This window comes from Streptomyces sp. R44 (genome assembly GCF_041053105.1).
GTDB lineage: Bacteria > Actinomycetota > Actinomycetes > Streptomycetales > Streptomycetaceae > Streptomyces.
The window spans coordinates 4,561,777-4,619,447 of record NZ_CP163444.1; the positions used below are offsets into that span (position 1 = coordinate 4,561,777).

Sequence of the window (57,671 nt, forward strand, 5' to 3'; positions counted from 1 at the left end):
CAGGTCCTTCTCGACACCCGGGTGCGCCAGCTGGTTGTTGGCCGCGCCGCAGACGATCTTCGCGGTGAGGGCCGGTACGGTCTCGTCGTTCAGGGCGCCGCCCAGCGCGCAGGGCGCGTAGACGTCGAGGCCCTCGACGCGGATCAGCGCGTCGGTGTCGGCGACCACGGTGACCTGCGGGTGCTTGTCGGTGATGCGGCGCACCGACTCCTCGCGCACATCGGTGATGACGACCTCGGCGCCGTCCTCCAGGAGGTGCTCGACGAGGTAGTGGCCGACCTTGCCGACGCCCGCGACGCCGACCTTGCGGCCGCGGAGCGTCGGGTCGCCCCAGAGGGTCTGCGCGGCGGCGCGCATGCCCTGGAAGACGCCGAAGGCGGTGAGGACGGAGGAGTCGCCGGCGCCGCCGTTCTCGGGGGAGCGGCCGGTGGTCCACTGGTTCGTACGGGCGACGACGTCCATGTCGGCGACGTAGGTGCCGACGTCGCAGGCCGTGACGTACCGGCCGCCGAGGGAGGCCACGAAGCGGCCGTAGGCGAGGAGGAGCTCCTCGGTCTTGATCTGCTCCGGGTCGCCGATGATGACGGCCTTGCCGCCGCCCAGGTCGAGTCCGGCCATGGCGTTCTTGTACGACATGCCGCGCGACAGGTTGAGCGCGTCGGCGATCGCCTCGGCCTCGGTGGCGTACGGGTAGAAGCGGGTGCCGCCGAGGGCGGGGCCCAGGGCGGTGGAGTGGAGGGCGATGACGGCCTTGAGGCCGGTGGCGCGGTCCTGGCAGAGCACGACTTGCTCGTGGCCACCCTGCTCCGAGTGGAACAGAGTGTGCAGTACGTCAGCAGGAACGCCGGTCACATCGGTCACGGTGGTGACTCCCAAGTACGAAGCGGCGGTTGCGGCCCTCCCTACGGGTGGGGGAGGACCAGTTCGGCAAGAGGGTAAGTCCTACCTGGGCGTAGATCGGCCGCAGTGCTCAGGATCACCCCCTCCAGGAGTACCTCCGTGGAAGGATTTGCGACATGTCGGTCGCCCCCACGGTCCCCGTTCCCTACGCGTCCTATCTGCGGGTGTACGAGCCGCTGGCCGCGTTCCCCGAGCCGGAGCGGTCCCACTGGGCCCGGTACGCACGCCGGCCGAGCACGCCGGGGGCGCAGGAGGAGCTGCGCCGCTCGCTGGCGGATCTGCTGCCGACGCCTCCGGTGCCGGTGCCGGTCCACGAGAGCGGGGAGGCGTTCGTCGCGCATCTGGACGGGGTGGTGGTGATCTGCCCGTGGCGGACCCGGCTGCGCGGCTGGCTGGCCCTGGAGGAGCTGGCGGCCGGTCCGTATCCGGCGCCGGTGCTGGACGCGATGCTGCCGCCCGTGGTGCGCGTCCAGGTGGCCGGCGACTATGAACGGTGGTTGCTCAGGAACCCGGATGCCCGGCCGTGGATCCGTACGGGGGTGTGGCAGGTGCCCTTGCGCTGGTTCGCGCTCTTCGGGGACGAGGACCGGGAGTACGCGCCGGGGGACCCGGGAAGCACGGAGGAGGGCCGGGCGCCGGTGCTGCGCTACCGGACGACGATGGCGCAGGCGCGGCGGCGGCTCGCGCGGGCGCTGAAGGCGCTGCGGGAGTCGATCGACGACGGTCCGATGACGGCGGGTCTGATCGAGGTGGGCCGCTGGCTGGAGGAGTTCCATCCGCGGGCGCTGGTGGAGCTGGACTTCGGCGGTCTGGTGCACGCGCTGCCGGCCCGGTGGCTGGCGGAGGACCGGTCGGCGGCCCAGCTGGCGGAGGGGATCGCGGCGCTGCGGGCCGGGGACGGCGAGGCGGCGAGCGAGGTGTACGGGCGGCTCGCGGAGCGCTGGCGGGCGGTCAGGGACCTTCGTTTCGCGAACTGACATAGGTCGGACAGATATGTCAGGTCGGTATCGACAAGACATGTCCGGCGGGTGTAAATGATCTTCGAGGTCGGGTGGCCGGATCGGTACGGCTCCGGTGGCCGGGTCTTTCGCACCCCTGGGGCGAGGACGTTGGTCCCGATCCGGGCCTTTGGCTCAAGCGTGACGGACAGCACGTAACGCACCCTTGCGCCCATCGCCCACCCTCGTGCCAAAATAGGACAAGGAGTCCGGGGAGGGTTCCTTCCGTCCAAGTCTGGGCGGAACGCTCAGCATTGCACTCTATGGGGGGTCTGAGGACTCCTGATCGCCCTGTGACTGATCGTCACAGTGGCGTGACTGTCCGTTATGGCATGGTCAGTCGACTTCCGCCGCTGATGAACACCTGCGAGGGCAATTCCATCGGTTTGGCCGACGCGGCTGGACGGATGGTGTAGTTGTAGTGCCGAGGACAAGCCGTTCGTCCTATAACCGACTCGACCCGCTTCTGCCATTTCGGGCATGGCGGGTCAAGGTGCAGAATTTAGAGGAAAGAACCGAGATTGGTTCGGTTCTCCCGAGGAGGCCGCTCATGACCGCTCGCACCCCTGATGCCGAGCCGCTGCTGACCCCTGCCGAGGTTGCCACGATGTTCCGCGTGGACCCGAAGACGGTGACCCGTTGGGCCAAGGCCGGCAAGCTCACGTCCATCCGCACCCTGGGTGGACACCGCCGGTACCGCGAGGCCGAGGTTCGCGCTCTGCTGGCGGGCATTCCGCAGCAGCGCAGCGAGGCCTGAGGTCGCGCAGCACCCTGCAGAACCCTGCAACACCCCGTAACACCGGGCCCGTCCGGATCCCCCAATCCGGTCGCCCACCCCTAGTACTGCCGACGGACTCCTGCCCCAACAGGTCTTCGTCAACGATCGCGCTGGACTCCGCCGGGTCCAGCGCGATCTTTTTTGTGCCCAGCGCCACACCCTCTCCAGGGTGGTGCAATTGCACATATTAAATCGGGGTGGTGTAGGGAGGGTGTAAGTGTGGTCGTTTCTGAAACGGTTTCAGTGACACCCGTCACACTGGGGAAGTCTTGCCAAGGAACAGCCTGCCACCTCCGGGATCGCCCCCAACCCGCCGTTGGTCATGGGTCGGTGGGACTTTCGTCCCCGCTGCGTTCCCCGGTGCACTCCGTCGCCTCCGCCGGCTCCTCCGGCTCGGGGAGCTCCATGGCGAGCCGCAGGAGGCGATGGCAGACCACGCAGTGGCGGGTGAGGTGTCCGTACCGCGACGCGGCCGCCAGATGGGCGCGCAGCAGCGCTCGCGTGTCGTGCCGTGCTGCGGATGCCGCGGCCATGCGCGACCACCTCCGGTGTGGGCCCCCGATTCCCTGATGTCCGGGGTACCGGCGGCCGTGCGGCCCCGTCAAGACACGGGAACACAAAGAAGGCCCGCATCTCACGATGCGGGCCTTCTGAGAGGCGACTCTGACGGGACTTGAACCCGCGACCTCCACCTTGACAGGGTGGCGAGCTAACCAACTGCTCCACAGAGCCTTGCTCGCAGCCCCTCGTGAGCGGCTGCGAGACAGACTGTACAGCAGGTCAGGGGGTGCGGTCGAACCCGCCCGCTACGGGGCCGCGGCGTCGATCGCCTTCACGATCCGCTTGTCCGAGATCGGATACGCCGTGCCCAGCGCGTGCGCGAAGTAGCTCACCCGCAGCTCCTCGATCATCCAGCGGATGTCGGTGACCTCGGACGGCACCGGGCGGCCCTTCGGAAGCTGCTCCAGGAGCCAGGCGTACTCGTCCTGCATCTCCTGGACCTTCTCCATCCGGGTGGTGTCCCGCTGGACCCCGGTGGGCATCTGCTGGAGCCGCCGGTCCACCGCCACCAGGTAGCGCATCAGGTCCGGGAGCCGCTTCAGGCCCGTACGGGTGACGAAGCCGGCCGGCATGAGCCAGGCGAGCTGCGTGCGCACGTCGGTGAGGTTGTTGATCAGGGCCAGGCTGTTCGTCGACTTCAGCCGGCGCTCGCACGCCTGCCAGGCCGCCAGGATCTGCTGGACCTGGCCCACCGTCCGCACCGTCGTGTCGACGAGGTCCGCGCGGACCTTGTCGTACAGCTTCCGGAAGGACTCCTCGTCCCAGGCCGGGCCGCCGTGGTCCGCGATCAGCCGGTCGGCGGCGGCGGTGGCGCAGTCGTCGAAGAGGGCCTGGATCGAGCCGTGGGGGTTCGACGACAGGGCCAGCTTCTGCTGGTTGGTCAGCTTGTCCGAGGCGAACTTCGCCGGGTTCACCGGGATGTTCAGCATGATCAGCTTCCGGGTGCCCCGCCACATCGCCTGCGCCTGCTCGGCCTCCGAGTCGAAGAGCCGCACGGCGACTGTGCCTGCCGCCGGCCCCTCCTCGTCGACCAGCGCCGGGTACGCCTTCACCGGCTGGCCGCCCCGCTTGGTCTCGAAGACCTTCGTGAGCGTCCCGATCGTCCAGTCCTTCAGGCCCGTGCGCTCCAGGGAGGGGCCGGAGCCGTCCGGGCCGCCCGTCGCCGCCGCGGCGGCCTTGGAGAGCGCCTGACGGGCCTTGGGGCGCAGCTTCAGGCGCAGCGTCTCCAGGTCCTTGTCCTCGGCGAGCTTCCGGCGCCGCTCGTCGACGATCCGGAAGGTCACCTTGAGGTGCTCGGGGACCTTCGCCCAGTCGAAGTCCTCGGCCGTGACCGGGACGCCGACCATCCGCTGGAGCTCCCGGGCGAGCGCGCCCGTCAGCGGCTCCTGGACGGGCACGACGGTGTCCAGGAAGCGGGTCGCGAAGTTCGGCGCGGGCACGTAGTGGCGGCGGATCGGCTTCGGCAGGGAGCGGATCAGCTCGGTGACGACCTCCGCGCGCAGGCCAGGGATCTGCCACTCGAAGCCGTCGTCCGTCACCTGGTTCAGCACCTGGAGCGGTACGTGGACGGTCACGCCGTCCGCGTCCGCGCCCGGCTCGAACTGGTACGTCACCCGGAACTTCAGCGCGCCCTGGCGCCACGAGTCCGGGTAGTCGTCCTTGGTGACGGCCCCGGCCTTCTCGTTGATGAGCATCTCGCGCTCGAAGTCGAGGAACTCCGGCTCCTCGTGGCGCTTGTGCTTCCACCAGGAGTCGAAGTGCGCTCCGGAGACGACGTGCTCGGGGACGCGCTTGTCGTAGAAGTCGAAGAGGGTCTCGTCGTCGACGAGGATGTCCCGGCGCCTGGCGCGGTGTTCGAGCTCCTCGACCTCGGTGAGGAGCTTGCGGTTGTCCGCGAAGAACTTGTGGTGGGTGCGCCAGTCGCCCTCGACGAGCGCGTTCCGGATGAACAGGTCCCGGGAGACCTCGGGGTCGATCCGCCCGTAGTTCACCTTGCGGTCGGCGACGATCGGGACGCCGTACAGCGTCACCTTCTCGAAGGCCATCACGGCCGCCTGGTCCTTCTCCCAGTGCGGCTCGCTGTACGTCTTCTTCACCAGGTGCTGCGCGAGCGGCTCGATCCACTCGGGCTCGATCCGGGCGTTGACCCGGGCCCAGAGCCGCGAGGTCTCCACCAGCTCGGCGGACATGACGAACCGCGGGGGCTTCTTGAAGAGCGCGGAGCCGGGGAAGATCGCGAACTTGGCGTTCCGCGCGCCCAGGTACTCGTTCCGGGTGCCCTCGCGCTTCTGGCCCTGGCTCTCCTTGGACTCCTTCACGTCCTTCAGACCGACGTGGGAGAGCAGGCCGGAGAGCAGGGAGACGTGCACGGACTGCTCCGGCGCGTCCTCCTCGTTGAGGTGGATCCCCATCTGCTTCGCGACCGTCCGCAGCTGGGCGTAGATGTCCTGCCACTCGCGGATGCGCAGGAAGTTCAGGTACTCCTGCTTGCACATCCGGCGGAAGGAGCTGGATCCGCGCTCCTTCTGCTGCTCGCGGACGTACCGCCACAGGTTGAGGAAGGCGAGGAAGTCGCTCGTCTCGTCCTTGAACCGGGCGTGCTGCTGGTCGGCCTGCGCCTGCTTCTCCGAGGGCCGCTCGCGCGGGTCCTGGATGGACAGCGCCGCCGCGATCACCATGACCTCGCGGACGCAGCCGTTCTTGTCGGCCTCCAGGACCATCCGGGCGAGCCGGGGGTCCACGGGCAGCTGGGAGAGCTTCCGGCCCTGCTGCGTCAGCCGCTTCTTCGGGTCCTTCTCCGTCGGGTCGATCGCGCCGAGCTCCTGGAGGAGCTGGACGCCGTCCCGGATGTTCCGGTGGTCCGGCGGGTCGATGAAGGGGAACTTCTCGATGTCGCCGAGGCCGGCCGCGGTCATCTGGAGGATGACGGAGGCCAGGTTCGTACGGAGGATCTCCGCGTCCGTGAACTCGGGGCGGGTGAGGAAGTCGTCCTCGGAGTACAGGCGGATGCAGATGCCGTCGCTGGTACGGCCGCAGCGGCCCTTGCGCTGGTTGGCGCTGGCCTGGCTGACCGGCTCGATCGGGAGGCGCTGCACCTTGGTCCGGTGCGAGTAGCGCGAGATGCGGGCGGTGCCCGGATCGATCACGTACTTGATGCCGGGGACGGTCAGGGAGGTCTCGGCGACGTTCGTCGCGAGGACGATCCGGCGGCCGGAGTGCGCCTGGAAGACCCGGTGCTGCTCGGCGTGCGACAGCCGGGCGTAGAGCGGCAGGATCTCGGTGTTGAAGAGCTTCTTCTTGATCAGCGCGTCCGCCGTGTCGCGGATCTCGCGCTCGCCGGAGAGGAAGACCAGGACGTCGCCCGGCCCCTCCTTCTGGAGCTCGTCGACGGCGTCGCAGATCGCGGTGATCTGGTCCCGGTCCGACTCCTCGCTGTCCTCTTCGAGGAGCGGGCGGTAGCGGACCTCGACCGGATACGTACGCCCGCTGACCTCGACGATCGGGGCGTCGCCGAAGTGGCGGGAGAAGCGCTCCGGGTCGATCGTCGCGGAGGTGATCACGACCTTCAGGTCGGGGCGCTTCGGCAGCAGCTGGGCCAGATAGCCGAGCAGGAAGTCGATGTTGAGGGACCGCTCGTGGGCCTCGTCGATGATGATCGTGTCGTACGCGCGCAGCTCGCGGTCCGTCTGGATCTCGGCGAGCAGGATGCCGTCCGTCATCAGCTTCACGAAGGTCGCGTCGGGGTTCACCTGGTCGGTGAAGCGGACCTTCCAGCCGACGGCCTCGCCCAGCGGGGTCCTCAGCTCCTCGGCGACGCGCTCGGCGACCGTGCGGGCGGCGATCCGGCGGGGCTGGGTGTGCCCGATCATGCCCCGGACGCCCCGGCCCAGCTCCAGACAGATCTTCGGGATCTGGGTGGTCTTTCCGGAACCCGTCTCACCGGCGACGATGACGACCTGGTGGTCGCGTATCGCCTCCAGGATCTCGTCCTTCTTCTGCGAGACGGGCAGCTGCTCGGGGTACGTGACCGCGGGCACACGGGAGGCGCGCCCGTCGACGCGCTCCTTGGCCTTGGCCGCCTCGGCGGCGATCTCGTCCAGGACGGCCGCGCGGGCCTCGGGCTTGCGGATGCGGCGGGCGCCTTCGAGACGGCGGCCGAGCCGGTGGGAGTCCCGCAGCGAGACCTCGGCCAGGACGGACTGGAGGGCGGCGAAGGAAGTAGACATACGGGATCCAGGATCGCACCTGCGGACGAGAAGCGGCGAACCGATTTACGAGCGGCTTCCCGGGGGCCACGCGCGCGGGGTGCGTACTATTTCGGGCACGCCGACCGGACCGGAGAGGTTTCGCATGTTCTGCACCACCCGCGCGACGGCGGCGTTCGCCGCCTTGCTGGGTCTGGTGCTCGGGCTCCTGGTCTGCGGCGCCTCCTCGGGTACGGCTCCGGGGCCGGCCCCCGTCGTCATGGGCGCCGCCGTGCCCGGCTGCGACCCCGGCCACCCCGCCGACGAAGGGGCCTCGGGTCCCGTCGTACCCCCGCGCGCACACGGCTTCGCCGAGCTGCTGCCGGCCCTGGCCGCCGACCGGGTGGCGCCCGGCCTCCGGCAGCCGGACCCGGGCTGCCCCGCCGCGTCGCCGGGCCGGGAGCCACCCGCGCGCGTACCCCTTTCTCCCGTGGAGCTGAAGGTCCTGAGGGTGTAGACGGACGGCTCGCCTCCGCCGTCCTTCCCGTCCCACTCCTCCAGGAGCGCTTCCGCATGTCCAAGAGCACGTCCACGAGCACGTCCAAGCCCAGGTCCATCGCCGTCGTCTCCGGGGTGGCGGCCGCCGCCGTGCTGCTCGGCGTCGTCTCGTACACCGCCACCAAGCCCACGTCGCCGGGCGCCGCCGGCTCCTCGTCCGTCGCCGAGGTCTCCGCCGACCCCTCCGCCGGCGTCTACGCCGAACTGGAGGCGTACGCCCGCCGCGACCCCTCCGACAAGCTCGCCCTCGGCCGCGCCGACGCGCCCGTCGTGCTCATCGAGTACGCCGACTTCAAGTGCGGCTACTGCGGGAAGTTCGCCCGCGACACCGAGCCCGCGCTCATGAAGAAGTACGTCGAGAACGGCACCCTGCGCATCGAGTGGCGGAACTTCCCGATCTTCGGCGAGGAGTCGGAGAGCATCGCCCGCGCCTCCTGGGCGGCCGGGCAGCAGGGCCGGTTCTGGGAGTTCCACAAGGCGGCCTACGCCGAGGGGGCCAAGGAGAAGGGCTTCGGCAAGGACCGCATCGCCGCCCTCGCCAAGGAGGCCGGCGTCCCCGACGCGGCCCGGTTCGCGCGGGACAGCGACGGGACGGCCGCCCGCGAGGCCGTGAGCAGGGACCAGGAGCAGGGGTACGCGCTCGGCGCCACCTCCACCCCGTCCTTCCTGATCAACGGCCGCCCGATCGCCGGCGCCCAGCCCCTGGAGACCTTCACCGAGGCCATCGAGGCGGCGGCGAAGGCCGCTCCGAAGAAGGCCGCCCGGTGACCTCCGGCATCGGATACTTCGCCGCGTTCCTCGGCGGCCTCCTCGCCCTGCTCAGCCCGTGCAGCGCCCTGCTCCTGCCCGCCTTCTTCGCGTATTCGATCGACACGCGCGCGAAGCTCGTGGCCAGGACCGGCATCCTCTACGCGGGTCTGGCGACCACCCTCGTCCCGCTCGGCGCCGCCGGCTCCCTCGCGGGCCGGTTCTTCTACGGCCACCGGGACCTGCTCGTCACCGCCGGGGGCTGGCTGATCATCGGGCTCGGCGTCCTCCAGATCCTCGGCCTGGGATTCACCTCCCGCCGGATCGCCGAGGCGAGCGGCCGCATCCGCCCCACCTCGGCGCTCTCCGTCTACGCCCTCGGCCTGGTCTACGGTCTCGCGGGCTTCTGCGCCGGCCCGATCCTCGGCAGCGTCCTGACGGTGGCGGCGCTGAGCGGCAGCCCGGCGTACGGCGGACTGCTCCTCGCCGTGTACGCGCTCGGCATGGCCGTCCCGCTGTTCGTCCTGGCGCTGCTCTGGGACCGGTACGACCTGGGCCGGCGGCGCTGGCTGCGGGGCCGCCCGCTCCGTATCGGCCGCTTCGAGGTCCACTCCACCTCGCTGCTCTCGGGCCTCTTCTTCATCGCCCTCGGCACCCTGTTCCTCGTCTTCGACGGGACGACCGCGCTGCCGGGCCTGCTGTCGGTCGACGACTCCTTCGCGGTCGAGCGGCGCGTGGCCGTCTGGGGCCGCGCGGTCCCGGACTGGGCGCTGCTCGTGGCCGTGGTCGCGGTCGTGGTGGCCGTCCTCGCGGTCCGCGGCGGGCGGCGCGGGAACCGGGGGCGCGCGGGGGCGCCGGGGGAGCACTGAGACGCGCCGGTGGTACGGGAGCCGAGGCGCTCCGCTTCCCGTGCCACCGGCGGGTCGCAGGAGGAGGTTTCGCCCGGTCGCGACCGGGAGGGGTGAGGCCTAGCCTGGGAGTAACCGGTCGTCGTGAGTCTCCGACCCGGTCTCCCTCCTCTTTCACGCCGTGGTGCGCGTCGGCCTTCGTGCCCCCACGGGTGGGGGTCCCGCGCGCCCCGCTCGAAGGTGAAGCCATGTCTCCCACCGTGCGAAGGGCGTCGAGAGCCGCCGTGTGCCTTGCGTTCGCGGCCGCCGGTGCCCTGTCCCTCGTCCAAGCCCCCGCGATGTCCGCGCCCCAGGCCCCGGTCGGCACCGGCTGGTACCAGATCAGGGCCAAGCACTCCGGCATGTGCCTGGACGTCGCCAACTTCAGCTTCAGCCATGCCGCCGCCGTCGTGCAGGCCACGTGCGGGTCCGGCCACAACCAGCAGTGGCGTCTCCTGCCCCAGGGCGACAGCAAGTACAAGATCCAGGTCCGGCACTCCGGGATGTGCCTGGACGTCGCCTGGGGCAGTCGGCAGCACGGCGCCCCGGTGGTGCAGTCGACCTGCAACGGCGGAAGCAACCAGGTGTGGTGGTTCGTGCAGCCGCCGGGGCGGGCCCCGCTCGTGGACAGCTCCATCGGCCAGGTGCCCCGGACCGGGAACAGCGTCGGGATCGTCGTCGACCACACCGGGATGGTGCTCGACGTCGCCTGGGACAGCCTTCAGCACGGCGCCAAGATCGTGCAGGCCACTCCGCCGGGCGGTGAGCCCGCCATCAACCAGCAGTGGCAGTTCCTGCGCGCGCCGCAATAGGAACGAAGAAGGCCCCGTTCTTTCGAACGGGGCCTTCTCTCTGTGGCTGGGGCCGGGGTCGAACCGGCGACCTATCGCTTTTCAGGCGATCGCTCGTACCAACTGAGCTACCCAGCCACGAAGCTGTTTCCAGCTTCAGCGACTCTGACGGGACTTGAACCCGCGACCTCCACCTTGACAGGGTGGCGAGCTAACCAACTGCTCCACAGAGCCAAGCTTGTGCGCGATCACTAGTGTCGCACACGGTCATGCGTGCCCCCAACGGGATTCGAACCCGTGCTACCGCCTTGAAAGGGCGGCGTCCTGGGCCACTAGACGATGAGGGCTAGAGGCTCACCTGCGCACTTCTCAGTGCGTCGGGGACGTGAGAAGCATATGGGATGCCGGCCGCTATCGCCAAAACGGTTTCCGGCGGGGGGAGAATGGGCCCGTGCTGGAGATGACGCGCGAGGAGTTCGAGGAGCTTGTCGCCGAGGCCCTGGACCGGATCCCGCCGGAGCTGACACGGCTGATGGACAACGTCGCCGTGTTCGTGGAGGACGAGCCCTCCGCGGACGATCCCGAGCTGCTCGGGCTCTACGAGGGGACTCCGCTGACCGAGCGCGGTGAGTGGTACGCCGGGGTGCTGCCCGACCGGATCACGATCTACCGGGGGCCGACGCTGCGGATGTGCGAGTCGCGCGAGGACGTGGTCGCGGAGACCGAGATCACCGTCGTGCACGAGATCGCCCACCACTTCGGCATCGACGACGAGCGGCTGCACGCGCTCGGCTACGGCTGAGGCTCGGGCCTCTTCGCGCGTGTCCCTTGTGGGGCCCGGGGAGTTGGGCAGGGAGACGCGTTCCGTTCCTGCCTGTTGTGTCCTGGAGGTGCCCCCGTGCGCCATTTGCCCACCCCGGTGAGATGGGCCGCCACCGCGATGGCCGTCGCGGCCTGTGCCGGTCTGAGCGGCTGTATGAGTGTGAGCGACGAGGGGGCGAAGCCGGCGCCCGGCGCGTCCGGGGGGAAGCAGGGCGTGGCGGCCGAGGCCGACGGCGGCGGCGGAGACCGGGGCCGGGACGGCGGCTCGTGGAACGGCCGGCCGGAGAAGGGCGGCCCCGCCCCGGCCGGCGCGGGCAAGGAGTCCCCGGTCCCGAGCGGCTCGCCGTCGGGCACGGCGAAGCCCTCGCCCGGCGCCGTCCTGCCGGTGGAGGGCCCGGGCGGGCCGTCGAAGACGCACCCCGCGGGCGGCGGCCACGAGGACCCGGGCGCCGGCCCGGGCGGCGGCGATGCGAACGGCGGCGGCAGTGGCGGCGGAGGGAACGGCGGCGCCGGGGGCCCGGACGGCGGGTCCACCCCCACACCGCAGCCGACCCAGCCGAGCCCGGAGCCGACGCCCGAGCCGACCGTGAACCCGACGCCCGAGCCGACGCCGGAACCGACCTCGAACCCCACCGATCCGCCGCCGTCCGGCACCGACACCCAGATGGGCGCGATGCGGGCGGCGGACGGGCCGGGAGCGCCCCCGGAGCCGGCGGCATCACCGCAGGCCGAGCCGGTGTGACGTAGTCCGATTTGCTATAGGCGGGGGAGAGTCCGTATGGTGGTAGATCGCTTGATCCTATTGCCCGGCGCCGACACAGAAGAGCGCCGCGTGGCGCGTACTCTCCCTAGCCGTGGCTGACCGCATTGAGGCGGTCGTTTGCGAAATCACGGAGTTGACGGGCGCGTGCCGAGACTCCGGAAGGTTTCGCATTTCGCATGTCCATTTTCAGTTCTGACCACGCCGTCATGCCCGAGAACAACGAGATCGTCGAGGCCGTAGAGGCCACCGAGATCGTCGAGATCGTCGAGATCGAGGCCGACGACACCGCAGAGGCGGTCGTCGAGGAGACCGTCTCCGACGAGCCCACCATCACCTTCGGCGACCTCGGTCTGCCCGAGGGCGTCGTGCGCAAGCTCGCGCAGAACGGCGTCACCACCCCCTTCCCGATCCAGGCGGCGACCATCCCGGACGCCCTGGCCGGCAAGGACATCCTCGGCCGCGGCCGCACCGGCTCCGGCAAGACCCTCTCCTTCGGTCTGCCGCTGCTCGCCACCCTGGCGGACGGCCACACCGAGAAGAAGAAGCCCCGCGGCGTCATCCTCACCCCGACCCGTGAGCTCGCGATGCAGGTCGCGGACGCCCTCCAGCCCTACGGCGACGTGCTCGGCCTCAAGATGAAGGTCGTCTGCGGCGGTACGTCCATGGGCAACCAGATCTACGCCCTGGAGCGCGGCGTCGACATCCTCGTCGCCACCCCGGGCCGCCTCCGCGACATCATCAACCGCGGCGCCTGCTCCCTGGAGCAGGTCCAGGTCGCCGTCCTCGACGAGGCCGACCAGATGGCCGACCTGGGCTTCCTGCCCGAGGTCACCGAGCTGCTCGACCAGGTCCCGACCGGTGGTCAGCGTCTCCTCTTCTCCGCCACGCTGGAGAACGAGATCGACACGCTCGTGAAGCGCTACCTCGTCGACCCGATCACGCACGAGGTCGACCCGTCCGCCGGTGCCGTCACCACCATGACCCACCACGTCCTCGTCGTGAAGCCGAAGGACAAGGCCCCGGTCACCGCCGCCATCGCCGCCCGCAAGGGCCGCACGATCATCTTCGTCCGCACCCAGCTGGGCGCCGACCGCATCGCCGAGCAGCTCCGCGACGCCGGTGTGAAGGCCGACGCCCTGCACGGCGGCATGACCCAGGGCGCCCGTACGCGCACCCTGGCCGACTTCAAGGACGGCTACGTCAACGCGCTCGTCGCGACCGACGTCGCCGCCCGAGGCATCCACGTCGACGGCATCGACCTGGTCCTGAACGTGGACCCGGCCGGCGACCACAAGGACTACCTGCACCGCTCGGGCCGCACCGCCCGCGCCGGCCGCTCCGGTGTCGTGGTCTCCCTGGCCCTGCCGCACCAGCGCCGTCAGATCTTCCGCCTGATGGAGGACGCGGGCGTCGACGCCTCGCGCCACATCGTCGGCGGCGCCGGCGCCTTCGACCCGGAGGTCGCCGAGATCACCGGCGCCCGTTCGCTGACCGAGGTCCAGGCCGACTCCGCGAACAACTCGGCCAAGCAGGCCGAGCGCGAGGTCGTCGACCTCACCAAGCAGCTGGAGCGCCTGCAGCGCCGCGCCGTCGAGCTCCGCGAGGAGGCCGACCGCCTGGTGGCCCGCGCCGCCCGCGAGCGCGGCGAGGACCCGGAGGCGGCCGTCGCCGAGGTGACCGAGGCCGCCGAGGCCGAGGTCGCCGCCGCGGCCGTCGAGGCCGAGCGCGCCGCGAAGGCCGAGGAGCGCCGCGAGGAGCGTTCGACCTACCGCGACGAGCGGGGCAACTTCGAGCGCCGCGACCGCGGTGACCGGGGTGGCTTCAACCGTGACGACCGCGGTGGCGACCGCGGCGGCTTCCGCCGGGACAACGACCGTGGCGGCTTCCGTCGCGACAACGACCGTCCGTCGGGTGGCTTCCGCCGTGACGACCGTCCGTCGGGTGGCTTCAACCGTGACGACCGTGGTGGCCGTTCCTTCGAGCGTCGCGACAACGACCGTCCGTCCGGTGGTTTCCGCCGTGACGACCGTCCGTCGGGTGGCTTCCGTCGCGATGACCGTCCGTCGGGTGGCTTCAACCGTGACGACCGTGGTGGCCGTTCCTTCGAGCGTCGCGACAACGACCGTCCGTCCGGTGGTTTCCGCCGTGACGACCGTCCGTCGGGTGGCTTCCGTCGCGATGACCGTCCGTCGGGTGGCTTCAACCGTGACGACCGCGGCGGCCGTTCCTTCGAGCGCCGTGACGACCGCCCCTCCGGCGGCCACCGCGGCAGCGACCGTCCGTTCAACCGCGACCGTCGCGACGACCGCCCCGCCGGCGGCTTCCGCTCGGGCGGCGACCGCCCGTACGGCCGTCGTGACGACCACCGAGGCAGCACCGGTTCGACCGGTGGCTCCTTCGGCCGCCGCGACGACAAGCCGCGCTGGAAGCGCAACGGCTGATCTCGCGTAGAACCCTGAGCGGGGCCCGTACGACACCTCGGTGTCGTACGGGCCCCGCTCGTTTTGAACGGGTTCGGAATTCGCTTCCGCCGTCCGTGGGGCCGCTGTTACGCTCGCGCTACTTGCACGGGGGGTTCGCAAGTCCGGGGCACGCCATCGCGCGTCGCCGACCGCGGCACTGGGGGGTGCCGCGTCTCCTCCGTGCACCCACTCGTATGCATGGAGACGACGTGAACCAGCACGCTCGGCCCCGCAGGGCCACTCTTCGCCGCGTCCTCGGCGCCACGCTCATACCCGTCGTCGGCCTCGGGGTCGCGGCGACCGCCGCGCCGAGCGCCTTCGCCGCGCCGGCCGGGATCAACGCCGCCGCGCCGGTGGCCCTCGACCCGTGGGCGGCGTCCGTTCCGCTGTCGGACGGCACGGCCCTCAACAGCATCAGGGACGTCAAGACGGCCAAGAACGGGGCGGTCGTCGCCCTCTGGCACCGGACGGCCGCGGATCACAGCAAGCCCGAGCTCGTCGTCTCGGTACGTCCGGCGGCGAGCTCCGCCTGGGGCGAGGCGCACGTCCTGCGCACGCTGCCCACCCAGCGCTCCGACGCCGGCCTCACCGTCTCCGACGACGGATCGGTCACGGCGTCCTGGATGGAGTACCCCAACGACGGCGGACCGGGGAACGAGAAGCCCGGCGGGGTGTTCCGGATGGCCACCCTCGCGGCCGGCGCCACCACGTGGTCGGAGACGTCGGACATCATGACCGACCCGGGCTGGGTGCACAGCGGGCAGCTGGCCGGCTCGCCCTCGGGCGAACTCGTCGCCGTCTGGCAGGGCTTCTCGGCGGGAGGGGCCGGGGTGTACTCCTCGGTCCGCGCCACGCCGGACGCGGCCTGGTCCGAGCCGGTCCGCCTCGACGAGCCCCTCGCGGACGGGGGGCTCAACGGCCCGCCGCAGCTCGTCTACTCGGCGCAGGGCACGGCCACCGTCGCCTTCGTCCAGGGCAACGCCAGGACCGGCGAGGTCAAGGTCACCGACCGGGCGGCGAACGGCACGTGGTCGAAGCCGGTCACCGTCTCCAAGCCCGGCACCTACCCCACCGGCCCTACCCTGGCCATCGGGCGCGGCGGCCACGCGGCGGTGGCCTGGCGCACGACGGAGGACCCGTCGTCCGAGTCGAGCACGCAGGTGCTCGCCGTTCGTCCGGCCGGCAGCCTCACCTGGGGTGCGGAGGAGCCCGCCAACGGCTTCCGGACCGGTGGCTGGCGCAAGGTCGCCATCAACCCGCAGGGTGACGTCACCCTGCTCGGCGTCGCCTACGACGAGGGCACCGGGTTCACCGCACGGACGACCACGCGGTCCGCCTCCGGAACCTGGTCCGCGCTGAAGACGATCTCCACCGGCTACGTCCCCGACGACCAGTTCGACCTGACGGCAGGCCCCGACGGCAGCTTCCACGCCGTCTGGACGCAGGGGGACACCGCCCGCAAGCTGATGACCTCCTCGCGGATCGACGGCGTCTGGTCCGCGACCCCGACGCCGCTCTCCACCAACACCACGGGGTACGCCCTGGGCCTGGTCACCGTCGACGCGGCCGACCGGCCCGTCGCCGTGTGGGAGCAGTCCACCGGCGACTTCACCAACCAGCTGCGCACCGCGACCACCGCCCCCCGGCCGCTGCCCGCCTGGCGGGACGTCAGCGGTGACGGCAAGGGCGACCTGGTCGGGCTCACGTCCGCCGGGACGCTGACCGTGCGGACCGGCACGGGCACCGGCGGTCTCGGCACCGGGACCTCGGCGGCGGGCTGGCCGGCCACGTCGACGGTCGTCCCCTTCGGGGACCTCTCCGGCGACCACTGCAACGACCTCCTCGTGAAGGACGCCGCGGGCATGCTGACCCGGTACGACGGCGGCTGCGGCAAGGCGTTCGCGCCGGGCGGGCCGAAGCGGACGCTCGGCGGCGGCTGGCAGATCTACGACAGCCTGACCGCGCCCGGCGACCTCACGGGCGACGGCCGGACGGACCTCCTCGCCCGCACCCCGGCGGGTGAGCTGTGGCTGTACGCCGACAACGGCGCGGGCGCGTTCAAGCCGCGCGTGAGGATCGGCGCCGGCTGGCAGGCGTACAACACGCTCGTCGGCGTCGGCGACCTGAACGGCGACAAGAACGGCGACCTGCTGGCCCGGGACACGGCCGGCGTGCTGTGGCGCTACTACGGCACCGGTACGGGCGCGCTGGGCGCCCGGGTGAAGATCGGCGCCGGCTGGCAGGCCTACAACTCGCTCGCGGCCGTCGGCGACTTCACCGGCGACGGCAAGGCCGACCTGGTGGCCCGGGACACGGCGGGCGTGCTGTGGCGCTACGCGGGCACCGGTACGGGCGCCTTCGCCGGCCGCGTGCAGATCGGCGGCGGCTGGCAGATGTACAAGACGCTGTCCTGACGTCCGGCCCTTCCGATCCCTCCGGCCCCTCCGCGGGCCCGGCCACGACGGCCGGGCCCGCGGCGCGGCCGGTGTCGGATACCCGATCGGTTCCGGGGCCCTCTCGGGCTATGCTGCACAGGTGTGTTTGTCCACGGGCCGTTAGCTCAATTGGCAGAGCAGTGGACTTTTAATCCATTGGTTGTGGGTTCGAGTCCCACACGGCCTACGCGAGGCGGGCGAGGGGAAACCCTCTGACCTGCTACGGAGCGCCCCGACCGGTTTCTTACGGTCGGGGCGCTCCTGTGTGGTGGGGTCAGTGGGTTTCCGGGCGGCGGTACGTGCAGACGTTGACGCCCTGGGGGCTGGTGACCGTGGAGGCCAGTTCGAGGGTGCGGAGGGCGCCGTCGGACGGGAAGATCGACTTTCCGCCGCCGAGGAGCACCGGCATGACCATCAGGCGGAGTTCGTCGGCGAGGTCCTCGGCCAGGAGGGTGCGGGCGAGGCTGGGGCTGCCCATGACGAGGAGGTCTCCGCCGGGGGTGTCGTGGAGTTCGCGGAGGCGGGACAGGGCCTTGTCGGCGGGGATGAGCGTGGTGTTCCAGCCGAGGCCGGCCTCGGCGAGGGTGCCGGAGACGACGTACTTCGGGAGCGCGTTCATCCGGTCGGCGAAGGGGTCGCCGGCCCGCTCCGGCCAGGCCGCGGCCATGGTCTGCCAGGTGCGGCGGCCGAAGAGCAGGGCCTCGGCCCGCTCGGTCGCCTCGGCGAACGCGCCGCCCACGACCTCCGGGTCGAAGAAGGGGTGCGTCCAGCCGCCGTGGGCGAAACCGCCGTCGGTGTCCTCCTCGGGACCGCCCGGGGCCTGGACGACGCCGTCGAGGCTGATGAACTCGCTGATCACGATGCGCATGGGGTCGGTCCTGTTCGTCCGTGGCTTCTTGTGGTGCCGTACGGGAATCTAGACGGGCCCGGTGCCGGGAAGTCATCGGTACACGGAGGACTTTCCTGAGAACTTTCCGGCGGGTTTTCCGGTCCTCCTCCTCGGAACTCCGTTCGTCCGAACGGCTCCGTACGGGGGCGGCGCCGGGCAACGTGGGGAAACGTGGACGCGGAGTGTGGAGGTGGGGTCGGTGGCGGCGAGACGTTCCGGTGATCCGGCGGGGGAGGCCCAGGAGCTGGCCCGTTGGGCGCTGTTCGCGACGGGCGGCGCGGTGGTGGCCCTGCTCACCGCGCTCGGCAGCGGGATGCTGATCCTGCTGAGCGGGATCGTGGGGTTCGCCGCGACGGCCGCGGGCGTCTGGTGGTTCCTCGCGCACCGCGGGCCGGTCCGGGTGTTCGGGGCGCTGCTCGCGGTGGCCGCGCCCCTCGTCACGCTCGGCCTGTACGTCGCCGGGGGCGTCTGGGTGAACGCCCTCGTGGCCCTGGGCCTGTGGGGCGTGGCGCTGTCCTGCGCGCGGGCGGCGCTGCGCCGTCCGGAGGACGAGCGGGAGGCGCTGATGCGGGGCGAGTCCGTTCCCCCGCCCCGCCGGCCCGTGCTGATCATGAACCCGAAGTCCGGCGGCGGGAAGGTCGAGCGGTTCGGGCTCGTCGCGCGGGCGGAGGCGCTCGGGGCCCAGGTGATCCTGCTCGACCCGGCCGCGCCCGCCGATGTCGCCGGGCTCGCCCGGAAGGCCGTCGCGGAGGGCGCCGATCTTCTCGGCGTGGCGGGCGGCGACGGCACGCAGGCCCTCGTGGCCGAGGTCGCCGCCGAGCACGACCTGCCGTTCCTGGTCGTCTCGGCCGGCACCCGCAACCACTTCGCCATGGACCTTGGCCTCGACCGCACCGATCCGTCCCGCTGCCTCGACGCGCTGCGCGACGGCGAGGAGCTCCGGATCGACCTCGGTGACGTCGCCGGCCGGCCCTTCGTCAACACCGTCTCCTTCGGGGTGTACGCGGACGTGGTCCAGCGCCCCGAGTACCGCGACGACAAGGCGGGCACCGCGCTCGACGTGCTGCCCGATCTGCTCCAGGGCGGTGAGGGCGACCGTCTCGACGCGACCGCCGACTCCACTCCGCTGGCCGGTCAGCAGGCGCTCCTCGTCAGCAACAACCCGTATGCGACTCCCGATCCGTTCGCCGCGGTCGCCGCCCGCAGGCCCCGTCTCGACGGCGGCGCGCTCGGGGTGATCGGCATCCGCGTGGACGGCGCCGCGCAGGCCGCCGAGCTGGCCGTCCTGGGCACCCAGGCGACCGGCCTGAACGTCCTGACGGCCCGTAGGGTGGAGGTCCAGGGCATCCAGGGTCCAGGGGCCCGCGCGGTCATCTCCGTCGCCGTGGACGGCGAGGCCCTGACGCTGCCGACGCCCGTCGTCTGCACCCTGCGCCCGCGCGCCCTGCGGGTCCTCGTGCCCCGCGACCGGCCGGGGTCGCCGGTGCCTCCGCCGCCGCTGGACTGGCGGCGGCTCACCCGGCTGGCCTTTCCCGAGCAGCCCGCCCCGGGAAGGAACCCGTGGGACACCCGTACCTCTTGAACCCCAGTACCCCTGACTAGGAGCGGCGCATGACCGACGACACGAGGACCGGGACCGTCCGGGCGGTCCTGCACGACATGCGGGCCGTGGACGGTGCCGTGTACGCGGCCGTGGCCGCGACCCCGACGCCGACGCTCGACACGGCGTTCCGCCGGCTCTCCGCGGCGGCCGACCACTCCAAGATCTCGTTCACGATCGCGGCGGCGCTCGCGCTCGTGCCGGGCCGGCCGCGGCGGGCCGCGCTCGCCGGGGCCGGGGCGATCGCGGTGGCCTCGGCCTCGGCGAACCTGCTCGGCAAGCGGCTCGTGCACCGGGCGAGGCCGGACCGGGAGGCGGCCCGGGTGGTGGTGGGCCGTCATGTGCCCATGCCGGCCTCGGCGTCGTTCCCCTCCGGGCACACCGCGTCGGCGGTCGCGTTCGCCACCGCCGTGGGCTCGGTGCTGCCGCCCGCCGCGCTGCCCCTCGCCGTCCTGGCCTGGACCGTGGGCTACTCCCGGGTCCACACCGGGGTCCACTACCCGGGTGACGTCGCCGCGGGTGCCCTCCTCGGCGTCGCGAGCGCGGGCGTCTCCCTGGCGGTGACCGGGAGCTGGTGGGCCGCCAGGGGGAAGTGACCCGGGGTCAGTCGGCGACGGCGAGGGGCGGGAGCCGCCAACTGCCGTCGAGGACCGAGGGATCGGGGCCGTACAGCCGCACGACGAGGCTGAACGGGCCGTCGGGGGCGGGCAGCCAGTTCGCCGCCTCCTTCGGATCGGCCGGGCGGTCCTTCCGTACGTGGAGGGTGAGTCCGCCGTCGTCGTCGTACACGAGCCCCGGGGTGCGGTCGCCGATCGCGTACCGGTCGATCGCGTTGGCGACGAGCAGCCGGTCCGGCAGGCCGTAGAGCGTGACCGACCAGAAGAAGCGGGCCGGGGGCAGCTGCCCGGGCGGGAAGTGGGCGACGTGGTCGTGGTCGTGCCCGTTCGGCGGGTGTTCGCCGCGGTCGTCCGCCGACCAGCCGCCGTACCAGGCTTCGGCGGTGGGGAGGCCGTAGAGCCCGATGTCGGCGGCGACCGCGCGGCCGATGTAGTCGTCGCCGAGCTCCGCGCGGGTGCCGAAGAGGTCCGTGGAGACGGTGGCGGCCGCCACGGCCTTCTCCAGGCGGGCCCGGCCGTCCGCGATGCCCTGTTCGACGGCGGCCCGGAGCTCGGGGGAGAGCGCGGCCGGTTCGAACGCGCCCGTGCCGGACACGCCGAGGGCCGCGAGCCGGTCGCGCACCCCGCGCTCCTCGTCCAGGACGGGGAAGAACTGGAGCAGGAAGTCGAGGAGCGTGAAGAACTCGACCGTCCCGAGGTCCTCCTCGCGCCAGACCGGCCACACCGGCTCGTCGACGGGGTGCGGGGCGGCCGTGTCCGTGTACGTGGAGAGGGGGCGGAGCGCGTACCGCTCCTGGATCGCGCGCAGGGCGGGTACGTCCTCGGGGCCGGCGAGGTAGGTGCGGCCGAGGATTCCGACGAGGAAGGTGTCGGCGCGCAGGACGCTCGCGATGCCCTCGGGAGCGGTGCCGTTCCAGCCGGGGCCGACGACCAGGTGGTCACCGGCGGCCGGTCCCGTGGCACGGGCGCCGATGTATCCGACGTACGCGGTGTCCAGGTCGTGCAGCGGCAGTACGTAGTAGCGGTCGAGCGCCGGGACGGAGATCACGTACGGTTCGGCCCGCAGGTCGAGCCAGGCCACGGAGTACGGGGTGTCGTTGTTCGGGGTCGCGACGTCCGTGTCGGCCGGGGTGAACGGCTCCGAGTAGTGCCGGAAACGGCCGAAGCCGCCCACGTACCGGGGGTCGTGGGCGTCGATCGCCTGCGCGTACATCGTGCGGTAGTTGTCCAGGACCGGACAGCCCCAGATCCAGGCGTCGGCCGCCGTCCGGCGGGCCTCCTCGGGCGTCAGCTGCACGGTGGACACCTTTACGGGCAAGAGGGAACCAACCCGTACAAACTCGCACGGACGGTTCCCTCCCGCATGTGGGCCGGGTCATTACTCCGCCCGGGCCAGGTCCTCCTCCGTGAGGCCGAGGGTGGCCATCCGCTCCGGGTCCGCCAGGATGTGCAGCTCGACGATCCGGTCCTCGACGATCGTGAACGTCATGATCGATCCCGGGCGTCCCTTGACGACCGACACCACCGCGGGCTGGCCGTTGGCCACGACCCGGAGCGTGTCCGTACGGAACTTGGCGTACGTGAGCGCCTGCGCGATGACCGCCTCGGCGCCCCGCACCATCTTGGAGACCGCCGCGAGGGTCCGGCCGCCGTCCGCGCGCAGCACCACGTCCGGGTCGAGGACGGCGAGCAGCCCCTCGAAGTCGCCGCCGTTCGCCGCGGCGAGGAAGGCGTCGGCGATCTCCCGCTGCCGGCGCGCGTCCGGACCGGGGGCCGGGGTGGCGTCCTGCACGCGGCGGCGGGCGCGGCTGGCGAGCTGGCGGGTGGCGGCCGGGGTGCGGTCCACGATCTTCGCGATGTCGTCGAAGGAGACGGCGAACATGTCGTGCAGCACGAACGCGAGCCGCTCCGCGGGACCCAGGGTGTCCAGGACGACGAGGAGCGCGAGCCCGACGGACTCGGTGAGCTCGGCCGCGTGCTCCGGGTCGGTGGTGTCGGCGACCCGGACCACCGGATCGGGGACGTAGTACTCCAGCGGGTCCTCGCGGCGCGAGGAGCGCGAGCGCAGCATGTCCAGGCAGACACGGCCGACGACCGTGGTCAGCCAGCCGCTGAGGTTCTCCACGCCGCTGACGTCGCTGCGGCTGAGCTTGAACCAGGCCTCCTGGACGGCGTCCTCGGCCTCGCTGAGCGAGCCCAGCATCCGGTAGGCCACCGCCCGCAGATGGCCGCGGTCGGCGTCGAAGCGCCGGGCCAGGAATTCCTTGTCGAGTCTCTGGTCCTGGGTCTCGTGGTCCACTCGTCGATCTCCCCGTTCGCGTCCCGTCATGCCGTCATGACGGATCAAACTCCGTGGATGTGACAGCGGAGACGAGCCGTGGGGTCCCGGTACGTGAGATCCCCGCCGTCTCGTGGCGAACGCCCGGGATTCCCCGGCCGAAGCCCCCGACCACCGTGAATCCCCACTTCAACACGGTGATCTTCGTCCGTAGATTGATCACCATGACGACGACAACGACGCAGGTCAACCCCGTACTCCGTACCCCGCCGGCCTCCCCCGCCGCGGCGGCCGCCTACTTCTCGGCCAGCCTCGCCTTCCACGCCGACGTCTCCGACGTGGCCTCCGCGCTCGCGACCGCCGCCGCCGAGGGCACCGACCCGGGCTTCGTCGTGATCGACTCGCGCTCCACCGCCTCCTGGGACCAGGGCCACGTCCCCGGCGCGATCCACCTGCCGACCGCCCTCATCCCCGAGCAGGCCGAGCAGCTGCTGGACAGGTCCGTCCCCGTCGTCACGTACTGCTGGGGCCCCGGCTGCAACGGCGCCACCCGCGCCGCGCTCGCCCTCGCCGAGCTGGGCTTCCAGGTGAAGGAGATGCTCGGCGGCTTCGAGTACTGGGTGCGCGAGGGCTTCGCGTACGAGACGTGGGAGGGGCCCGCGGAGAAGGCCGCCGACCCGCTGACGGCGCCGGTCGAATCCGACGACTGCGGTTGCTGACCTCAACCGATTTCGTGATCGCCCCGGTCATGCCGTAGAGTCAGGTTCACCGACGCGGGGTGGAGCAGCTCGGTAGCTCGCTGGGCTCATAACCCAGAGGTCGCAGGTTCAAATCCTGTCCCCGCTACTCAGTAGCGACGAAGGCCCGGATCCAGTCACTGGATCCGGGCCTTCGTCGTTTCCCGGTTCTCTCCGCTTGACCTTGACGCAACGTCAAGATTTAGCGTTCTCGGCATGGAGTGGTCGATCCAGGAGATCGCCAAGAAGGCCGGCACCACCAGCCGCACCCTCCGCCACTACGGCGAGCGCGGACTGCTGGAACCGAGCCGGATCGGCGCCAACGGTTACCGGTACTACGACCAGGCGGCGCTCGTGCGGCTGCAGCGGATCCTGCTGCTGCGCGAGCTGGGGCTCTCGCTGCCCGCCATCGCCGAGGTCCTCGCCGGGCAGCGGGACACGTCCGCCGCCCTGCGCACCCATCTCGCCCTCCTGGAGCAGGAGCGAGAGCGCATCGGACGCCGGATCGCGTCGGTGCGGACCACCCTCCACAAGACCGAGAGAGGAGAAGAGCTCATGGCCGAGGAAGTGTTCGACGGTTTCGACCACACGCGGTACGAGGAGGAGGTCACCGAACGCTGGGGCCGCGACGCGTACGAGAAGGGCGACCGCTGGTGGCGCTCGCTCAGCGACGCGCAGAAGAAGGCGTTCAAGGACGAGCAGGCCGGCATCGCCCGCGACTTCGGGCGGGCCGCCCGGGACGGCCTGGCCGCCGACAGCGAGGAGGTGCAGGCGATCACGCGGCGCCAGGTCGCCTGGCTGTCGACGACCGCGACGCCGAGCAAGGAGTACCTGATCGGTCTCGGGCAGATGTACGTCGACGACCCGCGCTTCACCGTGAACTACGACCGGCACGGAGAGGGCACCGCGATCCTCGTCCGCGACGCGATGAAGGTCTACGCCGAGCGGAACCTCTGAGGGACCTGTCTGATGTAAACGGTGGCCAAAACCGGGCCCGCCTCTTTGCAGGGGCGCCGCACCCCACCGTAGCCTCACGCGCACCATGAGTGACCAGCGTGTGAGCGATGTGAGCCGGCGGGCGCCCGCCGTGCTCGTCCTGCTCGCGCTCCTCGCCCTCCTGGTGAGCGTCTGCCACGGCTCCCACGGGCACGTCCTGCCGAACTCCGGCACCGCGACCCTCTCCGCCCCCGCGCTCCCGCACGGCTGCGAGCGGCCCGGGGACGCCTGGACCTTCGACGCCCACCTCCCCGCCCAGGCCGCCGCCTCCCAGCCCGCCGCGCCCGACGCCGGCGGAGCCGTGGTCCTTCCGTACGCGGCGGACCTCCGCACCGATCCCCGCGCGCGCTGCGTCCGGGACCGGGCGGGCCCGGGCCCCGAGCCGGGCCGGCTGCTCATCGCCCTCGGGGTGGACCGGAACTGAGCCGGGTCCCGCATCCGCGTGACCAGGCTCCCTTTCGCGTACCCACCCCAAGGACGTACTCCCATGACCGCACCACTGACGCTTCCCGTCGAAGGGCAGACCGTCGGCAACACCCCCGTCCTGTGGACGGACGACGGCTACTGGGCCAAGCTCGAAGGCTTCAACTTCGGCGGCATCAAGGACCGCGCCGCCCTCTACATGGTCGAGCAGGCCCGCCGTCGCGGGGAGCTGCGGCCCGGCGCCCCGATCGTCGAGTCCACCTCCGGCACCCTCGGTCTCGGCCTCGCCCTCGCGGGCGTGCTCCACGGCCACCCCGTGCACGTCGTCACCGACCCCGGTCTCGAACCGATCGTCGAGCGGATGCTCGCCGCCCACGGCGCCCGGGTCCACGTCGTGCCCGAGCCCAGCCCGCGGGGCGGCTGGCAGCAGGCCCGGATGGACAGGGTCGCCGAGCTGCTCCTGAGCCTCGACGGGGCCTGGTGGCCGAACCAGTACGGGAACCCCGACAACCCCGCCGCGTACGCCGGTCTCGCCGCCGAACTGTCCGCGCAGCTCGACCGGATCGACGTCCTCGTCTGCGCGGTCGGCACCGGCGGCCACTCCGCCGGGATCTCCCGGGCCCTGCGCGCCACCAGCAGCCCGGCCCTGGAGCTGGTCGGCGTGGACTCCGTGAACTCCACCGTCTTCGGCCTGCCCGCCGGGGAGCGCCTCATGCGCGGCCTCGGCTCCTCCATCCACCCGGGGAACGTGGACCACGGGGCCTTCGACGAGGTGCACTGGGTGGGCCCCGCGGAGGCGGTCCGGGCGGCCCGCCGACTGGCCTCGCGGCACTTCGCGACCGGCGGCTGGAGCGTCGGCGCGGTCGCGCTCGTCGCCGGCTGGCTGGCCCGGACGCGGCCGCGCGGGACCCGGATCGCGGCCGTCTTCCCGGACGGGCCGCAGCGGTACTTCGACACCGTCTTCAACGACGAGTTCTGCGCGGCGCACGGGCTGCTCGACGGACCCGTACGGGAGGACCCGGTGGCCTACGTCTCCGACGAGACGGTCAGCGGGTGGACCCGACGGGTCCTGGAGCGCGCCAAGTGACGACGGCCACGGCCCCCGCCAAGGGGGGCATCTGGAAGCAGAGCCGCACCTTCGATCCGGCCGTCCGGCTGCTCTTCCTCAACCAGCTCACCATCAACCTCGGCTTCTACATGCTCATGCCCTACCTGGCCGCGCACCTCGCGGACGGGCTCGGCATGGCCGCCTGGGCCGTCGGGCTCGTCCTCGGCGCCCGGAACCTCTCCCAGCAGGGCATGTTCCTGGTCGGCGGGGCGCTCGCCGACCGGCTCGGCTTCAAGCCGCTCATCGTGGCCGGCTGCGCGCTGCGGACGGTCGGCTTCGGGGCGCTCGCCTTCGCGCAGTCGTTGCCGATGCTGATCGCCGCCTCGCTCGCGACCGGCCTCGCGGGAGCGCTCTTCAACCCCGCCGTGCGGGCCTGTCTCGCGGCGGAGGCGGGGGAGGAGCGCCGCGTGGAGGCCTTCGCGCTGTTCAACACGTACTACCAGGCGGGCATTCTGCTCGGGCCGCTCGTCGGGGTGGCCCTGACGGGGGTGTCGTTCCGGCTGACGTGCGTGGTCGCGGCCGTGCTGTTCGCCGGCCTGACCCTGGTACAGCTCCGGCATCTGCCCGTACGGGTCTCCTCGGGTGCCGGTGGGAAGGGGGAGCGGGGGCAGTTCCGTACCGTGCTCGCGCACCGGACCTTCTGGCTCTTCTCGCTCGCCATGACCGGCTCGTACGTGCTGTCCTTCCAGGTCTATCTGGCGCTGCCGCTCGCGGCGGGCGGTACGGCCGCGACGACCGCGCTGTTCGCGGTGTCGGCGCTCGTCGCGCTCGCCGGGCAGCTGCGGATCACGGCCTGGTGCCGGCGCCGCCTCAGCCGGGAGCGGTGCCTCGTCCTCGGGCTCGCCCTGATGGGCGGGGCGTTCCTGGTCCCGGCCGTCCTGGGGCGCGGCCTGGTGGGGCTGCTGTTGTGCGCGGCGGTCCTGGCCGTCGCGAACGCGGTGCTCTACCCGTACGAGATGGACACCGTCGTCGCCCTGTCCCGGGGGCGCTGGGTGGCCACCCACTACGGGCTCTACAACACCGTGTGCGGGGTCGGGATCACCCTCGGGAACCTGGGGACGGGCGCGCTCCTCGACGTCACCGGCTGGTCGGCGGTGCCGTGGCTGGTGCTGTGCGCGGTCGGCCTGGTGTGCGCGGCGGCGATGGCGCTGCTCGCACGCGGCGGGCGGCTGGCGGAGGCGGCGGGCCCGGTCCCGGTCCAGGGGGCTCCCGGCTGAGCCCGTACGGGGGCGGGTCTGCCGGCCGGCCCCCGTACGCCACTCGGCCCCACGGGAGTCGCCGCCCCGTCCGGCGGCGGCCACCCTGGGAGGGCGCGGTGCGGACCGCGGCCGGTCGGACCGGGCAGGAGAGCACAGGTGGGGCACCCCCTAGGAACGGCGGGCGGAGGGCGGCGGAGCGGCGACGGCCGCCCCGCGTACGGAGGCGCCCGGCGGTTCATCCGGGCGCTGCCCCCGCTGGTCATCGTGGGCGGTGTCGTCTTCGACGTGGCGACACCGCCCGCGTACACGGCGGCGCCGCTCTTCTCCGCCGCCCCGCTGATCGCCGCGCCCTTCTTCTCCATGCTGACCACGCTGCTCACGGGGATCGCCGCCGTCCTCGCCTCCGTCGGGCTGCACCTCTACAACGGCACCGCCGACGAGATCCCCGCCCTCACCGAGACCCTGACCGTCGTCACCGTCTCCGCGCTCGCGCTCCTCATCAACCGGGTCGTGCGCCGCAGCGGCGAGCGGCTCGCCTCGGCGCGGGTCATCGCGGAGACCGCGCAGAAGGCGGTGCTGCCGATGCCCGCCGAGCGGATCGGCGGGCTGCAGTGCGCGGCGCGGTACGAGGCGGCGCAGGCGGACGCGTTCATCGGCGGCGACCTGTTCGCCGTCCAGGACACCCCGCACGGGGTGCGGCTCGTGGTCGGGGACGTCCGGGGCAAGGGGCTGGACGCCGTCGAGGCCGTCGCCGTCGTCATCGGCGCCTTCCGGGAGGCGGCCGAGCAGGAGCGGAACCTGGAGGGCGTGGCGCAGCGCCTCGAACGGGCCCTCGCCCGGGAGGGCACCCGCCGGGACGACCTCGACTCCTTCGAGGGGTTCACCACGGCCGTCCTGGCCGAGATCCCGCGCGGCGACGGGGGCGGGACCTTCGACGGCTTCGTACGGGTCGTCAACCGCGGGCACCCGCCGCCGCTGATGCTGTACGGGGACGGGCGCGTGGACCCGCTGGAACCGGGCGAGGCGGCGCTGCCGCTCGGGATGGGGGAGCTGGCCGCGTGGCCGGACCGGGCCGAGGCGCGGCCGTTCCCGGCGGGCGCGACGCTGCTCTTCTACACGGACGGCCTCTCGGAGGCGCGGAACGCGCGGGGCGTCTTCTACGATCCGGCGGCCCGGCTCGCCGGACGGATCTTCCCCGGGCCCGAGGAGCTGCTCGACGCGCTCGTGGACGACGTACGGCTCCACACGGGCGGCGGGTCGACCGACGACATGGCGCTGCTCGCGGTGAGCCGGCCGGCGACGGGGCAGCCGGAGCGGCGCCGGACGATGCCGGTGGTGCCGCCGGGCGGGGGCGGTCACCAGGCGTAGTCGAAGGGTGCCACTGCGATAACAATTGACATAACGTCAGATCGCGGGGGTTTGGCGACCCCGTCCTGAACGGGGGTCAAGTCGGACCATTACCTCCCAATTCAATGAATGATCAAGAAGGACGGCTTGGAATCGGGACCCCCTGTCTATTAACGTTCGATAACGCAGCGCGGTCGTCCCAGCCGTCGCAAGAGGCGGCACCGTGCGCACGCGCCGAATCCTGAAAAGGAACCGGGGAACCACCACTTGGGGTGAATCGGGCCCCTTCGCACCCGTGCGAGCGAGCCCGTAGGAGACCTTCCTGCTCCGAACCCGTCAGCTAACCCGGTAGGCGAGACGGAAGGAAAGGAGCGCGCCCCCGTGGCGTCCAACACCCCCGCACCCGAAGCCCCCTTCGATGCCTTCGGTGGCGGTGCGGGTCCCGCCGCCCCGGACACCGAGTGGAACCCCACCGAGGGCTCCCTCCGCGCCGAGAGCCGCTCCGGCGGCCGGCACCGGGTCGTCAAGCAGCGCTCCAACTTCGCCCGCTCCTCCACCGTCCTCGGCGTCGGCGTGATCGCCGCCGTCGGCGCGGGCGGCCTCGCCACCGCGCAGGAGAAGCCCCCGGTGGCCATATCGCTGCCGGACCTCCCCGACCTGAACCTGCCCGACGCCCACGACCTCCCCGGCGTCGGCGACCTCCTCCCCGAGGAGCACAGCGAGCCCGTCAGTGAGGCCCGCGCCAACCCGAACCCGCTCACCTCCGCCACGTACACCACCGCGGCCGACGAGCGCACCGAGCAGGCCGCCTCCGCCCCCGCCGCGGGCGAGGCCCTGCGCGCCCGCATCCTCCAGCAGGCCGAGCAGCAGCAGGCCTCCGCCGACGCCGCCGAGCTCGCCGCGGCGGAGAAGGCGGCGGCCGAGAAGGCCGCCGCGGAGGCCGCGGCCAAGGAGGCGGCCGCGGAGAAGGCCGCCGCCGACGCGAAGGCGAAGGCCGAGGCGGAAGCCAAGGCCAAGGCGGAGGCGGAGGCCAGGGCGAAGGCCGAGGCGGCCGCCGAGGCCGAGCGCCTCGCCCAGCTCGCCGCCAGCTACTCGCTGCCGGTCTCCTCGTACACCCTCACCGCCACCTACATGCAGTCCGGCTCGATGTGGTCCTCCGGCTACCACACCGGCCTCGACTTCGCCGCCCCCACGGGCACCCCGCTCAAGGCGGTCCACGGCGCGACCGTCAAGTCCGCGGGCTGGTCCGGCTCCTACGGCTACCGGATCGTCCTGGAGCTGGAGGACGGCACCGAGGTCTGGTACTGCCACCTCTCGTCCATGCTGGTCAGCGCCGGCCAGACCGTGTCCACCGGCGAGACCATCGGCCGCGTCGGCGCCACCGGCAACGTCACCGGCGCCCACCTCCACATGGAGGTCCACACCGCCGGCGGCGACGGCATCGACCCGGCGGCCTGGCTCCGCTCCAAGGGCCTCAGCCTCTGAACGGACCCGGAATAGGCCCGGCGGCCGGAGCGGTTGATCGACGCATGACCTCCCTCCGCCCGCTGGGCAGCTCCGACCTGCACGTCTTCCCCGTCGCCCTGGGCGGCAACGTCTTCGGCTGGACCGCCGACGAGGCCGAGTCCTTCGCCGTCCTCGACGCCTACGCCGCCGCCGGCGGCAACCTCGTCGACTCCGCCGACGTCTACTCCGCGTGGGCCGAGGGCAACGAGGGCGGCGAGTCCGAGACCGTCATCGGCCGCTGGCTCGCCTCCCGGGGCAACCGCTCCGACATCGTCGTCGCCACCAAGGTCGGCGCCCACCCCCACTTCAAGGGCCTCTCCGCCACCACCATCAAGGCGGGTGCGGAGGAGTCCCTGCGCCGCCTCGGCACCGACCACATCGACCTCTACTACACGCACTTCGACGACGAGTCCGTCCCGGTCGAGGAGATCGTCACCGCCCTCGACCAGCTGGTGAAGGACGGCAAGGTGCGGGCCGTCGCCGCCTCCAACATCTCCCCGGAGCGGCTGCGCGCCTCCCTCGACTTCGCCGAGGCCGAAGGCCTCACCCGGTACGTCGCCCTCCAGCCGCACTACAACCTGGTCTCCCGCGACACCTACGAGGGTCCCCTCCTGGAGACCGTCGAGCAGGCCGGGCTCTCGGCCGTCCCGTACTACGGGCTCGCGGCCGGCTTCCTCACCGGCAAGTACCGTCCCGGTGCCGCCGTCGACAGCGCCCGCGCCGCCGGGGCCGGCCGCCACCTGGACACGGAGCGCGGACGGGCCGTGCTCTCCGCCCTCGACACGGTCGCCGAGGCGCACGAGGCGGAGCTCGCCACCGTCGCCCTCGCCTGGCTCGCCGCCCGGCCCACCGTCGCCGCGCCGATCGCCTCGGCCCGCACGGTCGAACAGCTCCCGGCGCTGGTGGCGGCCGCCGACCTGAAGCTGACGGAGGCCGAGCTGACGCTCCTGACCGAGGCCTCCGAGGTCTGACCGGCTAACTGCGGTACGGGTTGTAGCCGTCGTAGTCCAGGTACTGCGGCGGCGCCCAGGCCCGGCCCGTCGCCCGCGCCGCGTACGTGAGGGCCGGGGAGGCGACCGCGCGGCGCTGCCACAGATGGTGCAGCAGCTCCTGCTCCCGGGCCGGGAAATCGGGTCCCGCCGTGCCGCGCCGGGCCCGGTCCCGCAGGAACGCCAGGGTCGTCGCGAAGGACTCGTACTCGCCGACCGCCCGCGCGGCGGGCTGGCCGTACGTCCGCGCGGCGAACGAGCGGGCCAGCTGCCGGGCGCGCATCGAGGACAGCGCGAGCGGCTCGGTGGGGGCGAGCCAGCCGGCCGCCGCGTACGCCGGGAGCTCCCCGGATATCGTGCGCAGCTCCCGCTGCCGGCTCCACACCGCCAGCCAGGTCAGCAGGCCGAAGGCCGGGACCATGAGCGCCCCGTACACCGCGTAGAAGGCCAGCGGGCCGCCGAAGGTGGCCGAGCCGTTCCAGGCGGCGTGCAGGCCCATGGCGAGCAGCAGCCCGGCGAGCGGCAACAGCACCCGGCGCAGCCGCTTCCCGCGCGGGGCGAGGGCGGCGAAGCCGAAGCCGATGCCGGTGAGCACGGTGAAGAGGGGGTGCGCGAACGGCGACATCACGACCCGTACGAAGAAGGTCGCGGCGGTCACCGAACCCAGGCCGGAGGAGCCGAACTCCTGGTCCTCGCCGAAGGCGTTGCCGAGATAGAGGATGTTCTCGGTGAAGGCGAAGCCGGTCGCGGTGAACCCGGCGACGACGACGCCGTCGACGAGGCCGCCGAAGTCCTTCCTGCGGAAGAGGAAGAGCAGCAGGATCGCGGCGGCCTTCGCGCTCTCCTCCACCACCGGGGCGATGACGGTGGCCCCGAGGGTGTCGGCGGAGTCGGGATCGGCCGTCGCGGTGGCGATCCAGCGGACCGCGAAGGAGTTCGCCAGGATCGCGACGAGGGCGGCGGCGAAGGCGCCCCAGGCGAACGCGAACAGCATGTTCTTCCAGGGGCCGGGCTCGACCCGGTCGAGCCAGCGGAACGCCGACATCAGCAGCGGTACGGGAAGCACGGCGAGGCCCAGGCCGACGAGGAAGCCCTGCGTGCCGGTCTGCTCGCGGACCAGCGCCAGGATGACCAGGGCGCAGAGCGCGAGCAGCGTCACGACGGCGATCGCGCGGACCAGCCGGCTGCGCCAGAAGGCGCGGCGCGGCCGGTAGCGCCACTGCGATCGGTCGGCGGCGGCGGGGAAGGCCGGCTCCTCGGTGTCCCGGTGCGGGACGGGAGCGGTGTACGGCGGGGCGCCGGCGGCGGGGTTCGACACGTGATCGACCCTAACGACCGGCACGGACAGCCGGGTCACTTCCTCCGGAACAGCAGATCGTGCACGACGTGACCCTTGTCGAGTCCCTGGCCCTCGAAGCGGGTGAGGGGCCGGAAGTCGGGGCGGGGCGCGTAGCCGCCGTCGGCCTGGGTGTTCTCGTAGTCCGGATGCGCGGAGAGCACCTCCAGCATCTGTACGGCGTACTCCTCCCAGTCCGTGGCGCAGTGGAGCACGGCTCCGGGCTTCATCCGGGGCGCGAGAAGGCTGAGGAACTCGGGCTGGATGAGGCGGCGCTTGTGGTGGCGGGCCTTGGGCCAGGGGTCCGGGAAGTAGACCCGGCAGCCGTCGAGCGACGCGTCGCCGAGCATCTCGCGGAGCAGGATGATCGCGTCGCCGTTGGCGACGCGGACGTTGGTGAGGCCGTTGCGGTCGGCGAGGCCGAGGAGGTTGCCCTGGCCGGGCGTGTGCACGTCCACGGCGAGGATCCCGGTGCCGGGATCGGCGGCGGCCATCTGGGCGGTGGCCTCGCCCATGCCGAACCCGATCTCGAGGACGACGGGCAGGCCGTCGAACATCTCGTCCAGATCGAGGACCTGCTTGCCGTCGATGTCGAGCCCCCAGTCGGGCCACCGCTTCAGCATGGCCTCGGCCTGGCCGTACGTGACACGGCTGCGGCGCGGCTGGAAGCTGCGGATCCGCCGCTCGTGGTGGGCGCCGGCGGGATCGGGCATGGGCCCCTCGCCGGGGGCGAACATCCGACTGCCGCGACGTGCGACGGAGGGTGCGGGCTCGGCGACGGGCTGCGGCCCGTTCTCAATCTGCTCAGACACAATGCCCCCAATCCTACGGCGGGCCCGGGCGGTGCCCGTCCGTTGTGGGCAATCGTTCCGCAGGGCGGAACGGGTGGGCACAACGGAACGGCGCCCTTGCCGGCGCCAGAGGCTTCCGCGCCTGAACCCGCACCACGTGTGCGCCGCCGCTCGGGGTGCGGGTCCAGGCTCGGAACGCGGAGGCGCCGCTGAAGGGCGCCGTCCCGTGTGCCCACCCGTCCCGCCCCAGCGGGACGATTGCCCACACGGGGGGCGGGGGCGCCGCCCACAACGGCGTGGGCTACAGGCGGGCCAGGGCTCGGGTGGCGACCTCGCGGCCGATCGGGAGCGACGCCGTCGCCGCAGGCGAAGGCGCGTTCAGGACGTGCACCGTCCGCGCCGCCTCGCGGATCAGGAAGTCGTCGACCAGCGTCCCGTCCCGCAGCACCGCCTGCGCCCGCACCCCCGGCGCCGCCCGCCGCAGGTCGGACTCCTCGACGACCGGCAGCAGCCGCCGCACCGCCTCGGTGAAGGCCCGCTTGGAGACCGACCGGTGCAGCTCGCCGGCGCCGTACCGCCAGTGCGCGCGGGCGATCGCCCAGGACCCGGGCCACGCCAGCGTCGCGCCGAGTTCGCGCGGGCGGACGACGGACCAGCCGTAGCCCTCCTTCGCCAGCGCCGGGACCGCGTTCGGCCCGATGTGGACGCCGCCGTCGATGCCCCGGGTCAGATGCACCCCGAGGAACGGGAAGGCCGGGTCCGGGACGGGGTAGACCAGGCCCCGGACCAGCGAGGGGTCCGCGAGCTCGTAGTACTCGCCGCGGAAGGGGACTATCCGCATGCCGGGGTCGTCGCCCGCGAGCCGCGCGATCCGGTCGCAGTGCAGCCCCGCGCAGTTGACCAGGACCTTCGCCCGCACGACCCGGCCGTCCGCCGTGCGCACGGCGACGCCCCAGGACCGGCGGTCGATGACGGTGACCTCCGCGCCGTACAGGATCCGCGCCTCGGAGGCCGAGGCGAGCCGCTCCGTCACCGCCCCGTAGTCGCAGATCCCGGTCGTGCCGACGTGGATCGCGGCGAGGCCCCGCACCCGCGGCTCGTACTCGCTGATCTGCGCCGGGCCGAGCTCGCGCACCGGGATGCCGTTCTCCCGGCCGCGCTGCACGAGCGCGTGCAGCCGGGGCAGCTCCTCGCGCGTGGTGGCGACGATCAGCTTCCCCGTCACCTCGTGAGGAATGCCCCACTCCGCGCAGAATTTGACCATCTCGGCCGCGCCCTCGACCGCGAACCGCGCCTTGAGCGACCCGGGCCGGTAGTAGATCCCGCTGTGGATCACCCCGCTGTTGCGCCCGGTCTGGTGGCGCGCGAGGGCGTGCTCCTTCTCCAGGACCGTGACCCGGGTGCCGGGGGCGGCACGCGTCAGCGCGTACGCCGTCGAGAGACCGACGATCCCGCCGCCGATCACCAGCACGTCACAGTCAAACACCAGCGCCACCTCCCACCCCCGATAGTGCACTGGCCCACTGACAATGCCGCTAAACGCCCACACCGTGGGACGCGTGTCACGTCCGGGCGCCGCCGCGCTCCGGGGTGAGGTCTCACGCCGGCGCGACGAGCAGCGGCCGGGCCCGTTCCCGCAGTTCCATGACGCGGGGCTCGTCCCCGTACGGTTCGAGCCGGTGCAGCAGGTCACGTACGTACTCGGTCGTCCGCGCCGAGGAGATCCGCCCCGCCACCTCCACCGCGCGCGTGCCCGCCGCGCAGGCCGCGTCCAGGTTGCCCGACTCCAGCTCGGCCACCGCCGAGACCACGAGCCGCAGCCCGTGCGAGCGGACGAACTCCTCCGTCGGCCGGGACAGCGCCTGCTCGGTGAAGCGCCGCACCTCGCGCGGCATCCGCAGGTCCCGGTAGCACTCGGCGGCGTCGGCGCAGAACCGGTCGTACGAGTAGAAGCCGAGCCACGTCGGGTCGGCGTCGCCCTCCCGGGACCGCTCCAGCCAGCCCTCGGCGGACTTGAGCGCGGCCGCCGCGGCCACCCCGTCGCCGGCCTTGGCGTGCGCGCGGGCCTCGACGAGCCGGAAGAAGGACATGGTGCGGGCGGTGGCGAGCCCCCGGTTCCGTTCGAGGGCGGCCTGGGCGAGGTCGACGCCCTCGTCGGCGAAGCCCCGGTAGGTGGCCTGGAGGGACATGGAGGCGAGGACGTACCCGCCGAGGGGCACGTCGGCGGCGGCACGGGCGAGCCGCAGGGCCTGGATGTAGTAGCGCTGGGCGGCCTCCTGCTGCCCGGTGTCGAAGGCCATCCAGCCGGCGAGCCGGGTGAGCTCGGCCGTCGCGCCGAACAGGTTCCGGCCGACCTCGTCCGAGTACGAGCCGAGCAGCAGCGGCGCCGCGTCCACGCGTAAGCACTCGGGGACCATCGACGAGCGCCAGTCCCCGCCGCCGTACTTGGAGTCCCAGCGGCGCGCGTCCTCGGCGGCCTCGCGGAGCTTGGCGACATCGCTGTGGCCCACGCGCGCGTGCTCCGTGGCCGCCGCGGCGGCGCCGCCTCCGGGGCGCGGGGCCTCGCGCTCCACCGAGGGGTCGGCGGGGGTTATCAGCCAGCGGGACGCGGGCGTCGCGTACGCGCTGACCGCGAAGGATCCGGCGAGCGACTGCCAGATGCCGCCCCCGCCGGCCCGCCGCCCGGCGAGGTCGAGGCGGTACAGATCGGTGGCCGAGCGGACCGCCTCGCCCACGTCGCGCGGGAAGGCGAGCCCCACCTCGGGCGCCGGGTCGGCGTCCGCGAGGCCGATCTCGTGCAGCGGCACGGGCCGGCCCAGCTTCTGCCCGATCGCGGCGGCGATCAGATGCGGGGCGGCGCCCTGCGGCACCATGCCCTTGGACACCCAGCGGGCGACCGAGGTCTTGTCGTAACGAAGCGTCAGACCCCGTTGTGAGCCGAGGTCGTTGACGCGCCGGGCGAGCCCGGCGTTGCTGATTCCCGCGAGGGCGAGAACCGTGCCGAGCTTTTCGTTCGGCCCGCGTTGCTCCCTGGACATGACGCCACCCCTCGACAACCCAGACGGCCGCCACGACGCCGGGCATAGGCGTGCGGCATTCGTAAACACAGCGTAGTTCGCCGCATCCCCACCGTTAAGGGGCGGTGTTCCGTATGGCGAGATTGTTGTGTGAACGTGCGACGGACCGGGCCGGCGGACCGGCTCGTGCTCCGGCCGTGTGGCCGTGCGCCCGGCCGTGCGCTCTCGTCCGCCCGGTGGGGGAGCGCTTCCATGAGTAGCGCGTGGGTCGGCCCGCTCGGCCGGGAGCGGAGTCCCGGACCAGTGGGCTGGGGGACACCGCCGCCCCATTCCCCGCGGGCGGCGGACGGCGCCGGGAGGCGGGAGCGCCTCCCGGGCTGCCGAAGGCCGTCGTTGCGCCCGGACGCCCGGCGAAACCTCCGACGGGGATCGATATTTGGCCGAATGACGCCGGTATGACACCGGTGTGCCACTGATCGTCAACTGGCCCATGCCAGGGGCGCATTCGGCTTTCGCGCGCGTGCTCCCGGACACCGCCCCGTGCGCCGTTGTCGTGGCAGCATGTCCTCCACCGAAACGGATGTGGAGGCGCCGATGCGATGGCTGGTGGGCTGGAGCAGTGTCGCCGCGAGCTTCGCAACGACCGCGGGGGGCCGGGCCGGGGCGGTGAGCGGCGCGTACGGCTCGTCCTCCCCGTACGACCCCGGATACGCCGCCGGCCCCGACCGCGCGGCCGAAGGGCGCACGGTCCAGCCGGTGGGCGCACAACTCCTGTGGGGCGACCCCGATCCGCTCTGGGCGGTCGGCGACTGGCGCCCCGACGAGGTGCGCGTGGTGGCCGTCGACGACCGGACCCGCCTCGCCGTGCTCGGCTGCTGCGCCGCGAGCGACGAGGAGCTGCGGATCGGACTGCTCACCGCGCGCGGGGGCGCGTTGCGGCATCTGACCGCATGGCCGGGCAGCTACACCGCCGTCGTGCAGACCGGCCGCCGCGTCACCGTCACCGGTGACCTCGCGGGCGCCCGGCCGGTGTTCCACACCCCGTGGGCGGGCGGCACCGCGTACGCCACCGCCGCCCTGCCGCTCGCCGACCTCGTCGAGGCCCAGCTCGACATCGGTCATCTCGCCGCGCTGCTCGCCTGCCCGGAGACCCCGGAGGCACTGCGCGACTCCACCCCGTACGAGGGGGTCCGGCGGGTGCCGCCCGGCCACGCGCTGATCCTGCGGGAGGGCTCGCGCGAGATCACCGGCTACGAACAGGTGGCCTCGCTCGCCGTCGCGGCGGCCGTGGCCGACCCCCGGCAGGCCGTCGAAGGGGTACGGGACGCCCTGGTCGAGGCCGTACGCGCCCGGCTCACCGCGCCCCGGCACGCGCCCGAGGTGCCGCTCCCCGATCCGGGACCGGTCCCCGGCATGGGGCCGGCCGACCGGCGCGCGGCCCGGGGCGCGGGCCCGGCACCCGGTATCGGCGCCGACCTGTCGGGCGGCAGCGCCTCCGGCACGCTCGCCCTGCTCGCGGCGGGCCTCCCGGGGGTGCCGGGCACGATCACCGGGCTCGGCACGGGCGCGGGGGAGCGGCTGATCGCCGTCACCTTCAACGACCTGGCGACGAGGGCCGGTGCGCGGCGCACGGCGGAGCTGGAGCGGGCGCGCACGATCGCCGCCGACCCGCGCCTGCACCACGTGGTCGTCGCCGGGGGCGAGGAGGCGCTTCCGTACGCGGCGCTCGACGGTCCGCTCACCGACGAGCCCGGGCCCGCCCTGGTCACGGCCGAGCGGCACCGCAGACGGCTCGCGGGCGGCAGCGCCGACCACTTCACGGGGATGGGCGCGAAGCAGGTCCTGGACGCGCACCCGGCGCGCCTGGCCGACCTGCTGATGGACCGCAGGCGCCGCTCCCTGGTGCGGCCGGTGACGGCGCTCGCGAAGGCCTCGGGCCCGTCGGCGGGGTCGCTCCTGGTGCCGCTGACGGTCTACCGGGCGGCGCGGAAGCTGGCCCGTACCCCGTACCGGACGGGTCTGGAGGCGGCGGCCCGCCGGGTCCTGGAGGCGAACCGGACGGCCCCGGACGGCTTCGGGCCGTTGGAGGCCTCGCTCTCGGCGCTCACCTGGTCGCGGCCGGGTCCCGCGGCGCGCTGGCTGACGGGGGAGGCCCTCGCTGAAGTATCGGTTCGCCTGAACCGGGCGGCGACGCTCCCGACGTCCGTCCAGCGCCCCGGCGAAGCACGCGCGCGTGCCGCCCTCGCCCGCGCGGCCGCCGACCACCGGGTCCTGGAACAGGCGGCGGAGATCCGCGGCCAGCGCCTCCACGCCCCGTTCCTCGACAACCAGGTCGTACGGGCCTGCCGTGACCTCCCCGAATCGCTGCGGGTCCAGCCGGACGCCCGGGCCGGCGTCCTGCGCACCGTCCTGTCCGGCGCCGGCGTCCACGAGCTCCCCCAGGGCTGGGGCGCCCCCCACCCGGCCGTCCCGGCCGCCGCCTCACGCGCGGGCCTGCGCGCCGCGCTCCCCCAGCTCCTCGCCCTCTTCGACGCGCCGCTCCTCGCGGACGCGGGCCTGATCGAGGCCCGCGTGGTCCGCAGGGCCCTCCAAGCCGCGGCCGACGGCGCCCCCGTCCCCCTCGACGGCCTCGCCGACCTCGTCTCCACCGAACTCTGGCTCCACCGCCTCCTCGCCCGCCGAGGTTCCTGCTGGACCAACACGACGGAACCCCGCTCGCACCGCGCGGTCCAGGGCCCCCTGATCCCCGCGTCGAGGAGATCGCTGCCGGCCTGAGCCCCGCCAGGACGCACGGGGCGGCTCCGTCCACAGGCTGGGGACACGGGTCCCGCCGCGCCCCGGCACTCGGGGACTCACCCGGGTAAACCCCGAGGCGCGGGCGTGGGCCACCCGACACAATGGGTCGGTGCGGTATCTCATCCTCGGCACCACCGAGGCCCTTCGGCCCGACGGCACCCCGCTTCCCCTCGGCGGCGCCCGGCTGCGCGCGCTGCTCGCCGCCCTCGCGCTGCGCGGCGGACGCGCCGTCTCCGTCGGTGAGCTCGCCGACGACGTGTACGGGGACGACCCGCCGCAGGACGCCCCCGCCGCCCTCCAGGCCCTGATCGGCCGGCTCCGCCGCATCCTCGGCCGGGAGGCCGTCGACTCCACCCCCGGCCCCGGCTACCGGCTCGCCGCCGGTCCCGACGACATCGACCTGTACGTCTTCCAGCGCCGGGCCAGGGAAGGAGCCGCCCGCCTCGACGCCGGCGACCCCGACACCGCCGCCGCCCTCCTCCGCGAGGCCCTCGGCCTCTTCCGCGGCCCCGCCCTCGCCGACCTGCCCGACCCGGCCGGCGTCCGCCCCGAGGCCCAGCGGCTCGCGGCGCTCCGGCAGCGCGTCGAGGCCGATCTGCGCCGGGGCGCCACCGACGGACTCGTACCGGAGCTGACCGAGCTCGCCACCACGTACCCGTACGACGAGGCCTTCCGCGCCCAGCTCATCCGCGCCCTGCGCGCCGAGGGCCGGCACGCCGACGCCCTCACCGCGTACGAGTCGGCCCGCCGCACCCTCGCCGACGCCCTCGGCGCCGACCCGGGTCCCGAACTCACCGCCCTCCACCAGGAACTCCTCACCGGCGCGCCCCCGAACCCGCCCCGGCCCGCGCGCCCGCCGGGGACGGACCCCGCCCCGAGCCGTACGGACCCACCCGCCGAGCCGGCCGTACCCGAGCCCGCGCACGAGCGACCGGCCCCCGAAGCCGGCAACATCCGCCCCCGCCTCACCTCCTTCGTCGGCCGGGAGCCCGAGCTCGCCGCGCTCCACGCCGACCTGAACCGCTCCCGGCTCGTCACGCTCACCGGCCCCGGCGGTTCGGGCAAGACGCGGCTCGCCGAGGAGGCCGCGCTCCGGGCCGTCGGCCCCGCCGCCTGGATCGCCGAGCTCGCCCCGCTCGACGACCCCGACGCCCTCCCCGGCGCCGTCCTCTCCGCGCTCCGCCTCCGCGAGATCAACCTGATCACCCGCGACGGGGTCCCGCTCCAGGACGACCCCACCGCCCACCTCGTCGAGCACCTGGCCCGCCGCCCGCTCCTCCTGGTCCTCGACAACTGCGAGCACGTGATCGACGCGGCCGCCGCCCTCGCCGAGACCCTGCTCACCCACTGCCCGCAGCTCCGCATCCTCGCCACCAGCCGTGAACCCCTCGGCGTCCCCGGCGAGTCGGTCCGCCCCGTCGAGCCCCTTCCGCCCGACCCCGCCCACCGCCTCTTCGCCGAGCGGGCCCGCACCGTGCGCCCCTCCTTCGACCTCGCCCGGGACGGCGGCGAGGCCGTCGACGAGATCTGCCGCCGCCTCGACGGCCTGCCGCTCGCCATCGAACTGGCCGCCGCCCGGCTGCGCCTCCTCACCCCGCGCCAGATAGCCGACCGCCTCGACGACCGCTTCCTCCTCCTCACCTCCGGCTCGCGGACCGTCCTGCCCCGCCAGCAGACCCTCCGCGCCGTCGTCGACTGGTCCTGGGACCTGCTCGACCCGGCCGAGCGCGCCCTGCTCCGCCAGGTGTCCGTGTTCGCCGGCGGCTGGGACCTCGCCGCCGCCGAGGCCCTCTCGCCGTACGCCGCCGACGCCCTCGGCGCCCTGGTCGACAAGTCCCTCGTCGTCGCCACCCCCACCGAGGGCGGCGAGATGCGCTACCGGCTCCTGGAGACCATCCACGAGTACGCGACCGAGCGCGCCGCCGAGGACCCGGAGCTGCTCGCCGCCGCCGAGGCCGCCCACACCGCCCACTTCACGGCCCTCGCCGAGGCCGCCGAGCCCCGGCTCCGCTCGGGGGAGCAGCTGCCGTGGATCGACCGGCTGGAGCGCGACCTCGACAACATCAGGGCCGCCCTCCACCGCACCCTCGTCACGAGCGCGGACGAAGCCGCCGCGCTCCGGCTCGTCTTCGCCGTGGGCTGGTTCTGGTGGCTGCGCAACTACCGCCCCGAGGGCCTGGCCTGGGTGGAGCGGGCGCTCGCCCTGGGGGCGGACCCGGAGGACCCCGCCGACCCCCGCTACTGGCCCCGCATGCACCTGCGCATGCTGCACTTCTTCCTCGCCGTCGAGAGCAGCACGTTGGGGGACTTCAAGCAGCCGGAGACCCTCGCGCTCGTCAGGCGCGTCCGCGAGGCGTTCGGCACGGACCCCGGCCCCGAGGCGGCCCGCTTCCCCGGCCTGCTCTGGCCCTTCACCGCGTACCTCACCGAGGAGCCGGTCACGGTCCGCGCCCTCCTCGACGCCGCCGTCGACAACTGCCGCCGCCACGGCGGTGACTGGGAGCTCGGCGTCAGCCTCATGTTCCGTACGCACATGGTCGTCGACATGCCCGGCGGCATGCCCGGTGTCGACGAGGCCCTGGCCGAACTCCGCGAGATCGCCCGGCGCGTCGGCGACCGCTGGATGGGGGCCCAGATCGAGAGCGCGGCGGGCGAGGCCCACACGATGCGGGGCCGGCACACGGAGGCGGGCGAGGCCTACGAGGAGGCGCTCCGTCTCGCCCGTGAGGTCGGCGCCCACGCGGAGGCCCCCTTCCTCCTCGCCCGGCTGGCCGAACTGTCGTACCGCACGGGCGATCTGGAGGGCGCCGAACGGACCCTCGACGAGGCCGCCCGGGAGGCCGATCGCCACCACGTACGGGACTCCCAGACGTACGTCTGCTTCCTCCGCGCCGCCCTCGCCCTCCACCGCCGCGACATCAGGGAGGCCCGCGTCCAGCTGGAGGAGGCGGGCCGGACCATCAGCCTCGGCACCCCGCCCCCGCACTTCGAGGCGGCGGTGACCGGCCTCGCCGCCCGCGTCGAGGCGTACGAGGGGAAGGGCGCGGCCGCCGTCGCCACCGCCATCACCGCGCTCCGCACCGCACGGGACGCGCAGTGCGCGGACTTCGTCACCACCGGCCTGGGCGAGGTGCTCGCCATCGCCCTGGCCGAGGCGGGCGAGGTCGATCTCGCCGTACGGGTCATGGCCGCCGTCGACCACTGGCGTCGGGACATGCCCCGCTCGGTCCCCGAGCTTCGGGACAGCGAGGCCGTGGCGGCCCGGGCGCTCGCCGAACTGGACGCGTCCGCCCTGGCGGCCGCCCGCGCGGCCGGCGCGGGCCTGGCTCTCGACGAGGTCCTCGGCCTCGTCGACGCCTTCGCGCCGGCCCTGCCGGACGGCGAAGGCGCCGAAGCACCTGAGCGGGCCGTCAGGAGCAGCTGATCCGGGACTCCGCCCAGTCCGCGACGGCGGCCCGGCCGAACGGCGTGTGCTCCTCCACCACGAGCCGGATCGTGGAGCGGCCCGAGATGTCGACGTGCACCGGGACCGGCGGGTCGTCCGCGCGGACGACGTCGGAGCGCCAGAGCCGCTCCCCGTCCGCGTAGACGGAGAAGCGGACACCGCCGACGCCGAGCTGGGCGCTCAGGTCGTCGACGCCGATGACCGCGTCGTAACGGGTGCACTGCCGGTTGAGGTCGATGAGCAGCGAGGACGGCGCGTGGACGCTGACCCCGTGCGCGTACGGGGTGCCGCCGATGGACAGGCTGTTGCGCTGCCACATCCAGCTGCTGTCCGAGAGGGACACCTCGGGCTTGGTGCCGTCGCCGAAGATCCCGTACTGCAGCTCGTTGACCTGGTAGACGGACGGCGGCGCGGGCGGCGGGGTCGTCGGCTTCGGCTTGGGCTTCGCCGGGGCCTGCGTCGGCTTCGGGGTGGGCTTGGGCGTCGGCTTCGGGCTGGGCTTCGGCGGCGGCGTGGGCTTCGGCGTCGGCTTGGGGCTGGGCTTCGGGGGCGGCGGCGGGGGCGGCGGCTCCGACGTGACGGCCGGGGCGGGCGGCGCGGGCTTCGGGGAGGGCTTCGCCGGAGGCGCGGGCTCCGGCGCGACCGGGGTGACGACCGGCTGCGTGGGCCTCGGCGCGGCCACGGGCTGCGGGTCCCCGGCCATCGCCCAGACGAGGCCGGCGGCCGCGGCGACCGCTATGGCCGCCGCGAGCCCGGCCTTCGCGGGCGCGCCGAGCCCCTCGGCGGCGGCACCGCCCGAGGCGGCGGCGCCCCCGGACGAGCCCGAGGCGGCGGGCGCCGCGCCCGCGCCGGCCGCGGCGGCGGTGCCACCGGCGACGACGCCGGCGGCCTTGAGCGAGTACCCGGCGGCGAACCAGCCGATGACGGCGACGGGCAGGAGCGCGGGGATCCCGGCGTTCACATGGGCCAGTTCACCGGCGGCGAGCCGGCACTTCGCGCATTCGTCCAGGTGCTTGCGCAGGCCGCGCTCGGCCCGCATCCGCAGCCCGCCGCGCGCGTAGGCGCCGAGCCGGTCCGCGTAGCGGGCGCAGTCGCCGCCCGCGGTGAGGGACTGGCTGACGTGCGCCTGGAGGTAGGCCTGCTTGAGGCCCTCGCGGGCCCGGCTGGCGAGCACGGCCGTGGCGTTGGCGGTCAGTCCGAAGAGCGGGGCGACCTCGCTCGGGGACTCCTCCTCGACGGTGGTGTGCCACAGCACGGCCTGCCAGCGCTCGGGCAGCGAGCGGAAGGCCTGCATGGCGAGGGACTGCTCGGCCTCGTGCATGGCGCGGACGTCCGCGCCGAGGTCCATCGTGTCGTGGTCGGAGACCTCGGAGGAGCGGGCGGCGTCCGCGGCGAAGACCGCGAAGTCCTCGACGAGGTGTTCCCGCTTCTGGGTCCTGGCCCAGTTCGCGGCGACCCGCCGGACGGTGGTCATGAGGTAGGCGCGCACGGCCTGTTCGGGCCCGGCCCCGCCGCGGACCGCCTGGAGGGTGCGGGCGAAGACCTCGGCGGTGAGGTCGTCGGCGGTGTGCGCGTCCCGGCAGCAGGTCCTGGCGTACCGGCGGACGGCATCGGAGTGGCGGCGGAACAGCTCCTCGTACGCGGAGTCGTCGCCGTCCCGCATGAGCTGGACGAGCTCGGCGTCGGAGGGCGGCAGTTCGATCGGCGGCGGGAGTACGGTGTCGGGCTCGGGCTCGGGCTCGGGTTCGGTCTCGGCCTCGGTCGCGTAGAGGTCGGCGCCGATGTCGAGGTCCTCGGCGGCGCCAGGCCCTGCGGCTCCCGGCCCTGCGGCTCCCGGTCCTGCGGGCGCCCCCCTGCCGGCTCCGGCCCGGGCACCCGGCCCGCCGGCCTTGCCCTCACGCTGCGGCGGCACACTCGCGTCGAGCGGCTCGCTCTGTACGGACGACGCGCCGGAAAGACCTCCCGGACCGCCCTGGCTCGGAACCTGCCGGGAGGGAAGGCCCCCGGTCTCCGCGCCGCCGCCGCTGCCCAGCGGATCGTCCCGACCGTCACCGCTCATCGCGGAAGCCCCCGTACGCACGCTTCAGACCCGAATATCGGCCAAGCCTGCCACAGAGCGCGGGCACGCCGAAGCGCCGCGTCCACTTACCACTCGTCCGGGGCGACTTCGTGTATCCGGGCGTAACCGCTCACACGTTCGTGTCCTGCTCGTTGGTCCGCCCGGACCACGGAAAGTTCCGTCCGCACAAGGTCCTTACCGGGAGCGCAGCCCCTCGAGAAGGATGTCGAGAAGCCGGGCCGAGGCCGCCGCCTGCTGCACCGCGTCCGGCAGAGCCGGGGCGGCGGTCGCGATGACGAGGAGGACGTCCGCCACGGTCACGTCCGTCCGCAGCTCACCCGCCTCACGCGCCCGGTCGACCAGCCGGCCGACGACCTCCAGGAGCTCCGAGGCCCCCGCGTCGTCCCGCTCCTCGGCCGGCACACCGCGCGGCGCGACCACGCGCGCGTCGCCCGGCTCGGCGACACCCCGCTGGTACGGCACCCGCGTCGCCTCGTCCGCGTCGAGCGGCGCACCGGACTCGTCCACGCCCACCCGCAGCACCTGCGGCGGCAGGAGACGGCCCGCACCCGAGGCCACCGAGGTCCGCAGGAACCGGGAGAGCGCCGACCACGGCTCCTCCTCCTGGCCCAGCGCGGCCCGCGCCTGCTCGGTCAGCCGGGCGGTCTCCTCCTCGGCTATCCGCCGGACCAGCACGTCCTTGCTGGGGAAGCGGCGGTAGACGGTGCCGACCCCGACGCGGGCGCGGCGCGCCACGTCCTCCATCGGAGCCCCGTAGCCGAGCTCGCCGAACACCTCGCGCGCCGCACGCAGCACGTGCTCCAGATTGCGCTGGGCGTCCACCCGCAGCGGCGCGGACCTGCCGCCCACCACCGGCATGCCGCCGCGCGCCTCCGAGACGTGCCCGTCGACGGTCGCCGTCGCGACGCCCGACTGCCAGCCTGAATCCTGAATCTGCATAAGCGTTCCCCCGCTCATGATGTCTCCCCCCGGAGACTCCCCGCCCTGATACGGGGCGACCGGCGGACGAGCGCTTTCGGTCCACGCGCGTGCCCGTCCGACACCCCGACGAAGTACGAACATAGTTGAGTCGGGGTCAATTCAGAAGGGGGAGTTCCGTACGGTGCGCCCCCCGATCGGAGCAAGGACCGGAAGACTCCCGATTCCGACCCCTCTCCGAACCCGTCCCACCCGGTGTGACCTGCACGGATCCCTTCGCACCCCGCTTGTGCGCCACCCCGCGCCTCCGTACCCCTCCGGTCACACAATTTGCCGAGCCTGTGGACAAACCACGGACGGCGGTGCGTCATGGGACAGTGACCGAACCTGCGCGCATTCTCGTGGTCGGCGGTGGCTACGTCGGCATGTACACCGCGCTGCGCCTTCAGCGGCAGCTCGGGGCGGAGCTCAGAGCCGGCACCGCCGAGATCGTGGTGGTCACCCCCGAGCCGTACATGACGTACCAGCCGTTCCTGCCGGAGGCCGCGGCCGGCTCCATCTCCCCGCGGCACGTCGTCGTGCCGCTCCGCCGCGTCCTCGACCGCTGCCGCATCGTCATCGGAGAGGTCCAGTCCGTCGACCACGCCAAGCGCACCGCGACCCTCTGCACCCTCGCCACCGAGGAGGAGGGCACCGGCGCCGTCGACATGACGTACCACGAGCTGGTCATCGCGCCCGGCTCCGTCTCCCGCACCCTCCCGGTCCCCGGCCTGCTCGACCACGGCATCGGCTTCAAGACCGTCGAGGAGGCCATCGGCCTGCGCAACCACGTCATCGAGCAGATGGACATCGCCTCCTCCACCCGCGACCCCGCGCTCCGCGACGCCGCCCTCACCTTCGTCTTCGTCGGCGGCGGCTACGCGGGCGTGGAGGCCCTCGCCGAACTGGAGGACATGGCCCGCTACACCGCGCGGTACTACCACAACCTCAAGCCCGAGGACCTGCGCTGGGTCCTCGTCGAGGCCTCGAACCGGATCCTCCCCGAGGTGGGCGAGGACATGGGCCGGTACGCCATCCGCGAGCTGCGCGGCCGGAACATCGACGTGCGCCTGGAGACCCGCCTCGAGTCCTGCGAGGACCGGGTCGCCGTCCTCAGCGACGGCACCCGCCTGCCCACCCGCACCGTCGTCTGGACCGCCGGCGTGAAGCCCGCCCCCGTCCTCGCCGCCACCGACCTGCCGCTGAACGAACGCGGAAGGCTCCGCTGCACCGCCCAGCTCGCCGTCGAGGGCGTCCCGCACGCGTGGGCGGCCGGCGACGCCGCCGCCGTCCCCGACGTCACGGCGGACGAACCCGGCAAGGAGTGCGCGCCCAACGCCCAGCACGCCGTCCGCCAGGCCAAGGTGCTCGCCGAGAACATCGCGGCCTCCCTGCGCGGGCAGCCGCTCAAGGAGTACGCGCACGCGTACGTGGGATCCGTCGCCTCACTCGGCCTCCACAAGGGAGTCGCCCACGTCTACGGACGCAAGCTCAAGGGATATCCGGCCTGGTTCATGCACCGCGCCTACCACCTCAGCCGCGTCCCGACCTTCAACCGCAAGGCGCGCGTCCTCGCCGAATGGACCCTGTCCGGCCTGTTCAAACGGGAGATCGTCTCCCTCGGCTCCCTGGAACACCCCAGGGCCGAATTCGAACTCGCCGCCTCACCACCCCCCGGCGACGACGACAAGCCGCAGTCCTGACATCACTGTCAGTGCACTCGTCCACACTGGACGTGTGACCATAGGTGGGCTCACACCTGCACAGCGTGACTCTGCACGGCACCGACACCACGAGGCATACAGATCCGTGAACTTCACCCGTTGGAGCGCCCGGCTCCCCGGCACGCAGCGCCGCGCGGCGCGGGGGACCGAAGGCTCCGTGCCCGCCGCCCGCGGTGAGTACGGTCCGCAGCTGGAGCACCCTGACCACGAGGCCGGCGAGGCCTCCGACGTCCCCGCCCTGGAGGACTTCGCCGTACGCGAGCTGCTCGGCCGCCTCCCCGGCCTCGTCGCGCTCGTGTACGGCCCGGAGCACCGGATCGCGTACGTGAACGACGCGTACGCCGCCGCCTTCGGCCCGCGCCGCGCCGGCGCCACCGTCGCCGACACCTGCCCGGAGGCCGAGGAGCTCGGCCTGCTGCCCCTCATGGACCAGGTGCTGCGCAGCGGAAAGCCCCGCACGGTGAAGTCCCGCCGCACCAAGGACGGCGGCTCGTACACGGTCACGTGCCTGCCCGTCGACAGCCCGCGCCTCGACGGAGGCGGGGTCCTCGTCCACGCCGCCGACGTCACCGACCACGCCGAGGCCGCCGAGCGGCTCCGCGCCAGCGAGCGCCGGCACCGCGAGACGGCCGTCACCCTCCAGCGCTCCCTGCTCCCGCAGGAACTGGAGCAGCCCGACGACCTGCGGATCGCCGCCACCTACCAGCCCGGCGTCGCGGACGCGGCCGTCGGCGGCGACTGGTACGACGTGATCACCCTCGGGGCCGGCCGCACGGCGCTCGTCATCGGCGACGTGATGGGCCGGGGCGTGCGCGCCGCCGCCGTCATGGGCCAGCTCCGCACCGCCGTCCGGGCCTACGCGCGCCTGGACCTGCCCCCGCACGAGGTCCTCCAGCTCCTCGACGGCCTCGCCGCCGAGATCGACGCCAGCCAGATCGCCACCTGTGTGTACGCGATCCACGACCCCAGCGAGGGCAAGCTGGTGTACGCCTCCGCCGGCCACCTCCCGATCCTCGTACGGGACGAGGACGGCACCGTCCGCCGCGCCGAGGACCCGACGGGCCCGCCGCTCGGCACCGGCGGCTGGCTGCACGCCTCGGGCTCCATCGCCCTGCCGCCCGGCTCCACCGCCGTCCTCTACACCGACGGCCTGGTCGAGCGCCGCCGCGAGGACATCGACGAGGGCGTCGCCGCCCTGGCCCGCGCCCTGGCCGGCGCCAGCGGCACCCCACAGGTGGTCTGCGACCGGCTCCTGCGCGCCCTCGGGGTCACCGCCGAGCACGACGACGACGTCGCCGTCCTGGTCGTCCAGCACCCCTCCCGCAAGGGCGCGGACGCCGAGCTCTTCCACAACGCCGCCCTGGAACTGCTCGGAGGAGTGGAGGCCGCCCCCCGCGCGCGTGCCTTCGCCTCGGGTGTCCTGTCCTCCTGGCGCTTCCCCGTCGAGCTGCGCGACCTGGGCGTCCTCGCCACCAGCGAGCTCGTGGCGAACTCCCTCCAGCACGGCACCCCGCCCATGCGCCTGCGGCTGCGCCGTACCGACCGCCGCCTGATCATCGAGGTCACGGACGGGGACGACCACCTGCCGCGCCGCCGCAGGGCGGAAACGGAGGACGAAGCGGGTCGCGGAATCTCGATCATCGCGACGATCGCCTCGTCCTGGGGAAGCCGCCGCACGCCGGGCGGCGGCAAAGCGGTCTGGTGCGAGTTCGCCCTGCCGGACTGACCCGGCGGGGAGGAGCTAGGCGGCAGCGGTCTCGCTCTCGCGCACCGGCTCGTGCCGGACGATCACCTTCGAGGGCTTGAGGGCCAATGAAGGCTGGTCCTGCTCGGGCGTCAGCCGCTTGCCGAGCCGGAGCGCCAGGAACGTGATGCCGAGCGAGAAGAGCACGAAGGTCACGATGTACGGACCGTGCAGCGCGGCCCCCATGGGCCCGCCCACGGCCGGACCGACGGCCAGCGCCAGCTGCTTCACCAGGGCGAAGGCCGAGTTGTACTGCCCGACCATCGACTCCGGCGCCAGATCGGCCACCAGCGGGGCAACGGTCGGCGACAGCATCGCCTCACCGAGCCCGAAGAGGGCGTACGTCGAGACGAAGGCCGCCGTCGCCATGGCCTGGCTGCCGTGCCCGAGGCCCGCGTACCCGGCGATGAGCCAGGCGACGGTCCAGATCAGACCCACGGCCGCGATCACCCGGGTCCGCTTCCGGCGCTCGACGAACCGCAGCACCAGGAACTGGGCGACCACGATGACCGCCGTGTTCGCGGCAAGGGCCATCCCGAGAGCCGACGGCTGGATGCCTGCGGCCTCCGTGCCGTACGCCGCGAGACCCGACTCGAACTGCCCGTAGCAGGCGAAGAACAGCACGAAGCCGAGGACGCACAGCTGCACCATCGCCTTGTGCCCGAGCAGCGCGCGGACACCGCCGCCCTTCCCGCCCTCGGACGGACGGGCGCCCTGGAGCGCGGGCGAGCCCGGCATCCGGACGGTCCCGACGATCGCGGCGAGCACCAGGAACATCGCCGCCTCGATCGAGAACAGCAGGATGAAGCTGCCCGGCCGGCTCGTGTCCACGAGCAGACCGCCGATCAGACCACCGATGCCGAGGCCCAGGTTCTGCAGGAAGAACTGCATCGCGAACGCCCGCGTACGACCGGAGGGCGACGAGCACCAGACGATCATCGTGGCGAGGGCGGGCTGCAGCACGGCCGTACCGGCACCGAGCAGCGCCGCGGCCCCCACGGCCGCCGGCACGCTGGAGGCGAAGCCCATCCCCACCGCGCCCACGGCGGCGACGACCGAGGCCACCAGCAGCACGGGCACCGGCCCGCGCCGGTCGATGGCCCGCCCGCTGAAGGGCAGCACCACCAGTGCGGCCATGGCGAAGACGGCCAGCACGATGCCCGCCGTCGCAGCGCCCAGATCCCGCACCTGCGCCACGTACACATAGAGGTACGGAACGGTGAAGCCGAGTCCGAACGCGCTCAGCGCGCTGCCTGCCTGGATGCGGCGCATCGCTGCGCCCCTCGCCTTGGTCACACTCACCCACTTCGGTCGCGGGTTCAGAGCTGTACGCCTGAACCCTGAAGACTTAACTACTAAAGTTAACTCCTTAACAGTACACACCGAAGGACTTCAACGCCAACGAGACCCGTGGGATACTCGCCGCATGTCAGACACCGCTCCCCAGGAGCCGAGCCTCGACGAGCAGATCGCCGCCTATCAGCGCGAGTACCGCGACCTCGACCCGCAGGTGGAGAAGGTCGTCTCCGCGCTCGGCCGGCTGAACCGCCGGATGAACGTGGCGTACGGCCGCCAGCTCGCCGACCTCGGCATCAGCAACGCCGAGTGGGAGGTCCTCAAGACCCTGGTCCTCTCCGGGGAGCCCTACCGCCTGGGCCCCGGCGAGCTCGCCAAGCGTCTGGGCCTCACCCCGGCCGCCATGACCCACCGCATCGACCGCATGGCCGGCGAGGGCCTGGTCACCCGCGACCGCGACGAGAACAACCGCGTCCGCGTGATCGTCGAGCTCACCGACGAGGGCCGCTCGAAGTGGCTGGAGGCCATGCGCATGGCCACCGACTTCGAGGAGGACCTCCTCCAGGACCTCACGACGGAGGAGAAGGGCGTCCTCGGCGACGTCCTCATCCGCCTCCTCCGCCGCGTGGAGCTCACCCAGCCCGACGCCGGCGGCCGTCTGACGGACCTCGACTGAGGGACCTCTTCCGAGGTCACCGGGTGGCACGCCGGACGGGGGTTGACACGCCCCTGCTCGATGCGTAGTGTTCTCCGAGTTGTCACGGAGCCGGAACGGTTCTTCGACAACCACTCCCGCCGCGGATGCGGCACCTCTACTCAGCACGAACTCCCCACCGGGACGAATTTCGGCATGCCGAAATTCATTTCGAATGGCTCGATTATGAGTCGCCGGGGAAATCCGCTAGAGTTTGAGACGTCGGAACGGCCCAACAGCCGGAAAGACAAACCCCCCTGACTGGGAATCAGACACCGCGAGGATCTGATAGAGTCGGAAACGCCGGAAGGGCCCGGAGCGAAAGCGAACGGGACCGGAAAGCACCGAGGAAATCGGATCGGAAAGATCTGATAGAGTCGGAAACGAAGGAAGCGCCCGGAGGGCCTGGAAACAGGAACGAAGGAAGCGTCCGCACCTTGAGAACTCAACAGCGTGCCAAAAATCAACGCCAGATTAGTTGATACCCCGTCCATCTTCGGATGGTCGAGGTTCCTTTGAAAAAGTCCACCCCTCGGGGTGGCACACTACAGCGAGGACGCTGTGGACGGTCGGCCATATTCCGGCATGACCGTCCCGCTCAACGCGAGTGTCTGACCCGATTACGGGTAAACATTCACGGAGAGTTTGATCCTGGCTCAGGACGAACGCTGGCGGCGTGCTTAACACATGCAAGTCGAACGATGAAGCCCTTCGGGGTGGATTAGTGGCGAACGGGTGAGTAACACGTGGGCAATCTGCCCTTCACTCTGGGACAAGCCCTGGAAACGGGGTCTAATACCGGATACGACTGCGGGAGGCATCTCCTGCGGTGGAAAGCTCCGGCGGTGAAGGATGAGCCCGCGGCCTATCAGCTTGTTGGTGGGGTAATGGCCTACCAAGGCGACGACGGGTAGCCGGCCTGAGAGGGCGACCGGCCACACTGGGACTGAGACACGGCCCAGACTCCTACGGGAGGCAGCAGTGGGGAATATTGCACAATGGGCGAAAGCCTGATGCAGCGACGCCGCGTGAGGGATGACGGCCTTCGGGTTGTAAACCTCTTTCAGCAGGGAAGAAGCGAAAGTGACGGTACCTGCAGAAGAAGCGCCGGCTAACTACGTGCCAGCAGCCGCGGTAATACGTAGGGCGCAAGCGTTGTCCGGAATTATTGGGCGTAAAGAGCTCGTAGGCGGCTTGTCACGTCGGGTGTGAAAGCCCGGGGCTTAACCCCGGGTCTGCATCCGATACGGGCAGGCTAGAGTGTGGTAGGGGAGATCGGAATTCCTGGTGTAGCGGTGAAATGCGCAGATATCAGGAGGAACACCGGTGGCGAAGGCGGATCTCTGGGCCATTACTGACGCTGAGGAGCGAAAGCGTGGGGAGCGAACAGGATTAGATACCCTGGTAGTCCACGCCGTAAACGTTGGGAACTAGGTGTTGGCGACATTCCACGTCGTCGGTGCCGCAGCTAACGCATTAAGTTCCCCGCCTGGGGAGTACGGCCGCAAGGCTAAAACTCAAAGGAATTGACGGGGGCCCGCACAAGCAGCGGAGCATGTGGCTTAATTCGACGCAACGCGAAGAACCTTACCAAGGCTTGACATATACCGGAAAGCATTAGAGATAGTGCCCCCCTTGTGGTCGGTATACAGGTGGTGCATGGCTGTCGTCAGCTCGTGTCGTGAGATGTTGGGTTAAGTCCCGCAACGAGCGCAACCCTTGTCCTGTGTTGCCAGCATGCCCTTCGGGGTGATGGGGACTCACAGGAGACCGCCGGGGTCAACTCGGAGGAAGGTGGGGACGACGTCAAGTCATCATGCCCCTTATGTCTTGGGCTGCACACGTGCTACAATGGCCGGTACAAAGAGCTGCGATGCCGTGAGGCGGAGCGAATCTCAAAAAGCCGGTCTCAGTTCGGATTGGGGTCTGCAACTCGACCCCATGAAGTCGGAGTTGCTAGTAATCGCAGATCAGCATTGCTGCGGTGAATACGTTCCCGGGCCTTGTACACACCGCCCGTCACGTCACGAAAGTCGGTAACACCCGAAGCCGGTGGCCCAACCCCTTGTGGGAGGGAGCTGTCGAAGGTGGGACTGGCGATTGGGACGAAGTCGTAACAAGGTAGCCGTACCGGAAGGTGCGGCTGGATCACCTCCTTTCTAAGGAGCACAGTACCGATTGCAGGCAAACGTTCTGCACGGTCAGCTCATGGGTGGAACGTTGATTAGTTGGCACACTCGGATGTCTCCTTCACAAGTACTGCTTCGGCGTGGAACGTGACGAGAGTTCTGAAGAGTGTGCTTGGCACGTTGTTGGGTGTCTGAGGGTACGGCCGTAAGGTCATGCCTTCGAGGATGCCGGCCCCGGTAAAGCACCGCTTAGGTGGTGTGTGACGGGTGGCTGGTCGTTGTTTGAGAACTACACAGTGGACGCGAGCATCTGTGGCCAAGTTTTTAAGGGCGCACGGTGGATGCCTTGGCACCAGGAACCGATGAAGGACGTGGGAGGCCACGATAGTCCCCGGGGAGCCGTCAACCAGGCTTTGATCCGGGGGTTTCCGAATGGGGAAACCCGGCAGTCGTCATGGGCTGTCACCCATGCCTGAACACATAGGGCATGTGGAGGGAACGAGGGGAAGTGAAACATCTCAGTACCCTCAGGAAGAGAAAACAACCGTGATTCCGGGAGTAGTGGCGAGCGAAACCGGATGAGGCCAAACCGTATGCGTGTGATACCCGGCAGGGGTTGCGCATGCGGGGTTGTGGGATCTCTCTTTCACAGTCTGCCGGCTGTGAGACGAGTCAGAAACCGTATGGATAGGCGAAGGACATGCGAAAGGTCCGGCGTAGAGGGTAAGACCCCCGTAGCTGAAATCTGTACGGCTCGTTTGAGAGACACCCAAGTAGCACGGGGCCCGAGAAATCCCGTGTGAATCTGGCGGGACCACCCGCTAAGCCTAAATATTCCCTGGTGACCGATAGCGGATAGTACCGTGAGGGAATGGTGAAAAGTACCGCGGGAGCGGAGTGAAATAGTACCTGAAACCGTGTGCCTACAAGCCGTGGGAGCGTCGGATACAGCTTGCTGTATCTCGTGACTGCGTGCCTTTTGAAGAATGAGCCTGCGAGTTTGCGGTGTGTTGCGAGGTTAACCCGTGTGGGGAAGCCGTAGCGAAAGCGAGTCCGAATAGGGCGATTCAGTAGCACGCTCAAGACCCGAAGCGGAGTGATCTAGCCATGGGCAGGTTGAAGCGGAGGTAAGACTTCGTGGAGGACCGAACCCACCAGGGTTGAAAACCTGGGGGATGACCTGTGGTTAGGGGTGAAAGGCCAATCAAACTCCGTGATAGCTGGTTCTCCCCGAAATGCATTTAGGTGCAGCGTCGTGTGTTTCTTGCCGGAGGTAGAGCACTGGATAGGCGATGGGCCCTACCGGGTTACTGACCTTAGCCAAACTCCGAATGCCGGTAAGTGAGAGCGCGGCAGTGAGACTGTGGGGGATAAGCTCCATGGTCGAGAGGGAAACAGCCCAGAGCATCGACTAAGGCCCCTAAGCGTACGCTAAGTGGGAAAGGATGTGGAGTCGCAGAGACAACCAGGAGGTTGGCTTAGAAGCAGCCACCCTTGAAAGAGTGCGTAATAGCTCACTGGTCAAGTGATTCCGCGCCGACAATGTAGCGGGGCTCAAGCGTACCGCCGAAGTCGTGTCATTGCAGCATGAGGGCCAACGCCCGCTGTGATGGGTAGGGGAGCGTCGTGTGCCGGGTGAAGCAGCCGCGGAAGCGAGTTGTGGACGGTTCACGAGTGAGAATGCAGGCATGAGTAGCGATACACACGTGAGAAACGTGTGCGCCGATTGACTAAGGGTTCCTGGGTCAAGCTGATCTGCCCAGGGTAAGTCGGGACCTAAGGCGAGGCCGACAGGCGTAGTCGATGGACAACCGGTTGATATTCCGGTACCCGCTTTGAAACGCCCAATATCGAGCCCATTAATGCTAAGGCCGTGAAGCCGTTCCGGACCCTTCGGGGAAAGGAAAGTGGTGGAGCCGTCGACCCAAGGTGGTAGTAGGTAAGCGATGGGGTGACGCAGGAAGGTAGTCCAGCCCGGGCGGTGGTTGTCCCGGGGTAAGGGTGTAGGGCGTGTGATAGGCAAATCCGTCACACATTAAGCCTGAGACCTGATGCCGAGCCGATTGTGGTGAAGTGGATGATCCTATGCTGTCGAGAAAAGCCTCTAGCGAGTTTCATGGCGGCCCGTACCCTAAACCGACTCAGGTGGTCAGGTAGAGAATACCGAGGCGTTCGGGTGAACTATGGTTAAGGAACTCGGCAAAATGCCCCCGTAACTTCGGGAGAAGGGGGGCCACGCCTGGTGATCGGATTTACTCCGTGAGCTGGGGGTGGCCGCAGAGACCAGCGAGAAGCGACTGTTTACTAAAAACACAGGTCCGTGCGAAGCCGTAAGGCGATGTATACGGACTGACGCCTGCCCGGTGCTGGAACGTTAAGGGGACCGGTTAGCTCTGTTTCGACAGGGCGAAGCTGAGAACTTAAGCGCCAGTAAACGGCGGTGGTAACTATAACCATCCTAAGGTAGCGAAATTCCTTGTCGGGTAAGTTCCGACCTGCACGAATGGCGTAACGACTTCTCGACTGTCTCAACCATAGGCCCGGTGAAATTGCACTACGAGTAAAGATGCTCGTTTCGCGCAGCAGGACGGAAAGACCCCGGGACCTTTACTACAGTTTGATATTGGTGTTCGGTTCGGCTTGTGTAGGATAGGTGGGAGACTTTGAAGCCGTGACGCCAGTCATGGTGGAGTCGCCGTTGAAATACCACTCTGGTCGTGCTGGATGTCTAACCTCGGTCCGTGATCCGGATCAGGGACAGTGTCTGATGGGTAGTTTAACTGGGGCGGTTGCCTCCCAAAGGGTAACGGAGGCGCCCAAAGGTTCCCTCAGCCTGGTTGGCAATCAGGTGTTGAGTGTAAGTGCACAAGGGAGCTTGACTGTGAGACCGACGGGTCGAGCAGGGACGAAAGTCGGGACTAGTGATCCGGCGGTGGCTTGTGGAAGCGCCGTCGCTCAACGGATAAAAGGTACCCCGGGGATAACAGGCTGATCTTCCCCAAGAGTCCATATCGACGGGATGGTTTGGCACCTCGATGTCGGCTCGTCGCATCCTGGGGCTGGAGTCGGTCCCAAGGGTTGGGCTGTTCGCCCATTAAAGCGGTACGCGAGCTGGGTTTAGAACGTCGTGAGACAGTTCGGTCCCTATCCGCTGTGCGCGTAGGAATATTGAGAAGGGCTGTCCCTAGTACGAGAGGACCGGGACGGACGAACCTCTGGTGTGCCAGTTGTCCTGCCAAGGGCATGGCTGGTTGGCTACGTTCGGGAGGGATAACCGCTGAAAGCATCTAAGCGGGAAGCCTGCTTCGAGATGAGTATTCCCACCTCCTTGAGAGGGTAAGGCTCCCAGTAGACGACTGGGTTGATAGGCCGGATGTGGAAGCCCAGTAATGGGTGGAGCTGACCGGTACTAATAGGCCGAGGGCTTGTCCTCAGTTGCTCGCGTCCACTGTGTTAGTTCTGAAGCAATGAACTCCCTTGCCGGTTGAGTTCAACTTCATAGAGTTTCGGTGGTCATAGCGTTAGGGAAACGCCCGGTTACATTCCGAACCCGGAAGCTAAGCCTTTCAGCGCCGATGGTACTGCAGGGGGGACCCTGTGGGAGAGTAGGACGCCGCCGAACAATCATTGTGGGAAAGCCCCGCACCTCATGGTGCGGGGCTTTTCTGCGTTCCGGGGCCGTTTACGCCGGGGTGACCAGGTGGGTGTCGTAGGCCAGGATCACTGCTTGGACGCGGTCCCGGGTGCCTGTTTTGGCGAGGATGCGGCCCACGTGGGTCTTGACCGTGGATTCGGCCAGGTGGAGGCGCTCCGCGATTTCCGTGTTGCTCCAGCCCTTGCCGATGACCGTGAGGATTTCGCGTTCCCGGTCCGTGAGAGGGGCGAGGCGGGGGTCTGCCTCCGGGGCCTGGGGTGTCGTCGTCGACGGGAGGTGGTGGATGTACGCGTCCAGGAGGCGGCGGGTCAGGCTCGGGGCGACGACCGCGTCGCCGCCGGCCACCGCGCGGATGCCCGCGAGGAGTTCCTCCGGCTCGGCGTCCTTCACCAGGAAGCCGCTCGCGCCGGCGCGGAGGCCGTCGTAGGCGTACTCGTCGAGGTCGAAGGTCGTGACGATCAGGATCCGGGTGCGGGCGCCCGCCGCGACGATGCGGCGCGTGGCCTCGATGCCGTCCAGGCCGGGCATCCGGATGTCCATCAGGACGACGTCGGGGTGGTACCGGTCGACCAGGCGGATCGCCTCGGTGCCGTTCGACGCCTCGCCGACGACCGTCATGTCGTCCTGGCTTTCGAGCAGCATGCGGAAGCCGAAGCGCTGCATCGGCTGGTCGTCCGCGATGAGAACGGTCGTCACGAGGGGGAGTCCTCCAGGGGAAGTCGGAGCCGTACGTGCCAGCCGCCGCCGGTCGGCAGCGGGCCGGTCTCGAGTGTGCCGTCGTAGCGGGCCGCGCGCTCGCGCATTCCGGTGAGGCCGTGGCCCCGGCCGGGGACCGGCACGGCCGTGCCCGTGTCGGTGACGACCAGTTCCACGCCCTCGGGGCCGTACGAGAGGTGGACGGTCGCCTCCGCGCCGGCGCCCGCGTGCTTCAGGGTGTTCGTGAGGGCCTCCTGGAGGACCCGGTAGACCGTCAGCTGGGCCCCTGCCGAGAGCGTGGGCGCGTCCGGCGGCAGGTCGGCCCGGATCGGGAGGCCCGCCTTCCGCACGCCCTCGATGAGGGGTTCCAGGTCCGTCAGCGTCGGCTGGGGTGCGCGGTCCGCCGTCTCCCCGTCCTCATGCAGGACGCTCAGGAGGCGGCGGAGTTCGGCGAGGGCCTGGCGGCTCGTCGTACCGATGGCGTCGAGGGCCTGGGCGGCGCGCTCCGGGTTCTTCGCCGCCGCGTACCGGCCGCCGTCCGCCAGGCCGGTGATGACGGACAGGTTGTGGCCGATGATGTCGTGCATCTCCCGGGCGATCCGGGCCCGTTCGACGGTGGCGGCCAGGCGGACCTCGTGTGCGCGGTCGTCCCTGCGGGAGCGGACCGTGATGCCGAGGAGCGCGACCAGCAGGTAGGCCCACAGGCTGGGGATGACGCGCTGGTCCGAGGACTCCG

General features: G+C 71.5%; 40 protein-coding genes, 6 tRNA genes, 3 rRNA genes and 1 riboswitch (2 of these 50 only partly in view). Of the genes, 30 read left to right on the top strand and 19 right to left on the bottom strand.

Annotation, left to right across the window (positions count from 1 at the left end; all coding sequences use genetic code 11):
- Window positions 1–861: the 5' portion of a Leu/Phe/Val dehydrogenase gene (locus tag AB5J54_RS21205; protein WP_369145477.1), read on the bottom strand. It extends 231 nt beyond the left edge of the window; 861 of the gene's 1,092 nt are visible here — the first part of the coding sequence; it begins with the start codon at window positions 859–861; its stop codon lies off the left edge, out of view.
- 155 nt (window positions 862–1,016) lie between these two features.
- On the opposite strand from AB5J54_RS21205, the gene AB5J54_RS21210 reads away from it, so the two are divergent.
- Together AB5J54_RS21210 and bldC are read left to right on the top strand one after the other, a co-directional pair.
- Entirely contained in the window at window positions 1,017–1,877 is an 861-nt protein-coding gene (locus AB5J54_RS21210; RefSeq protein ID WP_369145478.1) for a hypothetical protein, read from the top strand.
- Between the two features lie 571 nt (window positions 1,878–2,448).
- Window positions 2,449–2,655, top strand: coding sequence for a developmental transcriptional regulator BldC (gene bldC / locus AB5J54_RS21215; RefSeq protein ID WP_003949541.1), 207 nt, complete (start codon window positions 2,449–2,451; stop codon window positions 2,653–2,655).
- Between the two features lie 341 nt (window positions 2,656–2,996).
- On the opposite strand, the gene AB5J54_RS21220 is transcribed toward bldC, so the two are convergent.
- The 3 genes from AB5J54_RS21220 to hrpA form a co-directional block, all read right to left on the bottom strand.
- The gene (locus AB5J54_RS21220) at window positions 2,997–3,209 is read right to left on the bottom strand and encodes a DUF6274 family protein (protein ID WP_369145479.1); all 213 of its coding nucleotides are present in this window, start codon (window positions 3,207–3,209) and stop codon (window positions 2,997–2,999) included.
- 125 nt (window positions 3,210–3,334) lie between these two features.
- Window positions 3,335–3,408, bottom strand: a tRNA-Asp gene (locus AB5J54_RS21225).
- 74 nt (window positions 3,409–3,482) lie between these two features.
- On the bottom strand, window positions 3,483–7,463 hold the full coding sequence (hrpA, locus tag AB5J54_RS21230; RefSeq protein WP_369145480.1) for an ATP-dependent RNA helicase HrpA: 3,981 nt from the start codon (window positions 7,461–7,463) through the stop codon (window positions 3,483–3,485).
- Window positions 7,464–7,587: 124 nt separating this feature from the next.
- Between hrpA and AB5J54_RS21235 the strand changes: the two genes are divergently transcribed.
- The 4 genes from AB5J54_RS21235 to AB5J54_RS21250 all read left to right on the top strand — a co-directional run bounded on the left by AB5J54_RS21235 (window position 7,588) and on the right by AB5J54_RS21250 (window position 10,425).
- On the top strand, window positions 7,588–7,938 hold the full coding sequence (locus AB5J54_RS21235; RefSeq protein WP_369145481.1) for a hypothetical protein: 351 nt from the start codon (window positions 7,588–7,590) through the stop codon (window positions 7,936–7,938).
- 56 nt (window positions 7,939–7,994) lie between these two features.
- A complete protein-coding gene (locus AB5J54_RS21240; RefSeq protein ID WP_369145482.1) occupies window positions 7,995–8,747 on the top strand; it encodes a DsbA family protein in 753 nt (250 codons plus the stop codon).
- Window positions 8,744–9,595: a cytochrome c biogenesis CcdA family protein gene (locus tag AB5J54_RS21245; protein WP_369145483.1), complete on the top strand. Its 852-nt coding sequence runs from the start codon at window positions 8,744–8,746 to the stop codon at window positions 9,593–9,595. The genes AB5J54_RS21240 and AB5J54_RS21245 overlap by 4 nt, the downstream gene beginning before the upstream one ends.
- A gap of 227 nt (window positions 9,596–9,822) precedes the next feature.
- Complete coding sequence (locus tag AB5J54_RS21250; protein ID WP_369145484.1) at window positions 9,823–10,425, top strand: RICIN domain-containing protein; 603 nt, start codon at window positions 9,823–9,825, stop codon at window positions 10,423–10,425.
- Window positions 10,426–10,468: 43 nt separating this feature from the next.
- Here the strand turns inward: AB5J54_RS21250 and AB5J54_RS21255 are convergent.
- From AB5J54_RS21255 to AB5J54_RS21265, 3 genes are all read right to left on the bottom strand, one after another.
- Window positions 10,469–10,542, bottom strand: a tRNA-Phe gene (locus AB5J54_RS21255).
- A gap of 22 nt (window positions 10,543–10,564) precedes the next feature.
- Window positions 10,565–10,638 (bottom strand) — tRNA-Asp (locus AB5J54_RS21260).
- A 40-nt stretch (window positions 10,639–10,678) separates the two neighbouring features.
- Window positions 10,679–10,751: transfer RNA gene (locus AB5J54_RS21265), tRNA-Glu, on the bottom strand.
- Between the two features lie 104 nt (window positions 10,752–10,855).
- Between AB5J54_RS21265 and AB5J54_RS21270 the strand changes: the two genes are divergently transcribed.
- From AB5J54_RS21270 to AB5J54_RS21290, 5 genes are all read left to right on the top strand, one after another.
- On the top strand, window positions 10,856–11,206 hold the full coding sequence (locus AB5J54_RS21270) for a metallopeptidase family protein (RefSeq protein WP_369145485.1): 351 nt from the start codon (window positions 10,856–10,858) through the stop codon (window positions 11,204–11,206).
- A 96-nt stretch (window positions 11,207–11,302) separates the two neighbouring features.
- Complete coding sequence (locus tag AB5J54_RS21275; protein WP_369145486.1) at window positions 11,303–11,968, top strand: hypothetical protein; 666 nt, start codon at window positions 11,303–11,305, stop codon at window positions 11,966–11,968.
- A 197-nt stretch (window positions 11,969–12,165) separates the two neighbouring features.
- Window positions 12,166–14,430 (top strand): DEAD/DEAH box helicase, encoded by a 2,265-nt coding sequence (locus AB5J54_RS21280; RefSeq protein ID WP_369145487.1) that lies wholly within the window; start codon window positions 12,166–12,168, stop codon window positions 14,428–14,430.
- A 230-nt stretch (window positions 14,431–14,660) separates the two neighbouring features.
- Window positions 14,661–16,865, top strand: a complete 2,205-nt coding sequence (locus tag AB5J54_RS21285) for an FG-GAP repeat domain-containing protein (protein WP_369145488.1) — start codon at window positions 14,661–14,663, stop codon at window positions 16,863–16,865.
- A gap of 135 nt (window positions 16,866–17,000) precedes the next feature.
- Window positions 17,001–17,073 (top strand) — tRNA-Lys (locus tag AB5J54_RS21290).
- Between the two features lie 87 nt (window positions 17,074–17,160).
- Here the strand turns inward: AB5J54_RS21290 and AB5J54_RS21295 are convergent.
- Complete coding sequence (locus AB5J54_RS21295; protein ID WP_369145489.1) at window positions 17,161–17,754, bottom strand: dihydrofolate reductase family protein; 594 nt, start codon at window positions 17,752–17,754, stop codon at window positions 17,161–17,163.
- 334 nt (window positions 17,755–18,088) lie between these two features.
- Here AB5J54_RS21295 and AB5J54_RS21300 point away from each other — a divergent pair, with 334 nt between their 5' ends.
- Window positions 18,089–19,357 (top strand): diacylglycerol kinase family protein, encoded by a 1,269-nt coding sequence (locus AB5J54_RS21300; RefSeq protein WP_369149415.1) that lies wholly within the window; start codon window positions 18,089–18,091, stop codon window positions 19,355–19,357.
- 29 nt (window positions 19,358–19,386) lie between these two features.
- Window positions 19,387–19,971 (top strand): phosphatase PAP2 family protein, encoded by a 585-nt coding sequence (locus AB5J54_RS21305; protein ID WP_369145492.1) that lies wholly within the window; start codon window positions 19,387–19,389, stop codon window positions 19,969–19,971.
- 7 nt (window positions 19,972–19,978) lie between these two features.
- Here AB5J54_RS21305 and AB5J54_RS21310 read toward each other — a convergent pair whose 3' ends face one another.
- A complete protein-coding gene (locus tag AB5J54_RS21310; protein ID WP_369145493.1) occupies window positions 19,979–21,289 on the bottom strand; it encodes a DUF1254 domain-containing protein in 1,311 nt (436 codons plus the stop codon).
- Window positions 21,290–21,370: 81 nt separating this feature from the next.
- Entirely contained in the window at window positions 21,371–22,321 is a 951-nt protein-coding gene (gene sigJ / locus AB5J54_RS21315; RefSeq protein ID WP_369145494.1) for an RNA polymerase sigma factor SigJ, read from the bottom strand.
- Window positions 22,322–22,494: 173 nt separating this feature from the next.
- Here sigJ and AB5J54_RS21320 point away from each other — a divergent pair, with 173 nt between their 5' ends.
- From AB5J54_RS21320 to AB5J54_RS21360, 9 genes are all read left to right on the top strand, one after another.
- Window positions 22,495–22,989, top strand: coding sequence for a rhodanese-like domain-containing protein (locus AB5J54_RS21320; protein WP_369145495.1), 495 nt, complete (start codon window positions 22,495–22,497; stop codon window positions 22,987–22,989).
- Between the two features lie 53 nt (window positions 22,990–23,042).
- Window positions 23,043–23,116: transfer RNA gene (locus AB5J54_RS21325), tRNA-Met, on the top strand.
- Window positions 23,117–23,223: 107 nt separating this feature from the next.
- Complete coding sequence (locus tag AB5J54_RS21330) at window positions 23,224–23,964, top strand: MerR family transcriptional regulator (RefSeq protein ID WP_369145496.1); 741 nt, start codon at window positions 23,224–23,226, stop codon at window positions 23,962–23,964.
- A gap of 85 nt (window positions 23,965–24,049) precedes the next feature.
- Complete coding sequence (locus tag AB5J54_RS21335) at window positions 24,050–24,427, top strand: hypothetical protein (protein WP_369145497.1); 378 nt, start codon at window positions 24,050–24,052, stop codon at window positions 24,425–24,427.
- Window positions 24,428–24,490: 63 nt separating this feature from the next.
- Complete coding sequence (locus AB5J54_RS21340; protein WP_369145498.1) at window positions 24,491–25,513, top strand: PLP-dependent cysteine synthase family protein; 1,023 nt, start codon at window positions 24,491–24,493, stop codon at window positions 25,511–25,513.
- Window positions 25,510–26,751 (top strand): MFS transporter, encoded by a 1,242-nt coding sequence (locus tag AB5J54_RS21345; RefSeq protein ID WP_369145499.1) that lies wholly within the window; start codon window positions 25,510–25,512, stop codon window positions 26,749–26,751. The genes AB5J54_RS21340 and AB5J54_RS21345 overlap by 4 nt, the downstream gene beginning before the upstream one ends.
- A 138-nt stretch (window positions 26,752–26,889) precedes the next feature.
- Entirely contained in the window at window positions 26,890–28,101 is a 1,212-nt protein-coding gene (locus AB5J54_RS21350; protein WP_369145500.1) for a PP2C family protein-serine/threonine phosphatase, read from the top strand.
- A 201-nt stretch (window positions 28,102–28,302) separates the two neighbouring features.
- A riboswitch (cyclic di-AMP (ydaO/yuaA leader) is annotated at window positions 28,303–28,450 on the top strand.
- An 11-nt stretch (window positions 28,451–28,461) separates the two neighbouring features.
- Window positions 28,462–29,565 (top strand): M23 family metallopeptidase, encoded by a 1,104-nt coding sequence (locus AB5J54_RS21355; RefSeq protein WP_369145501.1) that lies wholly within the window; start codon window positions 28,462–28,464, stop codon window positions 29,563–29,565.
- A 44-nt stretch (window positions 29,566–29,609) separates the two neighbouring features.
- Complete coding sequence (locus AB5J54_RS21360; RefSeq protein ID WP_369145502.1) at window positions 29,610–30,557, top strand: aldo/keto reductase; 948 nt, start codon at window positions 29,610–29,612, stop codon at window positions 30,555–30,557.
- Between the two features lie 4 nt (window positions 30,558–30,561).
- On the opposite strand, the gene AB5J54_RS21365 is transcribed toward AB5J54_RS21360, so the two are convergent.
- From AB5J54_RS21365 to AB5J54_RS21380, 4 genes are all read right to left on the bottom strand, one after another.
- Window positions 30,562–31,893, bottom strand: coding sequence for a PrsW family intramembrane metalloprotease (locus tag AB5J54_RS21365; protein ID WP_369145503.1), 1,332 nt, complete (start codon window positions 31,891–31,893; stop codon window positions 30,562–30,564).
- A gap of 35 nt (window positions 31,894–31,928) precedes the next feature.
- A complete protein-coding gene (gene trmB / locus AB5J54_RS21370) occupies window positions 31,929–32,648 on the bottom strand; it encodes a tRNA (guanosine(46)-N7)-methyltransferase TrmB (protein ID WP_369149416.1) in 720 nt (239 codons plus the stop codon).
- 355 nt (window positions 32,649–33,003) lie between these two features.
- Window positions 33,004–34,188, bottom strand: coding sequence for an L-2-hydroxyglutarate oxidase (lhgO, locus tag AB5J54_RS21375; RefSeq protein ID WP_369145504.1), 1,185 nt, complete (start codon window positions 34,186–34,188; stop codon window positions 33,004–33,006).
- Between the two features lie 112 nt (window positions 34,189–34,300).
- A complete protein-coding gene (locus AB5J54_RS21380) occupies window positions 34,301–35,740 on the bottom strand; it encodes an MFS transporter (protein ID WP_369145505.1) in 1,440 nt (479 codons plus the stop codon).
- Window positions 35,741–36,313: 573 nt separating this feature from the next.
- Between AB5J54_RS21380 and AB5J54_RS21385 the strand changes: the two genes are divergently transcribed.
- Both AB5J54_RS21385 and AB5J54_RS21390 read left to right on the top strand, forming a co-directional pair.
- On the top strand, window positions 36,314–38,494 hold the full coding sequence (locus tag AB5J54_RS21385) for an asparagine synthase-related protein (RefSeq protein WP_369149417.1): 2,181 nt from the start codon (window positions 36,314–36,316) through the stop codon (window positions 38,492–38,494).
- 130 nt (window positions 38,495–38,624) lie between these two features.
- On the top strand, window positions 38,625–41,939 hold the full coding sequence (locus AB5J54_RS21390) for a BTAD domain-containing putative transcriptional regulator (RefSeq protein ID WP_369145506.1): 3,315 nt from the start codon (window positions 38,625–38,627) through the stop codon (window positions 41,937–41,939).
- Here the strand turns inward: AB5J54_RS21390 and AB5J54_RS21395 are convergent.
- A complete protein-coding gene (locus AB5J54_RS21395) occupies window positions 41,926–44,019 on the bottom strand; it encodes a sigma-70 family RNA polymerase sigma factor (protein ID WP_369145507.1) in 2,094 nt (697 codons plus the stop codon). The two genes, AB5J54_RS21390 and AB5J54_RS21395, sit on opposite strands and share 14 nt — an antisense overlap.
- Before the next feature lie 195 nt (window positions 44,020–44,214).
- Window positions 44,215–44,979: a TetR/AcrR family transcriptional regulator gene (locus AB5J54_RS21400; protein WP_369145508.1), complete on the bottom strand. Its 765-nt coding sequence runs from the start codon at window positions 44,977–44,979 to the stop codon at window positions 44,215–44,217.
- A 356-nt stretch (window positions 44,980–45,335) separates the two neighbouring features.
- On the opposite strand from AB5J54_RS21400, the gene AB5J54_RS21405 reads away from it, so the two are divergent.
- The gene (locus AB5J54_RS21405; protein WP_369145509.1) at window positions 45,336–46,700 is read left to right on the top strand and encodes an NAD(P)/FAD-dependent oxidoreductase; all 1,365 of its coding nucleotides are present in this window, start codon (window positions 45,336–45,338) and stop codon (window positions 46,698–46,700) included.
- 106 nt (window positions 46,701–46,806) lie between these two features.
- Window positions 46,807–48,447, top strand: a complete 1,641-nt coding sequence (locus AB5J54_RS21410; protein ID WP_369145510.1) for a SpoIIE family protein phosphatase — start codon at window positions 46,807–46,809, stop codon at window positions 48,445–48,447.
- 15 nt (window positions 48,448–48,462) lie between these two features.
- Here AB5J54_RS21410 and AB5J54_RS21415 read toward each other — a convergent pair whose 3' ends face one another.
- On the bottom strand, window positions 48,463–49,737 hold the full coding sequence (locus AB5J54_RS21415; RefSeq protein ID WP_369145511.1) for an MFS transporter: 1,275 nt from the start codon (window positions 49,735–49,737) through the stop codon (window positions 48,463–48,465).
- Window positions 49,738–49,891: 154 nt separating this feature from the next.
- Between AB5J54_RS21415 and AB5J54_RS21420 the strand changes: the two genes are divergently transcribed.
- The 4 genes from AB5J54_RS21420 to rrf all read left to right on the top strand — a co-directional run bounded on the left by AB5J54_RS21420 (window position 49,892) and on the right by rrf (window position 56,206).
- Window positions 49,892–50,437 (top strand): MarR family winged helix-turn-helix transcriptional regulator, encoded by a 546-nt coding sequence (locus AB5J54_RS21420; RefSeq protein ID WP_030694509.1) that lies wholly within the window; start codon window positions 49,892–49,894, stop codon window positions 50,435–50,437.
- A gap of 651 nt (window positions 50,438–51,088) precedes the next feature.
- Window positions 51,089–52,614: ribosomal RNA gene (locus AB5J54_RS21425) — 16S ribosomal RNA — on the top strand.
- A gap of 284 nt (window positions 52,615–52,898) precedes the next feature.
- Window positions 52,899–56,017: ribosomal RNA gene (locus tag AB5J54_RS21430) — 23S ribosomal RNA — on the top strand.
- Between the two features lie 72 nt (window positions 56,018–56,089).
- A 5S ribosomal RNA gene (gene rrf, locus AB5J54_RS21435) occupies window positions 56,090–56,206 on the top strand.
- Together the 16S, 23S and 5S rRNA genes form the textbook arrangement of a ribosomal RNA operon.
- Window positions 56,207–56,266: 60 nt before the next feature.
- Here rrf and AB5J54_RS21440 read toward each other — a convergent pair.
- Both AB5J54_RS21440 and AB5J54_RS21445 read right to left on the bottom strand, forming a co-directional pair.
- A complete protein-coding gene (locus AB5J54_RS21440; RefSeq protein WP_369145512.1) occupies window positions 56,267–56,935 on the bottom strand; it encodes a response regulator in 669 nt (222 codons plus the stop codon).
- Window positions 56,932–57,671, bottom strand: the 3' portion of a protein-coding gene (locus tag AB5J54_RS21445) for a sensor histidine kinase (RefSeq protein ID WP_369145513.1). 433 nt of this gene lie beyond the right edge of the window; 740 of the gene's 1,173 nt are visible here — the last part of the coding sequence; its start codon lies off the right edge, out of view — the gene reads right to left on this strand; its stop codon occupies window positions 56,932–56,934. Before AB5J54_RS21445 ends, AB5J54_RS21440 begins: the two co-directional genes overlap by 4 nt.

Coding starts and splice junctions, on each gene's coding strand:
- AB5J54_RS21210 (WP_369145478.1), top strand. CDS start 1,017: ATGTCGGTCGCCCCCACGGTCCCCGTTCCCTACGCGTCCTATCTGCGG.
- bldC (WP_003949541.1), top strand. CDS start 2,449: ATGACCGCTCGCACCCCTGATGCCGAGCCGCTGCTGACCCCTGCCGAG.
- AB5J54_RS21220 (WP_369145479.1), bottom strand. CDS start 3,209: ATGGCCGCGGCATCCGCAGCACGGCACGACACGCGAGCGCTGCTGCGC.
- hrpA (WP_369145480.1), bottom strand. CDS start 7,463: ATGTCTACTTCCTTCGCCGCCCTCCAGTCCGTCCTGGCCGAGGTCTCG.
- AB5J54_RS21235 (WP_369145481.1), top strand. CDS start 7,588: ATGTTCTGCACCACCCGCGCGACGGCGGCGTTCGCCGCCTTGCTGGGT.
- AB5J54_RS21240 (WP_369145482.1), top strand. CDS start 7,995: ATGTCCAAGAGCACGTCCACGAGCACGTCCAAGCCCAGGTCCATCGCC.
- AB5J54_RS21250 (WP_369145484.1), top strand. CDS start 9,823: ATGTCTCCCACCGTGCGAAGGGCGTCGAGAGCCGCCGTGTGCCTTGCG.
- AB5J54_RS21280 (WP_369145487.1), top strand. CDS start 12,166: ATGTCCATTTTCAGTTCTGACCACGCCGTCATGCCCGAGAACAACGAG.
- AB5J54_RS21295 (WP_369145489.1), bottom strand. CDS start 17,754: ATGCGCATCGTGATCAGCGAGTTCATCAGCCTCGACGGCGTCGTCCAG.
- AB5J54_RS21300 (WP_369149415.1), top strand. CDS start 18,089: ATGCTGATCCTGCTGAGCGGGATCGTGGGGTTCGCCGCGACGGCCGCG.
- AB5J54_RS21305 (WP_369145492.1), top strand. CDS start 19,387: ATGACCGACGACACGAGGACCGGGACCGTCCGGGCGGTCCTGCACGAC.
- sigJ (WP_369145494.1), bottom strand. CDS start 22,321: ATGACGGGACGCGAACGGGGAGATCGACGAGTGGACCACGAGACCCAG.
- AB5J54_RS21320 (WP_369145495.1), top strand. CDS start 22,495: ATGACGACGACAACGACGCAGGTCAACCCCGTACTCCGTACCCCGCCG.
- AB5J54_RS21330 (WP_369145496.1), top strand. CDS start 23,224: ATGGAGTGGTCGATCCAGGAGATCGCCAAGAAGGCCGGCACCACCAGC.
- AB5J54_RS21335 (WP_369145497.1), top strand. CDS start 24,050: ATGAGTGACCAGCGTGTGAGCGATGTGAGCCGGCGGGCGCCCGCCGTG.
- AB5J54_RS21340 (WP_369145498.1), top strand. CDS start 24,491: ATGACCGCACCACTGACGCTTCCCGTCGAAGGGCAGACCGTCGGCAAC.
- AB5J54_RS21360 (WP_369145502.1), top strand. CDS start 29,610: ATGACCTCCCTCCGCCCGCTGGGCAGCTCCGACCTGCACGTCTTCCCC.
- trmB (WP_369149416.1), bottom strand. CDS start 32,648: ATGTTCGCCCCCGGCGAGGGGCCCATGCCCGATCCCGCCGGCGCCCAC.
- AB5J54_RS21380 (WP_369145505.1), bottom strand. CDS start 35,740: ATGTCCAGGGAGCAACGCGGGCCGAACGAAAAGCTCGGCACGGTTCTC.
- AB5J54_RS21385 (WP_369149417.1), top strand. CDS start 36,314: ATGCGATGGCTGGTGGGCTGGAGCAGTGTCGCCGCGAGCTTCGCAACG.
- AB5J54_RS21395 (WP_369145507.1), bottom strand. CDS start 44,019: ATGAGCGGTGACGGTCGGGACGATCCGCTGGGCAGCGGCGGCGGCGCG.
- AB5J54_RS21400 (WP_369145508.1), bottom strand. CDS start 44,979: ATGCAGATTCAGGATTCAGGCTGGCAGTCGGGCGTCGCGACGGCGACC.
- AB5J54_RS21415 (WP_369145511.1), bottom strand. CDS start 49,737: ATGCGCCGCATCCAGGCAGGCAGCGCGCTGAGCGCGTTCGGACTCGGC.
- AB5J54_RS21420 (WP_030694509.1), top strand. CDS start 49,892: ATGTCAGACACCGCTCCCCAGGAGCCGAGCCTCGACGAGCAGATCGCC.